The 56,805-nt window shown below is 69.1% G+C and carries 53 protein-coding genes and 1 tRNA gene (1 of these 54 only partly in view); 27 read left to right on the top strand and 27 right to left on the bottom strand.

The genetic code is table 11. The annotated features are described in order from the left end of the window. The 7 genes in view from VHR41_02480 to VHR41_02450 are tightly spaced (at most 58 nt apart) and all read left to right on the top strand, a layout consistent with a single transcriptional unit that may run on beyond the window. Positions 1–906 carry the 3' portion of a hypothetical protein gene (locus VHR41_02480; protein ID HEX3233035.1) on the top strand. 45 nt of this gene lie to the left of the window's left edge, so only the last 906 of its 951 coding nucleotides appear in the window; its start codon lies beyond the left edge, outside the window; it ends in the stop codon at positions 904–906. After that, positions 899–1,723: an ATP-binding cassette domain-containing protein gene (locus VHR41_02475; protein ID HEX3233034.1), complete on the top strand. Its 825-nt coding sequence runs from the start codon at positions 899–901 to the stop codon at positions 1,721–1,723. Before VHR41_02480 ends, VHR41_02475 begins: the two co-directional genes overlap by 8 nt. Before the next feature lie 27 nt (positions 1,724–1,750). Then, on the top strand, positions 1,751–2,596 hold the full coding sequence (locus VHR41_02470; protein ID HEX3233033.1) for a serine/threonine-protein kinase: 846 nt from the start codon (positions 1,751–1,753) through the stop codon (positions 2,594–2,596). After that, positions 2,593–3,432: an SDR family NAD(P)-dependent oxidoreductase gene (locus tag VHR41_02465; protein HEX3233032.1), complete on the top strand. Its 840-nt coding sequence runs from the start codon at positions 2,593–2,595 to the stop codon at positions 3,430–3,432. The genes VHR41_02470 and VHR41_02465 overlap by 4 nt, the downstream gene beginning before the upstream one ends. Beyond that, positions 3,429–4,370 carry an alpha/beta hydrolase gene (locus VHR41_02460; protein ID HEX3233031.1) on the top strand — a complete coding sequence of 314 codons (942 nt, stop codon included), beginning with the start codon at positions 3,429–3,431 and terminating at the stop codon, positions 4,368–4,370. The genes VHR41_02465 and VHR41_02460 overlap by 4 nt, the downstream gene beginning before the upstream one ends. Before the next feature lie 58 nt (positions 4,371–4,428). Further along, the gene (locus VHR41_02455) at positions 4,429–4,941 is read left to right on the top strand and encodes a DinB family protein (GenBank protein ID HEX3233030.1); all 513 of its coding nucleotides are present in this window, start codon (positions 4,429–4,431) and stop codon (positions 4,939–4,941) included. Position 4,942: 1 nt separating this feature from the next. After that, positions 4,943–6,589, top strand: a complete 1,647-nt coding sequence (locus tag VHR41_02450; GenBank protein ID HEX3233029.1) for a VOC family protein — start codon at positions 4,943–4,945, stop codon at positions 6,587–6,589. Positions 6,590–6,602: 13 nt separating this feature from the next. Here the strand turns inward: VHR41_02450 and VHR41_02445 are convergent, their stop codons facing one another. Continuing rightward, positions 6,603–7,010: a response regulator gene (locus VHR41_02445; GenBank protein HEX3233028.1), complete on the bottom strand. Its 408-nt coding sequence runs from the start codon at positions 7,008–7,010 to the stop codon at positions 6,603–6,605. 249 nt (positions 7,011–7,259) lie between these two features. Here VHR41_02445 and VHR41_02440 point away from each other — a divergent pair, with 249 nt between their 5' ends. Together VHR41_02440 and VHR41_02435 are read left to right on the top strand one after the other, a co-directional pair. Next, positions 7,260–12,356 carry a translocation/assembly module TamB domain-containing protein gene (locus VHR41_02440; GenBank protein HEX3233027.1) on the top strand — a complete coding sequence of 1,699 codons (5,097 nt, stop codon included), beginning with the start codon at positions 7,260–7,262 and terminating at the stop codon, positions 12,354–12,356. Continuing rightward, positions 12,346–14,493 (top strand): BamA/TamA family outer membrane protein, encoded by a 2,148-nt coding sequence (locus tag VHR41_02435; GenBank protein HEX3233026.1) that lies wholly within the window; start codon positions 12,346–12,348, stop codon positions 14,491–14,493. Before VHR41_02440 ends, VHR41_02435 begins: the two co-directional genes overlap by 11 nt. A 29-nt stretch (positions 14,494–14,522) precedes the next feature. Here the strand turns inward: VHR41_02435 and VHR41_02430 are convergent, their stop codons facing one another. From VHR41_02430 to VHR41_02410, 5 genes are all read right to left on the bottom strand, one after another. After that, on the bottom strand, positions 14,523–15,473 hold the full coding sequence (locus VHR41_02430) for a helix-turn-helix domain-containing GNAT family N-acetyltransferase (GenBank protein HEX3233025.1): 951 nt from the start codon (positions 15,471–15,473) through the stop codon (positions 14,523–14,525). A 95-nt stretch (positions 15,474–15,568) separates the two neighbouring features. Next, complete coding sequence (locus tag VHR41_02425) at positions 15,569–16,252, bottom strand: DNA polymerase ligase N-terminal domain-containing protein (protein HEX3233024.1); 684 nt, start codon at positions 16,250–16,252, stop codon at positions 15,569–15,571. Beyond that, positions 16,252–17,253, bottom strand: coding sequence for an ATP-dependent DNA ligase (locus tag VHR41_02420; protein HEX3233023.1), 1,002 nt, complete (start codon positions 17,251–17,253; stop codon positions 16,252–16,254). Before VHR41_02420 ends, VHR41_02425 begins: the two co-directional genes overlap by 1 nt. Next, positions 17,250–18,209: a non-homologous end-joining DNA ligase gene (ligD, locus tag VHR41_02415; protein HEX3233022.1), complete on the bottom strand. Its 960-nt coding sequence runs from the start codon at positions 18,207–18,209 to the stop codon at positions 17,250–17,252. The genes VHR41_02420 and ligD overlap by 4 nt, the downstream gene beginning before the upstream one ends. A 239-nt stretch (positions 18,210–18,448) precedes the next feature. Next, positions 18,449–19,078: a hypothetical protein gene (locus VHR41_02410; protein ID HEX3233021.1), complete on the bottom strand. Its 630-nt coding sequence runs from the start codon at positions 19,076–19,078 to the stop codon at positions 18,449–18,451. Positions 19,079–19,221: 143 nt separating this feature from the next. On the opposite strand from VHR41_02410, the gene VHR41_02405 reads away from it, so the two are divergent. From VHR41_02405 to VHR41_02365, 9 genes are all read left to right on the top strand, one after another. Beyond that, positions 19,222–21,621, top strand: coding sequence for a PAS domain S-box protein (locus VHR41_02405; protein ID HEX3233020.1), 2,400 nt, complete (start codon positions 19,222–19,224; stop codon positions 21,619–21,621). 33 nt (positions 21,622–21,654) lie between these two features. Continuing rightward, positions 21,655–21,993: an arsenosugar biosynthesis-associated peroxidase-like protein gene (locus tag VHR41_02400; protein ID HEX3233019.1), complete on the top strand. Its 339-nt coding sequence runs from the start codon at positions 21,655–21,657 to the stop codon at positions 21,991–21,993. Next, positions 21,994–23,037, top strand: a complete 1,044-nt coding sequence (gene arsS, locus VHR41_02395; protein ID HEX3233018.1) for an arsenosugar biosynthesis radical SAM (seleno)protein ArsS — start codon at positions 21,994–21,996, stop codon at positions 23,035–23,037. It abuts the gene before it with no gap. 31 nt (positions 23,038–23,068) lie between these two features. Continuing rightward, positions 23,069–23,989 carry a branched-chain-amino-acid transaminase gene (ilvE, locus tag VHR41_02390; protein HEX3233017.1) on the top strand — a complete coding sequence of 307 codons (921 nt, stop codon included), beginning with the start codon at positions 23,069–23,071 and terminating at the stop codon, positions 23,987–23,989. After that, a complete protein-coding gene (locus VHR41_02385; GenBank protein HEX3233016.1) occupies positions 23,986–24,696 on the top strand; it encodes a TIGR04283 family arsenosugar biosynthesis glycosyltransferase in 711 nt (236 codons plus the stop codon). The genes ilvE and VHR41_02385 overlap by 4 nt, the downstream gene beginning before the upstream one ends. After that, on the top strand, positions 24,693–25,286 hold the full coding sequence (locus VHR41_02380; GenBank protein ID HEX3233015.1) for a TIGR04282 family arsenosugar biosynthesis glycosyltransferase: 594 nt from the start codon (positions 24,693–24,695) through the stop codon (positions 25,284–25,286). The genes VHR41_02385 and VHR41_02380 overlap by 4 nt, the downstream gene beginning before the upstream one ends. A gap of 53 nt (positions 25,287–25,339) precedes the next feature. Further along, entirely contained in the window at positions 25,340–25,579 is a 240-nt protein-coding gene (locus VHR41_02375) for a hypothetical protein (GenBank protein ID HEX3233014.1), read from the top strand. A 76-nt stretch (positions 25,580–25,655) separates the two neighbouring features. Continuing rightward, a complete protein-coding gene (locus tag VHR41_02370; protein ID HEX3233013.1) occupies positions 25,656–26,075 on the top strand; it encodes a hypothetical protein in 420 nt (139 codons plus the stop codon). Positions 26,076–26,203: 128 nt separating this feature from the next. Beyond that, positions 26,204–27,766 carry a transglycosylase SLT domain-containing protein gene (locus VHR41_02365; protein ID HEX3233012.1) on the top strand — a complete coding sequence of 521 codons (1,563 nt, stop codon included), beginning with the start codon at positions 26,204–26,206 and terminating at the stop codon, positions 27,764–27,766. Between the two features lie 7 nt (positions 27,767–27,773). Here VHR41_02365 and VHR41_02360 read toward each other — a convergent pair whose 3' ends face one another. From VHR41_02360 to VHR41_02350, 3 genes are read right to left on the bottom strand one after another with little or no spacing between them, the layout of a single operon-like run. Then, positions 27,774–28,466 carry a transglycosylase SLT domain-containing protein gene (locus VHR41_02360; protein HEX3233011.1) on the bottom strand — a complete coding sequence of 231 codons (693 nt, stop codon included), beginning with the start codon at positions 28,464–28,466 and terminating at the stop codon, positions 27,774–27,776. A 39-nt stretch (positions 28,467–28,505) separates the two neighbouring features. Next, positions 28,506–28,985 carry a cyclic pyranopterin monophosphate synthase MoaC gene (moaC, locus tag VHR41_02355; GenBank protein HEX3233010.1) on the bottom strand — a complete coding sequence of 160 codons (480 nt, stop codon included), beginning with the start codon at positions 28,983–28,985 and terminating at the stop codon, positions 28,506–28,508. Then, the gene (locus VHR41_02350) at positions 28,982–30,073 is read right to left on the bottom strand and encodes a hypothetical protein (GenBank protein HEX3233009.1); all 1,092 of its coding nucleotides are present in this window, start codon (positions 30,071–30,073) and stop codon (positions 28,982–28,984) included. Before VHR41_02350 ends, moaC begins: the two co-directional genes overlap by 4 nt. 497 nt (positions 30,074–30,570) lie before the next feature. On the opposite strand from VHR41_02350, the gene VHR41_02345 reads away from it, so the two are divergent. Beyond that, positions 30,571–30,643, top strand: a tRNA-Asn gene (locus tag VHR41_02345). Between the two features lie 89 nt (positions 30,644–30,732). Here the strand turns inward: VHR41_02345 and VHR41_02340 are convergent. Next, positions 30,733–31,734, bottom strand: a complete 1,002-nt coding sequence (locus VHR41_02340) for a hypothetical protein (GenBank protein HEX3233008.1) — start codon at positions 31,732–31,734, stop codon at positions 30,733–30,735. Between the two features lie 269 nt (positions 31,735–32,003). On the opposite strand from VHR41_02340, the gene VHR41_02335 reads away from it, so the two are divergent. Next, on the top strand, positions 32,004–32,180 hold the full coding sequence (locus VHR41_02335; GenBank protein ID HEX3233007.1) for a hypothetical protein: 177 nt from the start codon (positions 32,004–32,006) through the stop codon (positions 32,178–32,180). A 4-nt stretch (positions 32,181–32,184) separates the two neighbouring features. Here VHR41_02335 and VHR41_02330 read toward each other — a convergent pair whose 3' ends face one another. Genes VHR41_02330 through VHR41_02320 form a run of 3 tightly spaced genes read right to left on the bottom strand, consistent with a single transcriptional unit; the run spans position 32,185 to position 34,181 of the window. After that, entirely contained in the window at positions 32,185–32,631 is a 447-nt protein-coding gene (locus VHR41_02330) for a hypothetical protein (protein HEX3233006.1), read from the bottom strand. Between the two features lie 22 nt (positions 32,632–32,653). Then, on the bottom strand, positions 32,654–33,295 hold the full coding sequence (locus VHR41_02325; protein HEX3233005.1) for a DNA-3-methyladenine glycosylase: 642 nt from the start codon (positions 33,293–33,295) through the stop codon (positions 32,654–32,656). Positions 33,296–33,314: 19 nt separating this feature from the next. After that, positions 33,315–34,181, bottom strand: a complete 867-nt coding sequence (locus tag VHR41_02320) for a DMT family transporter (GenBank protein ID HEX3233004.1) — start codon at positions 34,179–34,181, stop codon at positions 33,315–33,317. 213 nt (positions 34,182–34,394) lie between these two features. Here VHR41_02320 and VHR41_02315 point away from each other — a divergent pair, with 213 nt between their 5' ends. Beyond that, positions 34,395–35,810, top strand: coding sequence for a pyridoxal-dependent decarboxylase (locus VHR41_02315; GenBank protein HEX3233003.1), 1,416 nt, complete (start codon positions 34,395–34,397; stop codon positions 35,808–35,810). A 10-nt stretch (positions 35,811–35,820) separates the two neighbouring features. Here the strand turns inward: VHR41_02315 and uvrA are convergent, their stop codons facing one another. Next, on the bottom strand, positions 35,821–38,613 hold the full coding sequence (gene uvrA, locus VHR41_02310; protein HEX3233002.1) for an excinuclease ABC subunit UvrA: 2,793 nt from the start codon (positions 38,611–38,613) through the stop codon (positions 35,821–35,823). 97 nt (positions 38,614–38,710) lie between these two features. Here uvrA and VHR41_02305 point away from each other — a divergent pair, with 97 nt between their 5' ends. The 4 genes from VHR41_02305 (at position 38,711) to VHR41_02290 (ending at position 43,832) form a co-directional block, all read left to right on the top strand. Further along, on the top strand, positions 38,711–39,787 hold the full coding sequence (locus VHR41_02305; protein ID HEX3233001.1) for a lysylphosphatidylglycerol synthase transmembrane domain-containing protein: 1,077 nt from the start codon (positions 38,711–38,713) through the stop codon (positions 39,785–39,787). A gap of 4 nt (positions 39,788–39,791) precedes the next feature. Next, on the top strand, positions 39,792–41,585 hold the full coding sequence (locus VHR41_02300) for an ABC transporter ATP-binding protein (protein ID HEX3233000.1): 1,794 nt from the start codon (positions 39,792–39,794) through the stop codon (positions 41,583–41,585). Positions 41,586–41,659: 74 nt separating this feature from the next. Beyond that, entirely contained in the window at positions 41,660–43,033 is a 1,374-nt protein-coding gene (locus VHR41_02295; protein HEX3232999.1) for an FHA domain-containing protein, read from the top strand. Between the two features lie 13 nt (positions 43,034–43,046). Then, entirely contained in the window at positions 43,047–43,832 is a 786-nt protein-coding gene (locus VHR41_02290) for a Stp1/IreP family PP2C-type Ser/Thr phosphatase (GenBank protein ID HEX3232998.1), read from the top strand. Here VHR41_02290 and VHR41_02285 read toward each other — a convergent pair. Next, the gene (locus VHR41_02285; protein ID HEX3232997.1) at positions 43,829–44,296 is read right to left on the bottom strand and encodes a GNAT family N-acetyltransferase; all 468 of its coding nucleotides are present in this window, start codon (positions 44,294–44,296) and stop codon (positions 43,829–43,831) included. The two genes, VHR41_02290 and VHR41_02285, sit on opposite strands and share 4 nt — an antisense overlap. A 63-nt stretch (positions 44,297–44,359) precedes the next feature. Here VHR41_02285 and VHR41_02280 point away from each other — a divergent pair, with 63 nt between their 5' ends. Beyond that, positions 44,360–44,716 (top strand): hypothetical protein, encoded by a 357-nt coding sequence (locus VHR41_02280; GenBank protein ID HEX3232996.1) that lies wholly within the window; start codon positions 44,360–44,362, stop codon positions 44,714–44,716. A 111-nt stretch (positions 44,717–44,827) separates the two neighbouring features. Here VHR41_02280 and VHR41_02275 read toward each other — a convergent pair whose 3' ends face one another. From VHR41_02275 to VHR41_02250, 6 genes are all read right to left on the bottom strand, one after another. Further along, positions 44,828–45,298, bottom strand: a complete 471-nt coding sequence (locus VHR41_02275; GenBank protein HEX3232995.1) for a DUF411 domain-containing protein — start codon at positions 45,296–45,298, stop codon at positions 44,828–44,830. A gap of 54 nt (positions 45,299–45,352) precedes the next feature. Then, a complete protein-coding gene (locus tag VHR41_02270) occupies positions 45,353–46,660 on the bottom strand; it encodes an HD domain-containing protein (protein HEX3232994.1) in 1,308 nt (435 codons plus the stop codon). After that, positions 46,657–48,258, bottom strand: a complete 1,602-nt coding sequence (locus VHR41_02265; GenBank protein ID HEX3232993.1) for a phosphoenolpyruvate carboxykinase — start codon at positions 48,256–48,258, stop codon at positions 46,657–46,659. The genes VHR41_02270 and VHR41_02265 overlap by 4 nt, the downstream gene beginning before the upstream one ends. Positions 48,259–48,403: 145 nt before the next feature. Then, on the bottom strand, positions 48,404–49,066 hold the full coding sequence (locus VHR41_02260; GenBank protein HEX3232992.1) for a hypothetical protein: 663 nt from the start codon (positions 49,064–49,066) through the stop codon (positions 48,404–48,406). Continuing rightward, a complete protein-coding gene (locus tag VHR41_02255; GenBank protein ID HEX3232991.1) occupies positions 49,063–49,668 on the bottom strand; it encodes a hypothetical protein in 606 nt (201 codons plus the stop codon). The genes VHR41_02260 and VHR41_02255 overlap by 4 nt, the downstream gene beginning before the upstream one ends. Positions 49,669–49,700: 32 nt before the next feature. Continuing rightward, the gene (locus tag VHR41_02250) at positions 49,701–50,573 is read right to left on the bottom strand and encodes a deoxyribonuclease IV (GenBank protein ID HEX3232990.1); all 873 of its coding nucleotides are present in this window, start codon (positions 50,571–50,573) and stop codon (positions 49,701–49,703) included. A 17-nt stretch (positions 50,574–50,590) separates the two neighbouring features. Here VHR41_02250 and VHR41_02245 point away from each other — a divergent pair, with 17 nt between their 5' ends. Next, positions 50,591–51,913, top strand: a complete 1,323-nt coding sequence (locus tag VHR41_02245) for a diguanylate cyclase (GenBank protein ID HEX3232989.1) — start codon at positions 50,591–50,593, stop codon at positions 51,911–51,913. On the opposite strand, the gene VHR41_02240 is transcribed toward VHR41_02245, so the two are convergent. The 6 genes from VHR41_02240 to VHR41_02215 form a co-directional block, all read right to left on the bottom strand. Continuing rightward, positions 51,914–53,092: a peptidoglycan DD-metalloendopeptidase family protein gene (locus tag VHR41_02240; protein HEX3232988.1), complete on the bottom strand. Its 1,179-nt coding sequence runs from the start codon at positions 53,090–53,092 to the stop codon at positions 51,914–51,916. Positions 53,093–53,141: 49 nt separating this feature from the next. Next, positions 53,142–54,011, bottom strand: a complete 870-nt coding sequence (locus tag VHR41_02235) for a permease-like cell division protein FtsX (GenBank protein HEX3232987.1) — start codon at positions 54,009–54,011, stop codon at positions 53,142–53,144. After that, positions 54,008–54,703 carry a cell division ATP-binding protein FtsE gene (gene ftsE / locus VHR41_02230; protein ID HEX3232986.1) on the bottom strand — a complete coding sequence of 232 codons (696 nt, stop codon included), beginning with the start codon at positions 54,701–54,703 and terminating at the stop codon, positions 54,008–54,010. Before ftsE ends, VHR41_02235 begins: the two co-directional genes overlap by 4 nt. A 13-nt stretch (positions 54,704–54,716) precedes the next feature. After that, positions 54,717–55,868 (bottom strand): PLP-dependent aspartate aminotransferase family protein, encoded by a 1,152-nt coding sequence (locus VHR41_02225; protein ID HEX3232985.1) that lies wholly within the window; start codon positions 55,866–55,868, stop codon positions 54,717–54,719. Next, a complete protein-coding gene (locus tag VHR41_02220) occupies positions 55,865–56,410 on the bottom strand; it encodes a hypothetical protein (protein ID HEX3232984.1) in 546 nt (181 codons plus the stop codon). Before VHR41_02220 ends, VHR41_02225 begins: the two co-directional genes overlap by 4 nt. Continuing rightward, the coding region (locus tag VHR41_02215) for a hypothetical protein (protein HEX3232983.1) at positions 56,407–56,805 on the bottom strand (399 nt) is incomplete at its 5' end. The genes VHR41_02215 and VHR41_02220, both read right to left, overlap by 4 nt.

Below are 56,805 nucleotides of genomic sequence, written 5' to 3'. Positions count from 1 at the left end.
CTGCTCGGTCTCGGCGTCTTCCTCAGCTACCGCGTCTACCACACGCTCGACCTCACGGCCGACGGGTCGTTCCTGCTGGGCGCGGCGGTCACCGCCGCGCTGCTGGTCCGGCACGCGCATCCGCTCCTGGCCACCAGCAGCGGCGTCGTGGCCGGAGCCCTCGCCGGTGGAATCACCGGGATCCTGCACACCCGCTTCCGGGTGAGCGCGCTGCTGGCCGGCGTGCTCACCAGTACGGCCCTCTACTCGGTCAGCCTCTTCGTCATGGGCAGCGGCAACGTGTCGCTCGCCTCCACCGACAGTCTGCAGACCGTGGCCGAGCGGCTGGGACAGCGGCTCCTCGGGCTTCCGCCCAGTCTCACGCTGCTGGGCGCCACCGTGAGCGGCGGGAGCGTGGCCGCGCTGGTGCTGATGCTGCTGCTGGTCGCCGGATTGGCCGTGTCCCTGGCGCTCTTCCTGGGCACCGATCTCGGGTTGGCGATGCGCGCCGCGGGCAACAACCCCCAGATGGCCAGGGCCGTGGCGATCGACATCGGTCTGATGATCGTGATCGGTCTGGGACTCTCCAACGGTCTCATCGCGTTGTCGGGGTCGCTCTTCGCCCAATTCGACCTCGGCTCCGCCAACATTCAGATGGGCATCGGGGCACTGGTGACGGGACTGGCGAACCTGATGCTGGGCGAGGCGCTGCTGGGCAGGCGGTCGATCGGGCGCTGCATCGCCGGCGCGGTGGTTGGCGCCGTGGTCTTTCGGCTGCTGGTGGCCGCCGCGGTGCGGGCGGGGCTCAATCCCAACGCGCTCAAGCTGGTGACCGCGCTCTTCGTGCTCGTCGTGCTGGTGCTGCCCCGCCTGATACCGCGGTCCCGCGGGCTTCCCGCGGGCGAGAGCGCTCCCAGCCATGCCTGAGATCGCGCTCCGGCTCGAGGCCGTCTCCCATGTCTTCTACCCGGGCACCGCCAGCGAGGTCCGTGCGCTGGACCAGGTCGACCTGGAGCTGGAGCGGGGCACCTTCACCGTGGTCCTCGGCACCAACGGGTCGGGAAAATCGAGCCTGTTGAACGCGATCGCCGGCAGCCTGGGGTTGGCCGGCGGACGGGTCCAGGTGGGCCGGCACGAGGTGACCCACTGGGCGGAGCACCACCGCGCTCGCCTGGTCAGCCGGGTGTTCCAGAACCCGTTCACCGGGACCGCGTCAGACCTGAGCGTGGCGGAGAATCTGGCGCTCGCCGCCCGGCGCGGTGAGCCGCGGTGGCTCCGGCGGGGTCTGAGCCGGGACCGGCGCGCGGCGATGCGCGACTCGGTGGCGCAGTTGGGCATGGGACTGGAGGATCGTCTCGACACCCCCATCGGGATGTTGTCGGGCGGCCAGCGGCAGGCGCTGACGGTGCTCATGGCCACCATGGTACGGCCGACCCTGCTGCTATTGGACGAGCACACCGCGGCGCTCGACCCGCGGAGCGCTGAGCAGGTGATCAGGCTGACCCAGGGCGCCATCACCGCGGGCGGGCTGACCACGCTGATGGTCACCCACTCCATGCCCCAGGCGGTGCAACTGGGTGACCGGGTGCTCGTCATGCACCGGGGGCGGGTGGTGTACGACCTCGCGGACATCCGCCGCCTGCGGCTGACCGAGGACGATCTGCTCCAGCTCTTCGATCAGCTTCGGTGGGCCGATCGGCTGGACGAGTCGACGGCCGCGATGCTGCGACGGGCGTACGTGTAGCGCTCCCCTCTGGAGGCGGCGGAATCGGTGACCCTAGTCCTGGAGATGTTGACGGAGGCCCTGGGCGATCGCTACACGGTCGAGCGCGAGCTCGGGCGCGGAGGAATGGCCACCGTGTATCTCGCGCGCGACCAGCGCGAGGGACGCCAGGTCGCCATCAAGGCCATGCACCGCGGCCTGGTCAGCGCGCTCGGCACCGAGCGGTTTCACCGCGAGATGGGCATCGCGGCCTCCCTGTCTCATCCGCTCATCCTGCCGCTGTACGATTCGGGCAACGCCGGTGGCGTGCTCTACTACGTCATGCCCTACATCGAGGGCGAGTCCCTCTATCAGCGGTTGGAGCGTGACCGCCGGCTGGCGCTGGATGAGGCGCTCCGGATCACCCGCGACCTGGCCGACGCCCTGGGCTACGCCCACGGTCGTGGCGTCATGCATCGCGACGTGAAGCCGGAGAACGTCCTGCTCGCGGGCGAGCGAGCGGTGATCGCGGACTTCGGGCTGGCCCGGGCCATCGGCGCGGCGGACTATCGCAAGCTGACCGAGACCGGGGTGGTGCTGGGGACGGTCTATTATATGAGCCCGGAGCAGCTCGGCGGCCGGCGTGACCTCGACCAGCGCGCCGATATCTACAGCCTGGGATGCATCCTCTATGAGATGCTGACCGGAGAGCCGCCCTACACCGGATCGCTGGAGCAGGTGGTCAGCCGGATCGTCCGGGCTCCGATTCCGTCGGCTCAGCGCCTGGTCCCGACCGTGCCACCGTCGGTCGATCGGGCCATCGCGCAGGCGATCGCCAAGTCGGCGGCCGACCGGTTCGGAAGCATGGAGGAGTTCGCGGCGGCGCTGGCCGGGGCGCAGGTGGGGTCCCCGTGACTCGCGGCCGCACCTTCCTGGTGACCGGGGCCAATTCCGGCATCGGCCGCGCGCTGGTGGAGGCGCTCGCCCAGGCGGGTGGAGACGTCGTGCTGGCCTCCCGCTCTGAGGAGCGCACCAGGCCGGTGCTCGATGGCATTCGCGCGCGGCACCCGGACGTCGAGGCGCGGTTTCTCTCCATCGATGTCTCGGACCTGAGCTCGGTCCGGCGGGCGGCCGAGACCTACCTGGGGGCGGGCCACCCGCTCGATGTGCTGGTCAACAACGCCGGCGTCGCGGGCACCCGCGCGCTGAGCCGCGACGGGTTCGACCTCACCTATGCCACCAATCACATCGGGCCATTTCTGCTCACCAATCTGCTGCTGCCGCGGCTCCGCGCCTCGACCCAGGGCCGGATCGTGAACGTCTCCAGTCTGGCCCAGATGACCGTGAAGCGGATCGACTGGAGCGTGCTGGAGCGCCGCACCGAGCCCAAGCGCAGCGGCTTTGCCGACTACGCCGTCACCAAGCTGATGAACGTGCTGCATGCCAAGGAGCTGGCGCGCCGGCTGACCGGAACTCCGGTGACGACCTATTCGCTCCATCCGGGTGGTGTGGCCTCGAACATCTGGCGCTCGGTTCCGCAGCCGTTCCAGTGGCTGATCAAGCGCTTCACCCTCTCCAACGAGGAAGGCGCCCGGACCCCATTCTGGTGTGCGACGGCTCCCGAGCTCACCAGCGCCACCGGCCGGTTCTACAACAAGCTTCGCGAGGTCAAGTCCAATCCGCTCGCCGAGGATCCGGCGCTGGCGACGGAGCTGTGGGAGAGGACCGAGGCCGCGGTGGGCGAGAGATGATCATTCTCCAGGCCGCAGCGGCGGCGATTCTGGCCGCATCCTCGGTGCCCCAGGCCGAGTATGTGACCACCGACGATGGAGTCCGGCTCTACTATCACGTGGTCGGATCCGGATCCCCCATCGTGATCGTGCCGGGCGGGCTCTTCCTGGAGCGCGATTTCGCCCGGCTGGGACAGGGCCGCACGTTGGTGTTCTACGACATGCGCGATCGCGGTCGGTCGGACCGGGTCAAGGACTCGACCCGGGTCTCCATTCAGTTCGATGTTCGCGACCTCGAAGCCGTGCGGCAGAAGCTCAAGGCCGAGCGGGTGGCGCTGATCGGCTGGTCGTATCTGGGAATGATGGTCATGCGCTACGCGGCCGAGCATCCGGAGCGGGTGGAGCGGATCATCCAGATCGGCCCGATTCCGAGCGGGCACGGTATGCCGATTCCCGACTCGCTCAAGGCGCATGACTCGGTACCGGTGCCCGATTCCGCCAGCCTGGCGCGCCTGGCCCGGCTGCGCGCCGCCGGACTCGCGGTGCGGAACCCGCGGGACTACTGCGAGCAGGATTACCTGGTGAACCGGGTGCGCCTGGTCGGCGATCCTCGTGTCGCGGAGCGGGTGCCGGACCTCTGCGGGATGCCCAACGAGTGGCCCGCCGCGCTCGACCGCCACTTTCCGCTGCTGTTCCGCTCGATCGCCCGGGATCCGGGCCCCAGTTGGGGCAGCTTCGCCCAACTATCGGTCCCGGTGCTCACCATTCACGGCACTCGGGACCGCAATGCGCCCTATGGTGGCGGCCGGGAGTGGGCGGCTCGTCTACCCAACGGGCGCTTGCTCACAATTCGCGGCGCAGGACATATGGTGTGGCTCGACGCGCCTCGGATTGTGCTCCCGGCCTTGGATAAATTTCTGCGTGGAGCATGGCCGCGGGATGCGGCGCGTCCTCCCTGATCTCGAGGCGTCCTTCGTCCCGGCTCGACCTTACCTCTGAATCGTCAGGAGCATGATCATGGCTACGATCGGTGAACTGTTACAGGAGCTGAACCAGGAAGCGCCCGCGACCCGGCGGGTGCTCGAGCGGGTGCCGGAAGACCAGCTCGACTGGAGGCCCCACGAAAAGTCGATGACGCTCGGCCAACTCGCGCTGCATGTGGCCGGCATTCCGGGAAGGATCGCCGAGATCTCGAGCCGTCCCACGTTCGACGTCCGGACCCAGATCCCCCGGCCCAGCCCGGCAAGCGTAAGGGAGCTCCTCGCCGAGCTCGACCAGAGCGTCGAGAAGGCGAGGACCATTCTCGGCGGGATGAACGACGCGGCGTTGATGACGCCGTGGGCCATGGTGGACGGGACGCGAGAGGTCATGGCGATGCCTCGGGGTGCGGTGCTCCGGACGGTCCTCTTCAATCACTGGTACCACCACCGCGGCCAGCTCACGGTCTATCTGCGGCAGGTGGGGGCGCTCCTCCCCGCGGTCTATGGCGCAAGCGCCGACGAGAACCCAATGGCCATGCAGACGGCCTGAGGTGACCGGCGTCCTCGGACTCCACCACGTCACTGCCATTGCCAGTGACCCGCAGCGCAACCTGGACTTCTACGCCGGGCTGCTCGGGCTTCGCCTGGTCAAGCGGACGGTCAACTTCGACGATCCCGAGACCTACCACTTCTACTTCGGCGACGAGGTCGGCACTCCCGGCAGTATCCTGACCTTCTTCCCCTGGCCCGGTGCCAGGGGTGGGCGGCAGGGACCCGGTCAGGTCGCGGTCACCGCGTTCGCCATTCTGCCGAGCGCGCTCGGCTTCTGGGTCGAGCGGCTGGTACGCCACGGCATCAGCTATCAGGGGCCGCTCAAGCGCGGGGCATCCCGTGAGGATGTGGAGCAGGTCGTCGCCTTCAAGGACCACGACGGCTTGATGCTCGAGATCGTTGCCCATCCCGCGGCCGAGGCGCGGCCGGCGTGGGCAGACGCCCCCGGCATCTCACGCGACCAGGCGATCCACGGCTTCCACAGTGTCACGCTCTGGGTCGAGCAGGGGGAGCCGACGGAGAAGGTCCTGGCCGAGACGCTGGGCTTCCGGCCGGTGCGGGAAGAGGGCTCGATCCGGCGATACGCCGCCGGCGACGGGGGACCCGGCAGGCTGGTGGATGTCCGAGCTACCGGCGGTTTTGTGCGGGGTGTTCTCGGTGCCGGCACGGTGCACCACGTGGCGTGGAGCGTGGCGGACGATGCGGCGCAGCTCGGGGTGCGGGACCGGATCCTCCAGGCTGGACTGGACCCGACACCGGTCATCGACCGGCAGTACTTCCACTCGGTCTACTTCCACGAGCCGGGTGGGGTTCTCTTCGAGCTGGCGACGAACCCTCCTGGCTTCACCATCGACGAGCCGGTGGAGCAGTTGGGCCAGCGGCTGATGCTGCCGGCACGCTACGAGCCCCGGCGGGCGGAGATCGAGGCGGTCCTGCCGCCGATCCATCTGGCAGTGCCGGCGGCGGACGTCGCGTTCTTCGCTGAGATCACCGGACCGGAGGACGTGAGCGGGGACGCGCTGGGATTCATCCACCGCTACATCCCACCGACGGCGGGCGCGGAGCTGGTGGGGAGCACCACGCTCCTCCTGCTCCACGGCACCGGCGGTGACGAGGAGGACCTGCTCCCGCTCGGCCGGGCCATCCTCCCGGGGGCCGGGATGCTGAGTCCGCGCGGCAAGGTGCTCGAGGGCGGGGCTCCCCGGTTCTTTCGCCGGCTGCGGGAGGGGGTTTTCGACCAGGAAGATCTGGCCCGGCGGACCGAGGAGCTGGCGGCGTTCGTCCAGGCGGCCGCGAAGACCTATGATCTCGATCCGGCCGGCATGGTGGCGGTGGGGTTCTCCAACGGGGCCAACATCGCTGCGAGCATCCTGCTGCGGCGCCCGGGGCTGCTCCGGCGCGCCGTGCTCCTGAGTCCCATGGTCCCGTTCGAGCCCGCCACCCTGCCAGGTCTGACCGGAACCGCGGTGTTCATCGGAGCCGGGCGCGGCGACCGGATCGCCCCGGCGGCCCAGGCGGAGCGCCTGGCGGAGCTGTTCCGCCAAGGAGGAGCGAGAGTGACGCTCCACTGGGAGCCCGGCGGGCACGGGGTGACCGAGCCCGAGTTGCGAGCGGCACGGGAGTGGATCGCGGGCGCGGCCGGCTGACGCCGCCTCGGTCTCAGCCCGAGCGCTCGCGCAGCTCCTGCACTCTCGCCGCAAGCTGTTCCGGCACCAGCGGCTTCCGCAGATAGGGAAGCTCCGGCAGGACGCCCACCAGTCTGTCGAGCTCCATCCGCGAGCACTCCGACATCAGCAGCACATGGGGGCGGGAAGGCGCCGCGAGAAGGCGCTGCGCCAGCTCGGTGCCGCTCATGCCCGGCGTCGTCAGCTCCGCCAGTACCAGCCAGATCTCATGGGGGTGCTGCTGGAGGATCCGGAGCGCGGACGCGCCGTCCCCCGCCTCCCGGACATCGAAACCTGCCAGCCGCACGGTTCGGCAGGCAGTGGCGCGGGCTCCCGAGTCGTCGTCTACGATCAGCACGGTCCTGCTGTGGGGCCGGCGCGCCACAGTGAGGCGGGATCTCATGATCACCGGGAATACTCCTCCAGCGCGCAGGGGAGGCGGCGGGGGCCAAGCCAGCCCGCCTAATTGGCGAACAGACGATCAGTTAGGTCCAACCCGCCGAATCGGCGGTCATGCGAGCGTGATGGCGAACGGGGTCATCGGGCCGGCTTCGAGCGCCCGATCGTGGCAATTGCCAAGCCGCGCCGGGCCGACCAGCGGCGGTGTGATGCCGGACATAGTCCCAAGCGGCCGCGGCCCGCAGACTTGCTGATGCTCCTCTCCGAGCAGGACGTCCCTCAGACCTCTCCTCCTCGATCCCGGATCTGGCTCCGCCGCGCCGGCATGACTGTCGTGGTGCTGGTCGGCATTGTCGCCGGCGCCGTCGCGCTGCTCCAACTGCCGCCGGTGGCCACCCTTGTCATCCGCAAGCTCCTCAGCCTTGCCCCGCTCAATCCAGGTAATCGGCTGGAGGTCGGCCGGGTGTCCGGCAACTTCCTCGCGGGACTGACGCTGGACGACGTGCGGCTGCACCAGTCGGGCCTGGAGCTGGCCCACATCCGCCGGCTCCGGGTGACCTATCATCTGGCGCGCCTCCGCCCGCCGGCGACCCGTCTCGACTCGCTGGAGGCGGACGGTGCGGAGATCGCGGCACACCGGCGGGGCCAGAGTTGGGACCTGGTCTCGGTGCTGCGCAAGTCGTCCGATACCACCGGGGGCGGAAGCATCGCGGTGGGCCACGTCCGGTTCGGCGGCGCCAGGTTGACCGCCGAGCTGTCGCCCGACTCGGTCGTGCGGGCGCGAAACCTCGACCTCGTCGCCCACGATCTGGTGCTGGGCCGGACAACGCTTGTGGCGATCGACTCGCTCGGCCTCCAGCTCCAGCCGCCCACCAGCGATCGCTGGTACGCGATGGCCACCCGGGGCGCGGTCACGGCGGAGGAGTTCCGGTTCGATCCGCTTCGGATTCACACCGAGCTGAGCAACCTGTCGGGGCACGCCGTCGTGCCTCGAAGCTTCGATGACGCCAGGCTGGTAGACCGGCTCGATGTCCGCCTGATCGGGCGCCCGCTCGACCTGGCGGACCTGACGCCGCTCGCGCCGTCGGTCCCGCCGAATGGCCAGCTCCAGCTCGATGCGGCCGCGCGCGGCAAAGGCGACCTGGTGACCGCGCACCTTGCGGCAACGCTGGACGCGGCGACGCTCGCGTTCGACGGCGAGGCCCGGATCGTTCGGGGCAGCGCCGCGTCGTATCGGGCCCATGGCCGGATCGAGAAGCTCGATCCGGCGCGGCTCAACCGGTCGGCGCCGGGAGGGAGCGTCAACGCGGAGCTGGATGCGGATCTCGACGGACCTCCCGCTCGAGCCAACGGCAGCGCCCGCGTCCGGGTCGGGCGCTCGCGCATCGGCGCCACTCTCGTGCGCCGGCTCGATCTCCACGCACTGATCACCCGGGGCGCCGCGGATCTCACGTTCCTGGCCGCACTGGACACCGGTATCGTGAGCGCCACCGGCCGGACCCGGCCCTTCGACTCCATCCCGACCTACCGCCTCTCCGGGACGGCCATGCGGATGCCGGGAACCACGCCCGTGGCCCGCGGCCTCGCGGGGCAGGACGGCAACCCGGTGCTTCTGGTGGGGTTTCGCATCGCCGGGCAGGGAAAGCGACCCGACTCGGCTCGGGTCGAGGGACGGGTGGAGCTGACTGCCGTCCGGGACAGCGGCGAACGGATTCAACTGGGGCACGCGACCCTTCGCCTGGCCGGAGGCCAACTCCAGCTCCGGCCCGAGCTGCTCGCCGGCGGAGGCAGCATCACGGCCGTGGGCCAGGTGAGCCTCGGCGACACCATGAGCTACGCGCTCCGACAGGGCAGGATCGAGCGGGTCGACCTCGGCAAGCTCTCCGGGGATACCGTGAGCGCTCCGCTTTCGGGCCGGTTCAGCCTCGCGGGCCGCGGCACCGCGCCGGCCGCCGCGAAGGTGGACGCACGCCTCCAGTTCGACGAAGTGCGCTACGGCGAGCGGCGGCTCGACAGTTTGGAGGCCGTCGCCCGGCTTGACCGCGGCCGCCTGCGGGTTCAGGGCAATGCGCTGCTCCAGGGTGGCCGCCTCACGCTGGACGCGCGGGGCCGGCCCTTCGACTCAACCGCTTCCTACGTGCTTCGACGCGCCAGCCTCGAGCGGGCCGACCTTGGCACCTTTCTCGGCCGGCCCGATCTCGCGGGGCCGGTGACGCTCCACCTCACCGGGCAAGGCAGTTGGCGGCAGGACCATCGCTCGGTCCAGGCGAAGCTGACGGTGGACCCGTCCCGGCTCGGCCAGGTGGAGGTGTCCGGCGGCAAGGCCGACGTCCAGCTTGCCGGCCAGCGCCTGAGCTACGATGCCGCGCTCAGCACCAGCGGTGGAGCGCTCTCCCTGGCGGGCGATGGATCCCCCAGCGCCACCGTGCCTGCCTATCGGGTCCGCCAAGGCCGGCTCACCGGGGTCGATCTGGGCAAGCTGCTCGGGCGCGAGGGTCTTCGCACCGATCTCAACGCCAGCTTCACCGTCGAGCTGACCGGCCGGTCGGCGGACAGTCTGCAGGCCGCGCTCGACGCGGTGCTGCTGCCGTCGAGGGTGAACCAGGCGGAGCTCAGCAGGGGGTCGCTGACGGCGCGGCTGCAGGGGCGGAGCGTGGATGCGAAGGTCCAGGCACAGGGCGAGGACGCCGCCCTCGACGCCGCCCTGTCCAGCACGGCGGCCGCGGGCCGGACATCCATGCGGGCGGACGGCACGCTACGACTGGAGCATCTGGCGCATTGGACGGGACGAAGCGGCGCCGACGGCCGCATCGAGTCGCGTTTCGCGCTCCGGGCCGAAGCCGATAGCGGCGGGCTCAGCACGGTGGGCGGCACCGTGGACGCGGGAGGCGGAGTCGGGGGAGTTCGGGTCCCCACCTTCCACCTGGCCATGAGCCCGGCCGAAGGTCAGCTCCGGCTCGACACCCTGCTGCTTCGCTCCAACGCGGGCGTGCTCGACGCCGGCGGTCGCCTGGCCCTCCGGCCCGGCGCCGACGAAGGCACGCTCACGCTGCTCGGCAGGCTCGGCGATCTGGCACCGGTGGCCGCTCTGGCGGGCGTCGACACCGTCGACTTCGACTCCGCGTTGGTGCGTCTGACCGTGACCGGTCCCGCGCGGCGCTGGAGGCTCGCGGGAGGGGCCGACGCGCACGGCCTGTCCTACGCGGGAAATCTGGCCGACCACCTGACGCTGACGGCGGCAGCCACGCTCGACAGCAGCCGCATGAGTGGGATCAGCGGCGGGCTCAAGGTGACGGACGCCGTCTACGGCCCGGTCGAGGTGCGCACGCTGACCGCCTCCGGCCGGTACGACTCGACCTTGGCGCTCGACGCGGCGGTGAACGTGGGCGACAGCCTGCGGGTGGCCACCAGGCTCCGGGGACGGGTCTCCGGCGACACGGTGCGTGCGGCGCTCCAGCAGCTCACGTTGGAGGAGGGCGGCCGGACCTGGGCGCTCGAGCGGCCGGCGAGCCTGGTGCTGGGGCCGCACGTCGAGCTCAGAGGCTTGGCTCTCCGCGCGGGCCAGCGGAGCATCACGATCGACGGGCTCTTCGACCGGCACGACTCCAGCGACGTGACCCTGCGCATCGCGGGACTCGACCTGGAGAGCCTGCACGCGGCTGGCCTGGTGCCCACCGACGGACAGGTCGACGGACATCTCCATCTGGCCGGACGCGCGGCGACGCCGCGCCTCGACGGCAGCGTCGGACTGGCGATCGTCACCAAAGCCGGCCGCAGGGTCGGCGTGCTCGGCACCGATCTCGATTGGCAGGGCGATCGGCTCAAGCTTCGCGCGGCAGCCACGCCCGCCCGGGGCGGCGCGCTCACGGTCACCGGCACGCTGCCGTACCGGTTGACCCTGGCACCACGCGATACGGCCAGCAGCGTAGGGTTCGTGCGCAGCGAGGCCGACACGGTGGCACTGGCGGTGCGGGCCGACAGCTTCGATCTCGGCCTGTTTCAGCCGCTGCTTCCGCCCGACGCGGCGACCGGTCTCGAAGGGCTGTTGCGAGTCGATGCACGCATAGGCGGCTCGATTCACGCCCCCGCTGCCACCGGCACCGTGCGGCTCCGCGGCGCGGCCCTGGAGCTCCCCACCATCAAAGTCGCCTATGAGAAAGGCGAGATGACCGGTCGGCTCCAGGGCGATACCCTCGCGATCGACCGGCTTCAGCTCCTCACCGGTAAGAAGCAGACGCTGACCGCTACCGGCGCGGTTCGGCTTCGGCCACTCAGCGAGCCGGGGCTCGCGCTCGGCGCGAGGCTGAGCCATTTCCGCCTGGTCAACTCGGATCAGCTGCAGACCGCGGCGTCGGGAGATATCCGGCTCGAGGGGACGCTGCTCCATCCGCTGGTCAGCGGCAGCCTGAAGCTGGACCGCACCGACTTCTTCGTGGGCACCGAAGGCGCCAAGGTCAAAGTGGAGCAAGTGGACCTGACCCGCGACGAGCTGCGCCAGCTCGCCCGCGATTTCGGCCCGTCGGTGCTGCGCGAGGCGAAGAAGGCGCCCGGCCTGATGGACCGGGTCAAGCTCGACCTGGCCATCCGGATGCCGAGGCGGGTGTGGATTCGGCGGCCCACCAGCCCCAAGACCGACATCGAGCTGCAGGGACAGCTTCGGGTGACCCAGCAGCCGGGTCAGGACATGCAGTTCTTCGGGCACGTGGAGCCGGTGCCGGGGCGGGGCACGCTGGAGCTCAACGGGCGCCAGTTCCGGCTGACCGACGGGGACATCAACCTGGCCGGTCCGGTGGACTCGACCAAGCTGGACGTGAACGCCTCGTACCAGGTCCCCACCCAGAGCGGCGGCGACAACGAGGGCGTGCTCATCAACGTGAACGCCAAGGGGCGCCTGGACAGCCTGGGGCTCACCTTTACATCCGACCCGTCGCTGAACCAGGACGACATCCTCTCCTACATCGTCACCGGCCGGCCCGCCTCCGACAATCCGCTGTTCGAAGGCCAGGCCGGTGGCGGGGGAGCCGGCGGCGCGGGCCAGCAGGTCGCGATGAGCACGCTCACCGGCGCGATCGCCAACACCGCCGGCCAGGGGCTTGGATTCGATGTGTTCCAGATCCGGCAGGAGGCCACCCGCGGCCTCACCCTGACGGCCGGGCGCTACCTCGGATCACGCCTCTTCCTCGACCTGGAGCTGCCGCTCCAGTTCGGCAGCCGCACCCAGCAGGGGGCGGGCTCGAACCTGGGACCCGGCTTCGAGGTGGAATACACGCTGCACCGCTGGCTTCGCGCCAACCTCCAGGGCGGCAGCCTCTCGCCCGGACTGCTCTTCAAGGCGCGGCATGCCTACTGACCGCCTGGCCGCGGGCCTCCTCCTGCCGCTCCTGCTCGCCGGCGCAGCCCCGCTCCGCGCGCAGGACGCCCTCAACCGGGTCGGGCCCAATACCCAGATCCACTCGGTCCAGTTCCAGGTGGTGGGCAAGGAGGCGCTGGACGAGGGAGCGTTGCGGCAGAAGATCGCGCTCAGCGGGCGGGGCGGCCTCGCCGGTCTCCGGCGCGCCCTCGGGTTCATTCCGTTCGTGCCCAAGGTGGGGTCGCATCCGTTCGACCCCGTCGAGCTGGAGCGCGACGTCGTTCGGCTGCGGAATTTTTATCGTCGCTCTGGCTTCCCCAAGGCGGGCGTGGAGTACCGGGTCCGCTACCGGGCCAAGCCCGACGAGGTGGACGTCACCTATCGCGTCGTCGAGGGCCCGCCGCTCCTGATCGACACCGTGGCGTTCGCCGGCGAGGGGGGATCGCTCGATCTGCCGGGGGACCTCGTCCCCAGTTGGAACCGGTTCGTTCACCGCCGGCAGACGCGGGCCGACCGCTACGGCGAGAACGAGCAGAAGGCCCTCGCCGACAGCACGGTGCGCTGGTTTCGGGCACACGGCTATCCGTTTGCCGGCGCCAGGGTCACGGCCCTGGTCGACAGCGCGGCCAACCGCGCGGCAGTAACGGTCCAGGTGCGGCCCGAGCAGCGGGCCAGGATCCGGCGGATCGCGGTGACCGGCAACGAGACCATCCCGACGCGCGAGATCGTGCGTCAGCTCCCCATCGGCACCAACCGCTGGTACGATGCCCGGGCTCTCGAACAGGGGCGCCAGAAGCTCACCCAGATGGACATCATGCGCCTGGCGTCGGTGGACGTCCCCCGCGATTCCGCCAACGACTCGAGCGTGGTGGTCATGCTCCACATCGCCCAAAACCCGGAGCACGCCATCAAGGGGCAGGCCGGGTTCATCTCGTCGGGCGGGCTCACGGGGCAGACCGAGTGGACTGATCGGAGCTGGCTTGGGGGACTCCGTACCTTCACCGTGGCCGCCACGGCGCAGAGCGGCGTCGCGGCGCTGGAGAACCCCGCCCAGCTGCTGTACCGCCTCAACCTCACCGCCTTCGAGCCCTATGTCGGCGATCGGCGCCTTTCGCTCGCCGGCGGACCCTTCGTCGAGTACCGGGACGACCTCCGGGATCGAAGCTGGGCCACCGGAGTCGAGGCCTCTCTGGTGTGGGCGCCGGCGCCACTCCAGTCGGTGACGCTGGGGTACTCGATCTCGCACCGGCATGTCTACGACTACGGATTCGGCAACGATCTCGCCCCGGAGCAGTTCCTTCCGCTGCTCGGTCTGGCCGACTCCAGCGCGGGCATCCTCGAGGCTACCCGGAACCGGAGCACCATCAGCCTGGAAGGGAGCTACGGGCGGCTCGACCGGATCGCCAACCCGCGGAAGGGCTACGTCATCCGGCCGCGGCTCGAAGTCACCACGCCGGGGTTCAACACCAGCGAGTACTTTCTCATGGACCTGGGCGCCACGGCGTTCGTGGGGCTCACCAGGCGGGTGGGGCTCACCCTGCGCGCGGGCGCCGGACGGGTCTTCCCGTACGGGAAGAGCACGGCGTCCCTGGGGAACGAGTCCCCATTCGTGTCGCTGCTGCGCCTGCGCGACGTGAGCTTCACCGCCGGCGGCACCCGAGACGTTCGCGGCTGGGGCACCCTGCTGGTGGGCCCCAAGTTGCCCCAGGTCGAGCTGCAGAGCAGTGGCGATTCCACCGTGACCATCGCCGACCGCTACACTCCCGTCGGCGGCCTCGCCCGGCTGCTCGGGAGCGTGGAGCTGCACTTTCCCATGCCGCTCCTGGGCGACCCCTTCCAGCCGTACATCTTCTATGATGCTGGCCGGGTCTGGATCCCGGACCATCGGTTCGCCTTGAATGCCGGGGTGCTCGATGAGGACAAGGTCTATCAGTCGGTGGGCATCGGCATCGGCTACACGACGGTGGTCGGCGCGATCCAGGTGGCACTGGGGTACAAGCTGAACCCGTCTCCGCTCGACCTCCGCTCGCCGCAGGACGTGCTGGACGCGCTCCGGAACGGGACGTCGATCGACGCGGCCCCCACCTCATCCTCCCGCCGCTTCCACCTGCACTTCTCGATCGGGTCCAGCTTCTGATCCTGGATCCGCGGCATCTCGCCACGGGTTCAGCGGGTGAGATCGACCTCCCAGGTCTGCCCCACCAGCTCGACCCCATAAGTCCGATGCGTCTGCTCATGGACCAGGTGGAAGCCGGCCCGCTCATAAATCCGGCGGGCCGCGTGCAGCACGCTGTTGGTCCAGAGCGTGATCTTCTGGTAGCCGACCTGCCGGGCGAAACGGATGCATTCGTCCACCAGCCGGGTTCCCAGCCCCAGCCCGCGCGCGGCGGGCTCCACCAGCAGCAGGCGGAGCTTCGCCACTCGCTCCGGGTCGTCGGGGTGCTTGACCAGGAACACGCAGCCGAGGAACTCGCCGTCGCGTTCGGCGATCCAGCAATGCTCGCGCTCAGGGTCGAAATGTTCGATGAAGTCGCCCACGACCTTCGCGGCCAGCCCCTCCAGGTGTTCGTCCCATCCGTGCTCCTCGGCGTAGAGCACGCCGTGTCGGTACACGATCCATCCCATGTCGCCGGGCTGGTGCGAGCGCAGGAGATACGGCTGGGCGGGGGTAGTCGGCTGGTCGGAGGGTCCGGCCAGCGCGAGCTGGATGCGCTCCATGGCGCTCACCAGATCGCGCTGGGTGCCGGTGGGCAGACGATCGAGCATGCTGGCCACCTCCTCTTCCGCCCGCGCGTTGAGCGCGGCGAAGATTTCGCGCCCCTTCTTCGTCAGCTTCAGGACGCGCTCTCGACGGTCACCGTCGGCGGCCTTGGTCGAGATCAGGCCTCGTTTGATGAATCCCCGGAGCAGCCGGCTCAAGTATCCCGGATCCAGTCCCAGGCTCTTGGCGATGGAGGCGGCTCTGGGCTCCTTCCGGTGGGCCAGCTCGTAGAGCACCCGCCCCTCGGTGAGCGAGAGCTGGCTATGCAGCAGGTTCAGGACCCCGATCTGCTTGGTATAGAACCGGTTGAATCGGCGGACGGCGGCGACGCGTCGCTGGGAGAGAAGGTGCGCCATCGGCTCCTCGCGGCGATGGGGGCGTCGTTCAGCACGGACTGATAGTTGCCAAAGTCAACTATTGGACCGGCCCTGTCAAGCCGCGGGCCCTGCCCCTAGCGCGAGGAGTGCCAGACCCGGCTCCGACCCGACGCGATCTCCTCCATCGTCCGTCCCGTGGCCACCGACGTGTCGTACTCGCTGGTGACCTCGGAGTCTGGAGCGGCCTCTTCGTCGCGGTGTTTGATCAGCAGCCATTGCGCCCGCTCGGGCGAGCCCCGGCGGGTCCGCGCCAGAACCCAGGAGCCTCTGAGTCGCTTTCCCTGGAGCACGAACTTGAAGTCGCCCTTCTGGTACCCCTGGCGGAGCGCCGCCAGCGGATCGGAGGCGTCGCCGGCGTAGCGGTAGGTGCCGCGGTCCCACAGCATCACGGTCCCGCCGCCGTATTCGCCCTGGGGAATCGTGCCTTCGAATTTGTTGTATTCGACGGGGTGATCCTCCACCTGCATCGCCAGGCGCTTGACCGCGGGGTCGAGGCTCGGACCCTTGGGTACCGCCCAGCTCTTCATCACCCCGTCGAGCTCCAGCCGAAGATCGTAATGCAGCCGGCTGGCCGCGTGCTTCTGGATGACGAACGCCAGCTTGGGGCCGCTGGCGCGGGGGCCGCCGCGCGGCTCCCTGGTGAGGGTGAAGTCCCGCTTGCGCCGGTACTCGGCCAGCGTGGCCGCGGTGGCGGCAGGCTTCGCAGGAGCCTTGGCCCGTCGCTTGGCGGCCGTCTTCTTTTTCGCCTTCTTCGGCATCAGCGCAACTGCTCCATGGTGCATTGCTCCGGCGCCTTGTCCGGCCGCCAGCGCAGGAACCTGGTTCCATGGCGGAATCGTCCGCCGGAGACATGGTCGTACGCGACCTCCACCACCAGCTTTGTCGCCAGCGGCACCCACTCGGCCGAGCGCTCCGTGCTCCATCGGCTGGGGCCGCCCGGTGCCCTGCCGGTGAAGCCCGGCGACCGCTTCAGCGGCTCCAGCTTTTCGCGGAGCTTCGCCCGCTCGTCGGCCTTGAAGCTCGAGGTGAAGCCCACGTGGTTGAGCAGTCCCTCGTCGTCGTACAGTCCCAGCAGCAGCGAGCCGATGCCTCCGCCCTTGGACGCATAGCGAAACCCGCCGACGACGCAGTCCGCCGTCCGCTGGCGCTTCACCTTCCGCATGCCGTCCCGCTCGCCGGAGCGGTACGGCAGGTCGAGCCGCTTGGCCACCACTCCGTCCAGGTCGCCGTGGCCACCTGCCCGTAGCCAGCGTTGTGCCGTCGGGCGCTGCCGCGTTGCCTGAGAGAGAACGACCGAGCCTTCGGGTGGAAAGTACTTATGGGCAAACGCCTCCAGGCGCGGCCGCCGCTCGGCCAATGGCAGATCCACCAGCGAGCGCCCTCGCTCGTCCGCCAGGAGGTCGAAGACCACGAGCCGCGCCGGATGGGCCTCGACCAGCGTGCGCACCCGGCTTTCGGCCGGGTGGACCCGCAGCAGCAGCTCGTCGAACGAGAGCCGGCCATCCACCGGGATCACGATCTCGCCATCCAGCACGAAGCGCTGGGCGCCGAGGGCCAGGAGCGCATCGACCACATCGGGGAAATAGCGCCCCAGCGGCTTGCCGGCCTTCGATTGAATGCGGACGGTGGCTCCGTCCCGAAAGGCCAGGCAGCGGAAGCCGTCCCACTTGGGCTCGTACAGCCAGTCGGCACCGTCGGGTAGCGCTTCGGCCGACTCGGCCTCCATCGGCGGAAAGGGATACGGCAGCGGGAGGCTCATAGCAGCTTCTCCAGCGAGATCCGTCCCTGCCCCCGCCCGCGGCTCGCCCGAAGCGGGGCCCACAGATCTCCCAGCTTGCGGACCCGCGCCGGCACGTTGTCCATCCGGAAGTCCGCGGTGGCTACGCCGGCCTCCACTTCATCCCAGGTGAGTGGCGTGGAGACGGTGGCCTGCTCGACCGGGCGGACCGAGTACACCGACGCGAGCGTGCGGCCCCAGGCGTTCTGATTGTAGTCCACCAGCACCCGCCCTCGCGGGCGGTCGGCGATGCGGTATTCGGCGGTGATGAGATCGGGATGGCGCGCGTCCAGCTCCTTGGCGAGCCGTTTGGCGAAGGTCCAGACCTGTTTCTGCAGCGGCCCGCGCACGATCGGCACGTAGAGATGCAGGCCCTTCGATCCGCTGGTCTTGACCAGTGGCTCCATCTTCAGCGAGCGGAGGGCGTCGCGCACCACCAGCGCGGTCTCCCGCACCTGGTCGAAGCTGGCTCCCTCGCCCGGATCGAGATCGAAGTGGAGGTAGTCGGGCCGATCGACGTCATCGCAGCGGGCATACCACTGGTTGAGGTCGATGCACCCGAGATTCACCAGCCATAGCAGGGAGGCGAGATCCTGGACCATGGGGAAGGCGATGACGTTCCCCGACCCATGGACGATCTCGCAGGTCTCGATCCACTCCGGCCGGGGCGACGGCGTTCGCTTCATGAAGAAGCACTTCCCGTGGATCCCGTTGGGATAGCGCTTCATGACCATCGCGCGGTCTCGCAGGTGGGGCAGCAGGACCGGGGCCATATCCGCGTAGTACTGCAGGAGGGCCCGTTTGGTCAGGCGCAGCTCGGGCCAGAAGACCTTTTCCAGGTTGGTGAGCTGAACGTTTCGCCGGCCGAGCCGGAGCACGGTGCTCTCGGGTCCGAGGGGGATCCGGACGCGAGCGGCGGCCGGCCGGGTCGCGGTCATCGGTCCGGCGTTCCTGTCTGCGTCGGCTGGCGGTCCGGTTGTTCAGGCTCCGCCGGTGCCTTGGTGTCGGATTCCTCCGGGTCCGGAGCCTCCGGCGCAGCACTGGGTTGAGGCGGCCGCTGGTCCGGGCGGAACAGTGGTTTTCCGGTCGGCCGTTCGGTGTACTGCCGCTTCCAGTAGCCCATGGGGGAGGCCTCGACAGCGAGGTGGCTGTCCGAAACCCTCCCCACGAAGAGGGTTCAGGGAACAGGACCCAGGCTAACGCCGCGTTCCTGGGCCGGCTGTGACCGCGCTAACACTCCCCAGGTCAGGCCGGCTCGCGGCCTTCGCCGCCTCCCCAGCTCCCTCCGCTCCTGTTCCGCCCGCTTCCGCTCATCCGAGCGCCACTTGTCGTAGTGCTTCCACTGGTCCTTCCCCAGAAAGCTCTTGAGCGTCTCGTCGAAGGTCTTCTGCCGGCTGGCCAGCTCCTGGCCCAGCGGCATCATCACGTCCCGTTGGCGCCCTGCTCCTTCCCGGTCGCCGTCCTGGAAGTCCCCGATCATCTCCCGCCGGGCAAGGTTCAGGCTGTCGCGCTGCGGCTTGGTGGAGGCCATGAATCGCTGGTAGAGCTCGGCGTATCGTCGCCGCTGATCTTCCGGTGGCGAGGCGATCTTGGCGAACTCGTCGGGAGCAGGCGGACCATCGGCGACCACGGGATCGAGCGCCTCCATCCGCCGGCCGTGCATCATGCCGAAACCACCGTGTCTGCCGCGGGGCATGTCGCCTCCGCCGCCGGGCCGATCGGGTTCATCGGTGCTCTGCGCCAGGACCGGTCCCGCCAGTGCCACGGCCGCGAGCAAAAAGAGGAAAGTCGAAGTCAGGGGTCGCATGGGTACCGGATCTCCTGCGGGCTGATGGTCGGTGGTGAGCGGTGACCAGCCGTATACATCCGGCGCCTCCGCACCGTTGGGCATGCCTGCCGAGTATCTTTCTGCTCTTGGTGTCGGGCTCACCACCAGCGGAGAGGCATGCCGTGGGTTCATCGTCACTCGAGTCCAGCTCCCGCGAGACTCTTCCCCGGCTCCCGCCCTGGTCGGACGGGTGGGGCCGCTACGGGCTGATGCTTGGCGTGGTCGCGGTGTCCACTCTGGTGCGATTCTTTCTCGACCCGATGGTCGGCACCCGACTCACCTTCATGACGTTCTTCCTGGCGGTGTTCACCACCGCCTGGTTCGCCGGTCTTCGCCCCACCATCGGTGCCACGCTGCTGAGCCTGCTGATCGGCGTGGTGTTCTTCGATCCGCCGGCCGCGCATTTCGGGCTGGCCGATCCGGTCAACCAAGTCCGCTACCTGTTCTTCTCTCTCACCGGTGTCGCGACCGGCTGGATGGGAGAAACCCGGCTCCGGGCGTTGCGAACCGCCCAGGCCGCCGCTCAGCAGGCGCAAGCGGAAGCGGCGCGGGCCGAGGCGCAGCGCCTCCGGGCCGAGGAGCAGGCCAGCAAGGCCGAGGAGTCTGCGGCGGAGCTCCGTGGCAGCGAGGATCGCTTCCGCGCCATGGCGGAGACGATTCCCGCGATGCTCTTCACCATCGACGCGCACGACGACTTCGCGTACTTGAATCGGCGCTTCTTCGACTACACCGGTCTCGCGGCCGGCGCGCCTCCCCAGGAGGCCTGGCGAGCCACGCTGCATCCCGATGACGTGGAGGCAATCCGGACGGGTTGGGAACGGGCCCGCCGCACCGGCGAGTCATCCCAGCATGAGTGCCGCCTGAGAGGCGCGGATGGGAGCTACCGCTGGTTCGTGGTGCGGTCACGACCGATCCGGGCCGAGGATGGGAGCGTCGCCCGCTGGTTCGGCTACTGCATCGACGTGGACGACCTCAAGCAGGCCGAGGCGGCCGCGCGTCTGAGCGAGCAGGAGCTGAGCGACTTCTTCGAGAACGCCTCGGTCGGGCTCCACTCCGAGGACGGACGGGGCGTGATCCTGCGGGCCAATCGCGCCGAGCTGGAGCTGCTGGGCTACCGGGCCGACGAATATCTGGGACACTCCATCGCGGAGTTCCACGTCGATCCCGCCGTGGTCGAGGAGCTGCTCCGCCGACTCGCCGCGGGCGAGATCGTGCAGGACGCGCCCGCGCGGCTCCGCTGCAAGGACGGGAGCATCAAGGACGTCCTGATCAGCTCCAGCGTGCATTGGAAGGACGGCGCCTTCGGGTACACCCGCAGCTTTACCCGGGATGTCACCGCGCAGAAGCGTGCCGAGGAAGCTGTCCGGATGCTGCAGCGACTCGAATCGGTGGGACAGCTCGCCGGCGGAGTGGCGCACGAGGTGAACAACCAGATGACGGTAGTGCTGGGGGCCACCGACTTCATTCTCCGCCGGGAGGACCTGCCGGCGCCGGTGCGGAGCGACGTCCAGGTGGTGCGCGACGCCGCCCAGCGCTCCGCCGGCATCACCGCGCAGCTCCTCGCCTTCAGCCGGCAGCAGATCCTCCGCCCCGAGGCGCTCGATCTCAACGCGGTGGTGGCCGCATTCCATCCCGTGATCCTGCGCGCCATGGGGGAGCGCTACGAGGTCTCGCTCGAGCTGGGGAGCGGGGCCACCTGCGGCCGCGCCGACCGGAGCCAGCTCGAGCAGGTGCTGCTCAACCTCGCCCTCAACGCCGCCGATGCCATGCCCGACGGCGGCCGGCTGACCCTCCACACCGAGCGAGTCACCCTCAACGCCGCCGATCGCCGGCTGGAGCACGAGCCGACCGTCGAGCCCGGCGAGTATCTCGAGCTCACGGTCACGGACACCGGCATCGGGATGGATGCGGCGACGCTCGCGCGGGTGTTCGAGCCCTTCTTCACCACCAAGGAGGTCGGCCGGGGCACCGGGCTCGGCCTCTCCACCGTGTACGGCATCGTGCGCCAGAGCGGCGGCTATATCGCGGTGCGGAGCGCGCCGGGGAAGGGCTCCACCTTCAGCGTCTTTCTGCCGGCCACACCCGAGCCGGCGCGCGTGGCCCCGGAGGCGGCGCCGGATCAGACTGTGCACGGCGAAGAGACGATCCTGGTGGTCGAGGACCAGACTGAGGTGCTGCGGATGGTCACCCGGACGCTGGATGCTGCGGGCTACCACGTGATCGAGGCGCCGGACGGCGCCGAGGCGTTGGCCCGGGCTCGGGAACACGCCGGCGGCCTGGCGCTCGTGCTCACCGATCTCGCGCTGCCGAAGCTCGGTGGGCTGGCGCTCGCGCGGGAGCTGGTCGATCTGGTGCCCGGCGTCCCCGTGCTGTTCATGACCGGCTACGCCAATGCCGAGCAGGTGGAAGGGACCGCCCTGCTCGGGAGCTATCCGATGATCGAGAAGCCCTTCACCTCCGACCTGCTGGTTCGCCGGATCCGCGAGACGCTGGAAGGCGCCCGACAGCGCGTCACCGCATGAGCCGCACGGTTCACCCTTTACCGGACCTCCGGCATGGAATCCGATCACTACTACCGCGACGCTGACCTCGCGCGGTTCGGCGACATCGGCAAAGGCGCGCCCGAGCTCTGGGAGAAGTTCCGCGCCTGGTACGACGCCGTGTTCGCGGAGGGAGCGCTCTCCGCCCGGGAGAAGGCGCTCATCGCTCTGGCGGTCTCCCACTCCGTCCAGTGCCCGTACTGCATCGACGCCTACACCACCGCGTGCCTGGAGCAGGGCTCCAACGAGGAGCAGATGACCGAGGCCGTTCACGTGGCCGCGGCCATCCGGGGCGGCGCGTCGCTGGTCCACGGGGTGCAGATGCGCAATCACCTCGAGCGGTTGGGGATGTAGGTGACCGCTCTGCCGACGCTCCGACGGCAGCGTCACCCGCTCGCAGCCGGTGCGGCCCAGCGCCGGCTGCTCGCCGAGCTCCCGCTCTCCCGGAGCTTCGAGGCGGCGCTCACGGCGAGTGGTCTGGAGCCACTGCGGCCGATGGGCACCGACGTCCTGCAGCTGAATGTGGGCAAGCGCTGCAACCAGACCTGCGGCCACTGCCACGTCGACGCGGGGCCGGACCGCACGGAGATGATGTCCACCGAGGTGGTGGACATCTGCCTTCGGGTGCTGGCCAGCTCCGGCATCGGTACGTTGGACATCACCGGGGGCGCGCCGGAGCTTCACCCCGAGTTCCGTCGGATCGTCGAGGCCGCCACCCGGCTCGGCCGGCGGGTGATCGATCGTTGTAATCTCACCGTCACCCGCCTGCCCAACTATCGATACGTTCCCGGCTTCCTCGCCGAGCACCGGGTCAGGGTGGTCGCATCGCTGCCGTACTACCAGAGCCGCCAGACCGATGCCCAACGCGGCGAGGGCGTGTTCGATGCGTCGATCGCCGCATTGCGTGAGCTCAACGCGCTCGGCTACGGGCAGCCGGAGAGCGGCCTGGTCCTGGATCTGATGGCCAATCCGGTCGGAGCCTTCCTGCCGCCGGAGCAGTCCGCCGCGGAGCGGGACTGGCGCCGCGAGCTCGCCCGGCGCCACGGTGTGGTGTTCAACTCCCTGCTCACCATCACCAACATGCCGATCAGCCGGTTCCTCGATCATCTCGAGCGAAAGGGCCAGACCCACGCCTATCTCGAGAAGCTGGTGCAGGCGTTCAATCCTGCCGCCGCCGCCGGCGTGATGTGCCGGTTCACGCTCTCGGTGGGCTGGGACGGCACCCTCTACGACTGCGACTTCAACCAGATGCTGGATCTGCCGGTGTCTTCGCCCTCCGCGCGTCACATCCGCGATTTCGATCCCGCCGCCTTGGGTGCGCGCGCGATCGCGACGGGACCGCACTGTTTCGGCTGCACCGCGGGCGCGGGCTCGAGCTGCGGCGGCGCGGTGGCCTGAACCCGGGGCCATGGCCGGGAGCCGCCGGCGCATGTACATTTTCCCTATGACGACCAGCCTTTCTTCTTCCAAGCAGTCGGCCGCCCAGGGCGCGGGTGTGCCCACCATCTGGCTCGACGGCGAGTGGCACGAACGCGACACCGCCACGGTGTCGGTCTACGATCACGGCCTGCTCTACGGAGACGGCGTGTTCGAGGGCATCCGGATCTACGGTGGCAAGATCTTCCGGCTCAAGGAGCACCTCGACCGGCTCTACGACTCGGCCCACGCCATCTGGCTCACCGTCCCGATCCCCAAGGATGAGTTCGCCGCCTTGACCGAGGAGGCGGTGCGCCGCTCGGGCATCCGCGAGGGCTATATCCGGCCCATCGTCACCCGCGGCGCGGGCGATCTCGGCCTCGACCCGAGGAAGTGCCCCCGGCCGTCGGTCATCATCATCGTCGACACCATCAAGCTCTGGCCCGAGGAGGTCTACGAGACCGGGCTCAAGGTGGTCACCGCCGGCACGCCCATTCCCCAGCGCGAGTCGCTCTCGCCCCGGGTCAAGTCGCTCAACTATCTGGCCCACATTCTCGCCAAGATCGAGGGCACCCAGGCCGGGGCGGACGAAGTGCTCATGCTCGACAGCAGCGGCAGCGTGGCCGAAGGCTCGGGCCAGAACCTCTTCGTGGTGAAGCAGGGGAAGATCCGGACGCCGGCCGCGTTCGCCGGCATTCTCAAAGGCGTCACCCGCGACGTGGTCATCGAGCTCGCCGTCCAGGCCGGCTACGACGTGCAGGAGACGATCCTCAACCGCTACGACGTCTACACCGCCGACGAGGCGTTCTTCACCGGCACCGCCGCCGAGGTGGTGGCGATTCGCCAGGTCGACGGCCGGCTCATCGGCGCCGGCAAGTCGGGTCCGGTCACGCGCGATCTTCGCGCCCGTTTCCAGGCGCTCGTCCGGAGCTGACCACGCTCCTGTCGATCGTCATCCCTGCGCTCGACGAAGCGCCGCGGCTGCCGCGGCTCCTGCAGGATCTCACCTCGCTCACCGTTCCGCATGAGATCATCGTGGCGGACGGCGGCTCCTCGGATGGCACCGCGGAGCTGGCCGCCGCCCGCGGGTGCACCGTGGTGTGCTCCCCACCGGGCCGCGGCCGCCAGCTCCGGGCCGGCGTGGCGGCCTCGCGGGGTGAATGGCTGCTGGTGCTTCATGCCGATGTCCGCCTCTCCGCCGCCGCGCTCTCCGAGGCGGAGGCGGCCCTGAGCCAGCCAGCACTCGGGCTGCCGCCGTTCCGTGCCGCGTCCTGGCCGCTCGCAATCGACGGGGACGGGAGCTGGTTTCGCTGGGTGGAGCGGGGCGCCGCGCTACGCTGGCGGCTGTTCGGCCTGGCGTATGGAGATCAGGGACTTCTGGTCACCCGCAGCCTGTACGATGCCGCCGGTGGCTACCCCGACACCCGCATCATGGAGGACGCCGCACTGATCCGGCGGATCGGCCGGCTTGCGGTGGTCCGGCACTTTCAGCGGCCTATCCTGGCCGACCCGCGGCGGTGGCGCCGGGAGGGGCGGGTGCGCGCCACGCTGCGCAACTGGGCGCTGCTCGCCCTGTTCCTCGCCGGCGTCGAGCCCGAGCGCCTGGCGCGCTGGTATCTGCCGGAACCGCGGCCGCAATGAGCGCGGCACTGGCGGTGTTGCTCAAGGCGCCGCGGATGGGCACGGTCAAGACCCGGCTCGCATCCGAGATCGGCGCTCGACAGGCACTCCGCCTCTATCGCGTGATGGTGGCCCGGACGCTGGCCAGTGTCGGCGAGGCGAGCCTGGAGGTGACAGTATGGTTCACGCCGTCCGAGGCGGCCGCAGAGGTGCGCTTCTGGCTCGGGGCAGCCTGGGATCTCCGCCCGCAAGCCTCGGGCGATCTCGGCGCCCGGCTCTTCGCGGCGGAGCAGGCGGTAGCGCGAGGCCGGCCATGGATCGCAATCGGGGTCGACTGTCCCCGCCTCACCGGCGAGCTTCTCCAGGAGGCGGTCGGCATCATCCGGCGGGGCTCGGTCGTCCTGGGCCCCGCCACCGACGGCGGATATTACCTTATCGGCGGAACGACGCCGCTGCCCGGACTCTTCAGCGACATGCCGTGGGGCACCGACCGGGTCCTCAGCGAAACCCGCGCGCGGCTGAAGCGCGCCGGTGCGCGGTGGCAGGAGCTTCCCGAGCTGCGCGACGTGGACACCGCCGAGGCGGCCCGCGCCGAAGGACTCTTGACCTGATTCGCCGAGGCCTTCCATATTGGCCGACTTCGCTATTGCACGGTGGAGCACACATGGTTTGGAGAGTCGTCGAGCACGACGACCGGCGCTGGAACGTCTCGATCCTCGCGGAGCGTCGGGGCAACTCGCCCCAGTGGACCCTGGTGTTCTCGTTCCGCCCGGTGGATCAGGCACAGGGGCCGCTGTGGGCCGCGTCTCCGCTGACCTCGACCTCCAAGGCCACGCTGTTCGCCCAGGCTGAGAAGCTCTCGGAGGACATGCTCGCCGCCATCCTCGCCGAGCACCTCCAGTAGTGACCCTGGATGGCATGGGCTTTGCCCCCTCGGGCCCCTGCCGTTCCCCGTGCCCCCGTCCTTCATAAGGACCGCCATGGCCCCCCCGAACCCGCTCAGCGAACGGCTGCGGTTCGCCGAGTTCATTCTCGACCGGCTTCCCAACGGCCGATGCCGGGCGCGGGTCGGCCTCACCTGGAAAGACTCGGAGCAGTTCACCGGTGAGAGCGAAGGTCTGGGCTCACAGGCAGGCGAGCTGCGTTGCGCCGCCCAGGCCTGCGTGACCGCGCTGGAGCAGGCGGTGCAGGGCGGGCTCGGGTTCGAGCTGCTGGGCGTGAAGGCCGTCCGCGCCTTCGATGCCACCGTGGTGATCGTCTCGCTGGCCGCGCACGGTGAAGGGAGCGGGACCCGGGTCGTGGGATCGTACCTGACCGAGAGTGACGCGGCGCGCGGCGCCGCGTTGGCCGTTCTCAACGCAACCAATCGAATTCTGGGCAACCGGCTGTTCATGCGCTGACGGCCCCTGCAGGCCGAATCTTGCCTCAGTTCGCCTCGGGGTCCCGCGCTTTGCGGACGGCCTGGTGACGCATGTCGTTGCACCACCGAACCCCACCCGAAAGCGCCGCCGGGACAGGAGTGCGCCGCATGCCGCGAGCCCCGATCGCCGTCGCTCTCCTGCTGCTGCTCGGTGCCGCCTGCGCCGGTCCCCGCCGCGCGCCGGCGATCCAGCCCGAGCCTAAGCCGGCCCCCTCCGCCACCTCGCCGGAATCGGCCGTCATCCCGCCGCCACCAGCGTCCGCCCTCGAGCTCGACGCGCTTCCGCCCGCCCCCGCGCTCGACACCCTGGTGCCTGCCGCCGAGCTCGCAGCCGAAGTGCGGCTGGCGGCCGACTCGGCGGCAGACGAAGCGGTGCTGGAAGCGCTGGACGACGCGAGCCCGGCCGGCGAGGCGGCGGACTCCTCGGCCGAACTCGAGCCGGCGGTCTCCTGGGACATCGACGTCGCCACCTACAACAATCACGACCGGGTGCAGTACTACCTGGATCTGTTTCGCCGCAAGGCGCGCGAGCGATTCGGCATCTGGCTCAGCCGGATGCCGCGGTACGAGCCAATGATTCGCGAGCGGTTCCAGCGGGTGGGGCTGCCCGGCGACCTGGTCTATCTCGCCCTGATCGAGAGCGGTTTCTCCAACACCGCCACCAGTCGGTCGCACGCGGTGGGGATGTGGCAGTTCATGAAGGGCACCGCCAAGCTCTACGGGCTGCGGGTCGACTCCTGGGTCGACGAGCGGCGAGACCCCTACCGCTCCACCGATGCCGCGGTTCGGCACCTCAACGATCTCAACCGCCGCTTCGGCTCGCTGTATCTCGCCGCCGCCGCGTACAACGCAGGCTCGGGCAAGGTATCCCGCAGCCTGGTTCGGCTGCCGGAGGACGACGCGGACTCGGTCAACTCCGATGCGACCTTCTTCCGGCTGTACGACACCAAGCTGCTTCGTCGGGAGACCAAGGACTACGTGCCCAAGCTCATCGCCGCGGCGTTGATCGCCAAGGAGCCGGCGCGCTATGGCTTCGAGGTCGCGCCGGCCGAGCTCGCCGCGTACGACTCCATCGTGGTGCCGGGGATGACCGGGCTCGACGTCATCGCGCGATTGGCCGATACCACCGTCGCGGCCATTCGAGAGCTCAACCCGCAGTATCTCCGGCTGGCGACGCCGCCCGGCGTGGCTGCCGTGGTGCGGATTCCTTCAGGCCGGGGTCCGGCCACCGAGGTGGCGTACGCCGCGTTGCCGGTCGAGCGCCGGGTGACCTTCGTGGAACACACGGTCAGTCGGGGAGAGACGCTGGGTGGGATCGCGCAGCGATACCGCGTCAGCCTGCGGCTGCTCACCGAGGCGAACCCGCGGCTTCGAAAGCGGCTCCGAGTGGGTCAGCGGGTGATCGTCCCGACCGGCGGCGCCGTCTCCGGGCGAGTGGCGCGGCGCATCGCGGATCCGGTGGTGCCCGCGGGGGCCAGCCCCAGTGGCTTCCATCGGGTGCGCCGGGGCGAGACACTCATTGGTCTGGCGGAGGAGTACGGAGTGACCCAGCGGAAGCTCCGCGAGTGGAACCAGCTCGACGCCGCGGGCCGGATCCGCGCCGGCCAGCGGCTGAGGGTGGCTCCGCCGGCGCTCAAGTCGGCAGCCGCCTCACTCAAGGTCCCGGGTTAGTGGCGGCTCAGCGCTGCTCAGCTGGTGGGCGATATCCCTCGAGCACGGCGTCCGCGTAGCCGTTGGCGGGATCGCCGCCCTGGGCCAGGATCTCGGACACTTTGGCCGGACCGCGGTTATACGCCAGCAGCGCGGTCTGGGTATCGCGGTTGAACTTGCCCAGCAGATCGTTGAGGAAGCGGAAGCCGATCCGCAGGTTCACGTCGCGCTCGAACAGCTCCTTGGCCGTAACGCCCCGATCGTAGAAGCGCGCCGTGGCGAGCTGCACCTGGGTGTACCCGATGGCGCCGGCCGAGCTCTGGGCGTTCTGCCTGAAGCTGCTCTCGATCTTGACCAGCTGAAACCCGAGCGCCGGGTCGATCCCCTCGCTCAGGGCGATGTCGTAGATGGCGGCCGCGAGATCGGCCGGGATCTGATAGTGGGCCGAGCTCTCCATGATGGCATTGGCGCGATCCAGCTGGAGTCTGATGAGCGCCATCTCACCCCGGGTGGCGTCGAGCTGGTCACCCAGACTCCCCATCTCCCGAGCCACCAGACGCGCGTTGGGGACGGCAACCTCGTCGGTCGCGCGGACTCGCTTGGTCCAGCCCGCCAGCGTCCCGATGACCACCGCCGTCGTCAGCAGTAGCCCGCCCCGAACCAGCAGCCGTTGGGCCGTTCCTCCGCGCAGCTCGCCGTACTTGTCGGTCGGTCGCTTCATGGCCAACCTCCTCGCTATTGGAAAGCCGCGTCCTCGACGTCAACCGTCGGACCGGCGCCAATCTCCCCGGGTTCCCCCGGTTTTGCTGAGCAGCTTCACCTGATCGATAGTGATCTCCCGATCGACTGCCTTCATCATGTCATAAACTGTGAGACATGCCACGCTCACCGCGGTGAGCGCCTCCATCTCCACTCCTGTGCGCCCCGTCACCTTGGTCCGGGCCGTGATCCGCACGCCCGGCAGCTCCGGTTCCAGCCTTGCCTCCACCGTCACCAGCTCCAGCCCCAGGGGGTGGCAGAGCGGGATCAGCTCCCCGGTGCGCTTGGCCCCCATCACACCTGCCACTTCGGCTACCGCCAGCACGTCACCTTTGGCAACCCCGTGGCTGGCGAGCAGCTCGAAGGCCTCGCGCGACATGCGGACCAGCCCTTCGGCCAGCGCGGTGCGAGCGCTCTCAGGCTTGCCGCCCACATCCACCATGCGGGCTCGGCCGCTTTCATCCAGGTGGCTCAGCTTCACAGATCCTCCGACAGGCCCTGACCCAGAACCGCCAGGAGGATCTGCGGGTTCACGTTTCCCCACGCCGCCTCCCGCGCTTCGGCCACGCGCTCCAGCGCCCTGAGGAACGGCGCCGGATTTCCCTGGCGCCGGAGCGCAGGAGGCACCGGCCTCCGGGTAGTCTGGCCAAGCGAGGCCCGCGCCGCCTCGCTCAGGGTGTCGGCCAGAGCATCGAGCATGGCGGTGAACTCGCCTCGCGCAGACCAGGGGGCCTGCTTGAGCGCGCGCTCGAGCACCGGGCCGGGCCCATCCGCGATGGCCTGCAGCAGCTGATTCGCGGCGGCGTAGGCCTTGGCCGCGTCCTCGCCGGCGCTCAGGGCCTGGCCTATCGATCCAGTCCCCAGGGCTACTCGTTCTTCCAACTCCTTGACCGAAAGGGCGGGCTCGATCTCCCGCCGGAGAAACTCCGCTACATCCGCATCCGACAGCCGCTTGAGCCTCACCGGCACAGCCCGCGACCGCATGGTCGGCAAGAGGCGCCGGGCATCGACCGTCGTCAGCACGAACAGGCTTCGGGGCGGCGGCTCCTCCAGCAGCTTGAGCAGCGCGTTGGCCGCCTCCTGACTCGACTCTTGAGGCACCAGCCGGTCCGCCTCACCGATGATGAACACCCGGCGGCCTCCCTCGACGGAGGTGAGCCCGGCGCGTTGCTGGAGCAGCCGGACGACGGCGATGGGGTGTCCGGCCATGCCGTCTGGCAGGGCATAGAGTGGCTTTGCGCGCCGCTCCTCCATTACCGCCGCGAGTGCCTCGGCGGCTTCTTCGACCTGTTTCGCTGGATCCGCCGCCTTGGGGCGGGGAATCGGCACGAACCAGTGCAGATCGGCATGGGCCAGACCCATCACCAGCCTGCAGGGTCTGCATTGGCCGCACGGTTCGTTGTCCGGCCGGTCGCAGAGCACCAATTGAGCCAGCCAGAGTGCAATTCTTTGCTTGCCGACCCCTGCCGGGCCCGTCACCAGCAGCACCTGGGGCAGCCGGTCTGTCCGGACTGCGTGGGCGAGGCGGCGACGGGTCTCCAAGTGCCCGGTGAGGGGGGGCAGCGGCATGGACGGAAGCTAAGGATCGAATGGGAAAAGGCTAGTATGTTGCAAGTAACACATTTTTCCACAAAGGGTTAGCTATACTTTGGTCAAACTCGTGGTATGCCTAGGGCTAGCGGCATTTTGGCTAGGCAGTGAAAGCGAGTGCTCGCACCGAAATCAGCGCTGGCTGCTTGCCGGACCTTGGCTCAACCAGCCGGGGCGCCCCACTGCCGCTGTACTGTCGGATCGCTGAGTATGGGGTTTCTAGTCTGCACCCGCCCGCCCAGGCCGCCGATACTCCTGAACCGAGCGGGAGGTCGCGATCGGAATCACCACGCCCGCCCGCGCATCTGGCAGGAATATCACTGGCTGACCCGGTTGGCGACGGAGGTGGTCCAACTAGCGGCTGACCGGCGGAGGCCGTCAGGCAGTCTCAACTGAGCCGCTGAGCCAGGCCCCGTGGCCGCTTGACCGAGATGGGTGGGCCGACCAGATTGCACCCGCGCGAGGCAGCCGCGCCTTCCCGAGTAGCTCAGTTGGTAGAGCAGGTGACTGTTAATCACCGGGTCGGGGGTTCGAGTCCCTCCTCGGGAGTTTCCCAAGACCAGAGCCTACCGCCTTTGAATCGAGGGCCCATAACCGCAGTTATGGGCCCTCGTGGGCTCCGCCTCCAGCACCACCACTCACCGTCGACAGGACTTCTGCGGGAGGCCTCGGGCCTGTTGAGCCAGTTCGGACAGAGCGCCCTGGATATCAGGCCGCGAAAAGTAGGTCTCGTCGTACTGATACATCAGGAATCCACACAAATACGGCTCTGAGAGGAACCGGCCGCCCCAGGACCTGATCTCATCCGCACTCATGGCGTTCTTCCCCACCCGGCGGCCCGGAATCCCACTGTCCTTGGATCCGCCATTGAGCACGTTCAGGCCGCCGACCAGTCCGAGGCCGAGCGCCTTGGCACCCTCTACTTGGGCCTCGATGAAGCTGTCGAGGGGAGCGAAGCGGTCGAGGTACTGGATCCGGATGGCATCCAGGTGGGGGTACTGGGAGCCCGCCAGATAGTCGGGAAAGGCGCGAACGACGGTGGGCATCGTGGGCCAGATCTGCTTGCTGTACGCCGCGATCTCTTCGATCTGCGCGGGTGAGACGCGATGGCCGTTCCAGTTGGTCGGATCCTGGGGCTCGTCCAGGATGAAATGACCTATGATGGTCCCTTCGGCGATGTAGGCTGTGAGATCGAGTCCGCGGAACCGGTCGACCCGCTGCTCCCATTTGGCAATGCTGAATCCGTTCTCGTCGCGATTGAACTCCTCGCTGCCGGCAAAGCTGATGAACAGCCGGGCACCGGTCCGCCTGGCCCCGTCCAGATCGCGAATCAACTTGGCCGGGTCGGTTGCCGTGTAGACCGTGCCGCTGAAGTCGGCAAAACGCTCCGCCGGAAGCTGGGCCGGCCCGAACGGAAGGCCCTCGTGGGAGACCGGAGGATTCGGCGTGGAATCCGTCGGCGGCACGAGTGAGTCAGGCCCTGGCACGGAGTCGGTGGTGTCGCCGGCCGCGGTATCGGGTGTGGTCGGCGGCGGGGTGGAATCCTGCGCTCCGGGTACGCCAACGAGCGGATCGGGAGATCCGCCACCGCCGCACGCACCCGAGGCGATGACGAGGAGAACGAAGAAGGCGAGCCGCACCCGTATGGCCTTCCACGCGACTACGAGAAGGGAAGAACCAGGCGGGTTCAACTGCTGTGGAACGTAGACCATCAATCCAACACCAATCTTGGGACAACCCAATTCTGTGAGCACGTTTCTGCGAGACACGTATACTGCCAACCAATCATCCTGGTGTCCAGTCCCGTTGAATCCGGAAACGGGTCCTGACGGGGTAGAGGAACACACCCCCTGGCCACTATGTTTCAGGCGCAGGGAGCCCCGCCCGCCCACATGTCAGTGGAGGTGTGATGTCCAAGCGTGAGGATCAGCGCATTGCCGCGCTCGCCAAGAAGAACGCGGAGAAGGTGGTGCAGCCCAAGGCCGATCGAGCGGTCCAGTTCGATCCCACCCTGCGCCAGCGGGCCGCCGAGGAAGACAGCGAGACGCGCCGGCTGTTCAAGGAAATGAAGAAGCGCGAGTTCTGAAGATTCAGCGTCCCCGCGGCCGCCGGAACACCGGGCGCCGCTCGCCGTCGCTCGGGTCCTCTGGTGGCTCGGGGGGCGGCTTTCGTTTGGCGCCGGATCGGCGCCCGCTGTTGGAGAGGGACGGGGCAGGTGGCACCTGGGCGGCACGGGGCTTCTCCGGGAGCGCCTGGCGCTCCGGCGGCCTGGCCGCCGGCCGCTCGACCGGCGTGGTGGCCGCGAGCACGCCGATGGCGGCCTGGGCCGCCACCTTGATGGTTTGCAGCGAGGTGTCGATCGCGTCCCGCATCCGGGCGTCCACCCGCAGCGCCTCCTGCTGAACCACCGCGCGCACCAGCGCCCGCGCGGTGTCCGGGCCGATCTGATGCCCGAGCTCACCCAGGCGCTCGCACACCAGCTCCACCGTGGCCAGGTCCGGCTCGTAGTCGGCCAGCAAGGTCGCCATATCGGTCATCGGTCCCTCCGATGGTTGCCTGCTACAACTCCAGCGCCCGCCACATGTACCAGCTCGCCACGCTGCGATAGGGGCGCCAGCGCTCGGCCCGTCTGACCATGACGGCCGGATCCTTCAGCGCGCGGCGGCCGAAGGTCCGGACGAAGCCCTTGCGGACCCCGAGGTCGCCGACCGGCAGCACATCGGGCCGACCCAAGCGGAACAGCAGCAGCATCTCCACGGTCCACCGGCCCACCCCGCGCACGGTGGTGAGCCGCTCGATGATCTCGTCGTCCGACATCCGCCGCACCCGCACCATGCTGGGCACGGTGCCGTCCACCGTCTTCGCCGCGAGGTCCTTGACGGCGAGGGTCTTGGCGTTGGAGAGCCCGGCGGCCCGCAGCCGCTCCGGAGCCGTGGCCAGAATGTCAGCGGGACGGGGAAACCGGCGCGGATGGTGGAGTGCGCAGACCCGTCCCAGAATCGTGGCGGCCGCCTTGCCGGAGAGCTGCTGGTAGACGATCGACTCCAGCAGCGCGGCGAACAGACTCTGGGTGGGCTCCGGCTCCAGCCGGAACGGTCCGGCGCGCAGGATCAACTCGCCGAGCCGGGGGTCCGCGTCGGAAAGATGCCGGCAGGCGACCTCCGGATGGTAATCGAGGCCCGGCACCCTTGGCGCGACCATGGTCATCCACCGAAGATAATCAGAAGCTCGACCACCGGTCGGCGGTGAGAAGGCCGGTGGCGGCGATGACCAGGAGAGCACCGGCGATCTCCCACGGCCCCGGCCGCGCGCCAAAGACGACGATGGCCAACAGATGGGTGAAGACGATGCCGAGGTTGGAGAGTGCGGTGACCGGCGCGGCGCGCTCGAGCGAGTAGGCCCGGGTCATCGCGAGCTGAGCCCCACCACCCCCGACCCCGGCGCCCACCATGAAGAGCCCGCTCCGCGCATCCGGCCAGCGCCACACCGGAATCGAGAGCACCAGCATGGCGGCGAGGCCCACCAGCGAGAAATGCAGGACGACCGCCTCATGGCTCTCGCCGGGTCCGATCTTGCGGAGCCAGATCATCGCGAGCGCGTAGAAGAACGCGCCCACCGTGGCCACGCCGGCCACCGGGGCCGCGATCTCGAACGAGGGCCGTACCACCGCGATGATCCCGGCGAACGCGAGCGCCACCGCGAGGGCCACGTGTCGGCCCACTCGTTCACCGAGGAGCGAGCCGGAGAGGAGGGCGACGAAGATCGGCGCGGTCGCACCCAGCGTCGCCGCGTCCCCTACGCCGATGCGGTTGGATCCGAGCGCGAAGAATGCTCCGATCGCGGCCAGGGTGCCGAAGATGCTGCGTCTCCAGGTGCCCGCACGATCGGTCACCCGCAACGAGTGTCTTTGCGCCCGGGCCAGCGCGAGCGCGATGAGCGCGCCGATCACGAAGCGGGCGGCGGCGATCTCCGACCAGGGGAGATGGGCCGAGCCGAGGCGGGTGCAGACGTTCATCAGCGCGAAGAAGAGCTGCGCCAGAACCATCCAGGCCAGGCCCAGGCCGGAGCGACGCTCGGAGAGCTGCACGCGCTTCCTTTCGACCGGCCGCCCGGATGGAAGTGAACGGAGAACGCTGCCGCCTCTGGGTGCCGGAGCGGGCCCTGGAGACCAGGTGCAAAGCTAACCCCAGATCTCCTGAGGCCAGTGCAAAGCACGGGTGCTCGCTGGCCTGTTGCCACTGGTCCAGAGGGCGCTGATCCCCTGCTTGACGCGCGTGCCGGCGGACGTTCGCTTTGGGGCATGCACCCCGACGAATTTCGCCGCCAGGCCCATGTCCTGGTCGATTGGATGGCCGATTATCTGCGCGATGTCGGCACCCTGCCGGTCACCCCGGCGGTCCTGCCCGGTGATATCAAGAGCCAGCTTCCCACGAGCCCTCCAGAGTCAGGCGAGCCGTTCGAGGCCTTGATCGAGGACTTCCGGCGGGTCGTGGTTCCCGGGATGACGCATTGGAACCATCCCGGCTGGTTCGCCTACTTCCCTGGCAACAACAGTCCGCCATCGATTCTGGGCGAGATGCTCACAGCCGCGATGGGCGCACAGTGCATGTCCTGGGCGACGTCGCCCGCGGCCACCGAGCTGGAGCAGGTGGTCATGGACTGGCTGCGGCAGATGCTGGCACTGCCGGCAGACTTCACCGGCGTCATCCAGGATACGGCGTCTACGGCGACGCTGGTGGCGCTGCTGACCGCGCGAGAGCGCGCGACGGATGGACGTGCCGGCGGTCTGGGCCTGGCCCGGTCAGGGTCTTCGCTCACGGTCTACGCGTCGGCGGAGGCACACTCCTCCATCGACAAGGCGGTGAAGCTCGCGGGCTACGGGCTCGACCAGCTGCGCCACATTCCGACCGACGAGGCGTTCGCGCTTCGCCCGGAGGCGCTGGAGCAGGCGATCCTCGAGGACCGCTCCGCCGGCCGCGTGCCGGCGTGTGTCGTCGCGTCGATCGGTACCACCTCGTCGACCGCGATCGACCCGGTGCCGGCCATCGCCGAGATCTGCCGGCGCCACGGGCTCTGGCTGCACGTCGATGCCGCCTATGCGGGCGCCGCGGCCATTGTGCCCGAGCTGCGCTGGATGTTCCAGGGCGTCGGCCAGGCCGACAGCTTCGTCTTCAACCCGCACAAGTGGCTCCTCACCAACTTCGACTGCACGGCCTACTTCGTTCGAGATCCGGACGCGCTGCTCGGGACCTTCCAGGCGACCCCCGAATACCTGCGCACCACGCACGACTCCAGCGTGGTGAACTACCGTGACTGGGGGATTCAGCTGGGCCGCCGGTTCAGGGCGTTGAAGCTCTGGTTCGTGATCCGGAGCTACGGAGTGGCAGGGCTGCAGGCGATGATCCGGCGACACGTGGCGCTGGCCCAGGAGTTCGCCGGCTGGGTCGCGTCGGCGCCGGACTTCGAAGTGGTGGCCCCCGTGCCGCTCGGCCTAGTGTGTTTTCGCTACCGGCCGGCCGGGCGCACGATGTCGGAGATCGATGCGCTCAATCAGGAGCTGCTGGCCCGGATCAACGCCGGGCGCACGATCCATCTGACTCATACGCGTCTGCGCGGTCGTTACGTGATCCGGCTGGTCGTTGGACAACGGGGGACCACTCGGGAGCATGTGGTCGCCGCGTGGGAGCTCATTCGGGCGAGCGCCGCCACGCTCTGATCCGGGAGGCTCAGCCAACCAGGGCCGCCGCCGGCGGCGGCACGAGCAGGGGCCGGAGGTAGTTGCCGGTGTGCGACCCACCCACCGTGGCCACGTCCTCGGGCGTGCCCTGGGCCACGACCCACCCGCCCGCGTCGCCGGCCTCCGGACCCAGGTCGATCACCCAGTCGGCGCGCTTGATGACGTCCAGGTGGTGCTCGATGACCACGACGGTGTGCCCGGCGTCCACCAGCCGGTCGAGCACCTGGATCAGCACCCGCACGTCATCGAGATGCAATCCGGTGGTGGGCTCATCCAGGATGTAGACCTTCCGACCGTCCCGTCTGGTGGCGTGGGCCAGCTCTCGCGCGATCTTGAGCCGCTGCGCCTCGCCTCCGGAGAGCGTCGTGGCGGGCTGCCCCAGCCGGAGGTATCCCAGTCCCACTTGCTGAAGCTGCCAGAGCGCCGCCCCGAGCTTGGTCTGGTGCCGGAAGCGGGCGATGGCTTCCTCCACCGTCCACTGTAACACGTCGTGAATCGAGTGGCCATGGATGCGCACGTCGAGGACATCTCGCCGGTAGCGCGTGCCGCCGCAGACTTCGCAGGGCACGAATACGTCGGCCAGGAAGACCATCTCGACCTGCACGTGGCCCGCGCCTTCGCAGGCATCGCAGCGGCCGCCGGGCAGGTTGAAGGAGAACGTCGCGGCGGTGTACTTGCGCTGTCGAGCAAGTGGTTGGGCCGCGAACAGCTCGCGGATCTCGTCGAACGCCTTGATGTAGGTGATCGGGTTGGACCTGGGCGACCGCCCGATGGGCGACTGATCGATCAGCAGCACGTCGTCCAGCAGCTCGGCCCCGGTCAGGGACTCGACCTCTCCCACTGCCTCGCCCAGGTGGCTCTTGGCCGAGTGGCCGCCGTGGAGCCGGGCCTCCAGGTGTCGGTAGATGATATCGTGGACCAGCGTGCTCTTCCCCGAGCCGGATACGCCGGTGATCGCGGTGAGCGTCCCCAGGGGAATGTCGACATCCACCCCCTTCAGGTTGTGCAATCTCGCCCCCCGTACCCGAAGCCACTGGGGACCGGCCGGCCGCCTGAGACTCGGCACTGCGATCCGTTTCTCGCCCGTGAGATACTGGCCGGTCAACGTGTTCCGGGCACCGGCGACCGAACCGGCATGGACCACACGTCCGCCCCGCTCGCCCGCGCCGGGCCCGAGCTCGAGCATGAAGTCGGCCTGGCGGATGGCGGCCAGATCGTGCTCCACCACCAGCACGGTATTCCCCGCGTCGCGCAGCCGGCGCAGCAGGCCGAGCAGCCGGTCGGTGTCGCGCGGGTGGAGGCCGATGGATGGCTCGTCGAGCACGTAGAGCGTATCGACCAGGTGAGATCCGAGCGCGTTGCCCAGCGAGATGCGCTGGGCCTCGCCGCCGGAGAGGGTACGGGTCTGACGATCGAGCGTCAGATAGCTGAGTCCCACGTCGCAGAGGAAGCCGAGGCGGGCGGCCAGCTGGTCCAGCACGAGCTGGGCCACCTCGCGCTCGAACGGTGTGAGCGTGAGCGCCTCCAGCCAGGCCTGAATGCCCTCGATGGACCGCGCGGCCACCGAGGCCACCGTCTCATCGCCGATCCGCACGGCCAGGGCATCGGGATTGAGCCGGGTGCCACCACAGGCCTCGCAAGTCTTGGCGAGCTGATACTGTCGCAGAAAGACCCGGATGTACTGCTTGTAGCGCTTCTCTTCGAGGTCCTTGAGAAAGGGAAAGATTCCAACGTAGCGCCCCTGACGGCCGTAGAGCAGGTCCCGCCGATGCGCGGCCTTGAGCTTGTGCCAGGGCCTGGCCGGATCGGCACCGAGGCTCCGGGCAAAATCGAGCAGCATCCGGCGCCGGGTCTCGTACCGAGGCTTGGTCCAGGGGTCGATCGCACCGTCGGCCAGGCTTCGAGCGGGATCAGGAACGATGAGCGATTCGTCGTACTCCAGGACCGCCCCGAACCCGTTGCAGTGAGAGCACGCGCCACGCGGATTGTTGAAAGAGAAGAGCGCGGGAGTGACGGCGGCCGCCGGTGTATCGCAGGTGCTGCAGGCGGGGAAGCGGGTGAACCTGAGACGGCGGCCATCGGCCAACGCCAGCGCGATGCCATCACCCTCCTGAAAGGCGGTCGCCACCGCCTCCGCCAGCCGGCCGGCCGCGGCCGGACCGGCGGTGAGCCGGTCGACCACCACCAGGAGCTCTCGCACCCGGGTGAGGTCGAGTCCGGCCGGCAGCTCGTCGAGGCGATACGGGTTGCCATCTGCCAGCACCCGGACGAAGCCGAGCGCGCGCAGGTTCTCGACCACCGCCTCGTGGGCCAGCCGCGCCACGGGCGGCAGCGGAAAGCTGATCTGCACCGGGCCGGTCACTGCGGCCAGCACGTCGTCCGCGGCCGACTGCGGAGTGTCGCGGCGCACCGGGGCACCGCACGCTCGGCAGTAGCTGCGGCCAATCCGGGCCCAGAGCAGGCGCAGATAGTCGTACACCTCGGTGGCCGTGCCCACGGTGGAGCGGCTGGAGACGGTGGGGTTCCGCTGCTCGATGGCCACTGCCGGCGCCAGCCCCTCCAGCCGATCCACCAGCGGCTTGGGCATCCGCTCCAGAAACTGCTTGGCGTAGGTGGAGAGCGATTCGATGTAGCGCCGCTGCCCCTCGGCGTAGATGGTGTCGAACGCGAGGGTGCTCTTCCCCGACCCGGACGGGCCGGTGATCACGGTGAGCGCGCGGTGCGGGAGCTCGGCGCTGATTCCCCGGAGATTGTGCTGCCGGGCGTTGACGATGCGGATCACGGACTGGGACATCGCAGTCAGAAGGATAGCGGGGGTCCCGCGTTCGGGATAGTTTCGGGAAGGCAGCCTCGCAGCGGGCGACTATCTTTTCCCGTTCATGCCTCGATTGCTCACCCCCAAGTTCCTGGTTCGCGGCTTCGAGTTCTCGGTCCTGGCCTCGCTCGTGGGGTTTGGGATCACGCTGCTGTACGGCAACGACTTCTCCGCCTTTCTGGCGGGGGTGGGCCGGCTCCACTGGATCTGGCTCCTCGCCGGTGTCGGGCTGGCGTCGATGGATTGGATCGGCGGCGGACTCAGGAACTGGGTGGTGGCCCGGCATGTTTACCCGAATCCATCGCTCAAGGGGATGATTCTGGCGGGTGGGATGGGCGCCTGGGCGGGGTACATCACCCCCCTCAACTCTGGCGCCGGGCCGATGACGATGTACACCATGCGGCGCTACGGGCTGCCGCTGCCGGTGGCGGTGACCTCGACCTTCATGAGCTTCGTCGCCACCATCCTGTTCTTTGCCATCGCGGGGCCGCTGGCGCTGCTGTTCGGCGCGGGACAGTCGCTGGGCCAGCGGGGCAACGTTCTCGGACTCTCGCTCTACGATCTGTTCCGCGGCAGCCTGACGATCGTCGGCGGAATCGGCGTGCTGATGGCTTTGGTGATGTTCTTTCCCAAGCTGGTGCGCGACCTGATTCACCGTCTGGCCGAGTCGGTGGGGCGGCGGAATGCCAGGTTCGCGGGCCGGCTCGAGCGGCTCAGGGAGGGCATCGATCAGGCGCACGAGAGCGTGGTGGCCTTCAACAGCCCGGCTGGCTGGCTGGCGCTCTTCTGGGCCACGATCCTGAGCGGTCCCTCGCACGCCAACAAGCTGCTCGCCGGGTACGTGGCGCTCCGCGCCCTCGGGCTGCACGCCAACTTCGTCGACATTCTGCTGCTGCAGACGCTGGTCATGTTTCTGCTCTACTTCGCGCCCACCCCGGGCGCCTCCGGTATCGGCGAGGTGCTCTCGGCGGCGGTGATGTCGTCCTACGTGCCCCGGGGGCTCACCCCGATCTACATCCTGCTCTGGCGGCTCATTCTCACTTACATCACCCTGGGCTTCGGGTTCCTGGTCTTCTCCAGCTGGGTCCGCAAAGGGCTCAAGGGCATCGACCGGGCGGTGCTGGCCGAACCGGTGGGCTAGCCGTATGAGCCAGATGCTGGACGAGACGGAAGAGGGGGCCAAGAGTTACGACGCGGCGTTGCTGCGCCGGCTGCTGGGCTACCTGCGTCCCTACCGGCGACTGGGTGCCGGGGCGCTGCTGCTGCTGCTCTCGCAGTCGGGACTGGCGCTGATCGGACCCCGGCTCACCGAGCGGGCGCTGGACGTCGCGATCCCCCGGCAGGATGCCGGCCTCCTGAGCCTGCTGGCGGCCCTGTACCTCGGGACGCTGCTGCTCGAATTCCTGGTGGAGTACGGCGGGACGCTGCTGACCACGTACGTCGGGCAGCGGATCATGTACGACCTCCGGATGCAGATCTTCGGGCATCTTCAGCGCCTCAGCATCACCTACTTCGACCGAAACCCGGTGGGCCGGTTGATGACCCGGGTCACCTCGGACGTGGAGACGCTCAACGAGCTCTTTTCCTCCGGCGTGGTCACCATCTTCGGGGACGTGTTCACCCTGATCGCGATCATGGGGATGATGTTGGCGATCGACCTCCGGCTCGCGCTGGTGACGTTCGCGGTCATTCCGCTGGTCTGGCTCACCGCCCGGATCTTCCGCCGCCGGATCCGGCAGGCGTTCCGCGACATCCGCACCCGACTGGCCCGGCTCAACGCCTACCTGCAGGAGCAGCTCTCGGGGATGCGGATCGTGCAGCTCTTCGGCAGGGAGGAGGCGTCGGCCCGGCGGTTCGGCCGGCTGAACCGCGAGCACCTCGACGCCCACCTCCGCTCAATCACGGTGTACGCCATCTTCTTTCCCGTGGTCGAGGTGCTCACCGCCGTGGCGATGGCGCTGCTGCTCTGGTACGGCGGCCTCCGGACGCTGCACGGGACCCTCACGGTCGGTGTGCTCGCCGCGTTCATCCAGTACACCCGGCGGTTCTTCCAGCCGCTCCAGGATCTGTCGGAGAAGTTCAACCTGCTGCAAAGTGCCATGGCGTCCTCGGAGCGGGTCTTCTCTCTGCTGGACGAGCCGGTGACGGTGCAGGAGCCGGTGGCGCCCGCGGTCCTGTCCAGGCCGGTGCGCGGGCTGGTCCGCTTCGAGGAGGTCTGGTTCCGCTACAGCCCGACGGGGCCATGGGTCCTGCGGGATATCTCGTTCACGGCCGCGCCGGGACGGACCATCGCCCTGGTCGGCGCCACCGGGGCCGGCAAGACCACGATCGTGAACCTGCTGCTCCGCTTCTACGACCCGGAGCGGGGGCGGATCACGGTGGACGGGGTGGACATCCGGGAGCTCTCGACCGCCGAGCTGCGGTCGGTCATCGGCTTCGTGCAGCAGGATCTCTTTCTCTTTACCGGCGACATCCTGCATAACCTGACGCTGGATGCGCCGATCACCCCCGAGGCGGCGAGGCAGGCCGCGCGCCGGGTCGGCGCGGACCGGTTCATCGAGCGACTCCCGGCGGGCTACGCGCACGAGCTGGGTGAGCGGGGCAGGAGCCTGAGCGTCGGCGAGCGGCAGCTCCTGAGCTTCGCCCGGGCGCTGGCGCTCGACCCCCGCATCCTGGTGCTCGACGAGGCCACCAGCTCGGTCGATGCCGAGGCCGAAGCTCAGATCCAGCGGGCCATCGCCGAGCTCATGGCCGGCCGCACCAGCATCGTGGTGGCGCACCGGCTGAGCACGATCCTCCACGCGGACGAGATCCTGGTGCTCCACCATGGGGAGATCCGGGAGCGCGGCAGCCATCGGGAGCTGCTGGCGCTGGGTGGCCTCTATGATCGCCTGTATCAGCTTCAACTGCGTGGGCAGGAGGCCCGGAAGATTGCGTAAGAGTATTTTGCTTGCGTGGTTACGGAGCGCGGGATAGCTTTGTCGGCGCCTGATCAACTCCCAGGATTCGATCGATGATGCACCTCGAGATCGGCGGCCGCCGCATCCCAGTTGCCGCCGGTGAGACCTTCATAGGATCCGCCACAGACTGCGGCATCGTGCTTCCTGGTGAGGGAGTGCGGCCGCGCCATGCCATCCTCCAGGGCACTGCTCAGGGCGCCGCGGCGATCCGGGCAGCATCGCCCGACGCCGAGCTGATCATCAACGGGGTCCGCCTGGGTGTCGATCCCACCCCCGTGCTCCACGGCGACAAGATCGAGATCGGCGGCCACGAGATCCTGGCGGTCGATTCTCGGCGTACCGGCCATACCCAATTGTTCGACTCCGGTGCCTTTACCGATCTTGTTCCCCCGCCGCGACCCGCCAAGCCGGCCGCCGTCGGGGGCCGGGCCGGTGGCAGGCTGGTCTGCCTCACCGACGGGCGGGAGTACACGCTGACCGGCGAGACGCTGGTGTTCGGGCGCGACGCGGGTGCGGACGTCGTGGTGACGGGCACCGATGTCTCCCGCCGTCACGCGGAGATCCAGACGACGGCCGAGGGCTACGTGCTGATGGATCTCAGCGTGAACGGCACCTATGTGAACGGCGAGCGGGTGGGTCGGCGATACCTCCTCGCCCGGGCCGACGTCATTCGCATCGGGCACGACGAATTCCGCTTCTACGCCGATGCCGCTCCTCCTCCGCAGCCCCGTCCTCCGCGCAGTACCCCGATGACCACCAATCCGGTCGGGCCGCCGACCGGCGCCGGCGCCCGGCTCTCGGACACGCTGCATGGTCTGCCGGTGTCCGGCGTGGCGAGCGTGGCCACGCCCACCGCCCCGAGGGTGGCCCCGCTGGCGTCGCTGCTGGTCCGGAGCGGCGAGCTCAAGGGTCAGCGGCTGCCCATCAAGGTGCCGCTGATCAACATCGGCCGCGCGGAGTTCAACGACGTCGTGCTGCCCGATCCCAGCGTCAGCACCAGCCACGCCAAGCTGCAGCGGCGGGAGAACATCTGGATCCTCACGGACAGCGCGTCCACCAACGGCACCTACGTGGAAGGTGAGCCGGTGGAGGGCGAGGTGGCGCTCAGTCCCGGTGCCACCCTGCGCTTCGGCGACGTGTCGGCGCTCTTCGAGCCGCTGGACGACCAGGTCCCCGCCCGCCGCACCGCCGGTACCAGGCTGGTCGAGGCGATGGACCTCACCGGAGCCACGCCGCCCGGGGCCTCGCGTGCCGACCAGGCCGAGCCGGGGTCGGAGTCCGAGCCGGGTGCGGCCCCAGCCCCAAGCACCGCCCGCCAGCGGCGGCCGATTCGCGCCTCGGTGCCCCGTCCCGAGGGTCCGCCTATCTGGTTGCTGGTAGTGCTGGTGCTCCTGGGTGCGGCCCTGGCCTACTTCCTTCTGCGCTAGACCATAGGTCCCCGTGCACTTCACTTGTGCCGCTCGCACCGATGTTGGCATCGTCCGTTCGGGCAACGAAGACAATTATCTCATGCTCGCGGAGCGCGGGATCTTCATTGTGGCCGACGGCATGGGGGGCCATGCGGCGGGCGAGGTGGCAAGCGAGATGGCCGTGCGCATCACGTCGCACCAGATCGGCTCGATCCGGGGACTCTCCGACGAGGACGCGAGTGAGCGGGTCCGCGCCGCGATCCGCTCGGCCAACGACGCGATCTTCGAGCGCACCCTGTCGGAGCAGGACAAGCGGGGCATGGGCACGACGGCCACCGTCCTGGTGCTCATGCCCCAGCGCTACCTGATCGGCCAGGTGGGGGACAGCCGGGCCTATCTCCTCCGGCGCTCCGAGCTGAGCCAGCTCACCAAGGATCACTCTTACGTCCAGGAGCAGGTGGATGCCGGACTGCTGACGCCGGATCAGGCGCGGGTGCACCCGTACAGCAACGTCATCACCCGCTGCGTCGGGGCCAGCATGGACGTGGTGCCCGACATCTATTTCGGGAATCTGGAGGCCGGCGACATCATCCTGCTCGCCTCCGACGGGCTGACCGGCATGCTGGAGGATGAGCAGCTCAACCGGATCCTCACCGGTGACGGCGGGCCGCAGCACTGGGTGGACCGGATGATCACCGAGGCCAACCGGCGGGGCGGATTGGACAATATCACGGCCATCGTGATCCGCATCGATTCGGTGGAGAGCACCACCGGCGAGCAGCCGGCCGTCGCTGCCGCCGCGGGCGGGACCAGCTAGCTCGCGGGGAGCTCCCGCTCGAGCCGGATGTTGGCCCGGGCGAATCGCTCGTGCTGCTCCAGCGGCACCTGGACGAATCCGTGCCTCTGATACAGCCGGATGGCCGGGCCGAGCACCGTGTTCGAGACGATCACCACGCGTCGGGCGCCCGCCCGGCGGGCGAACTCCACCGATGCCTCCATCAGCAGGTCTCCGTAGCCCCGGCCTCGCGCCCCGGGCGAGACGGCCATCTTGGCGATCTCGAAGATCCCCGGCTCGTGGGGCAGCACCGCGCAGGTCCCCTGGACCCCGTCCGCATCGATCACGAAAAAGATCTGCCCGCCGGGCGCGATGACTGCGGCCTCCGGATCGCGGAAGATCTCCCGGTCGGCATCTTCCAGCACGAAGAAGGTCTCGATCCAGTCGCGGTTGAGGCGCTCGAAGTCGACGCGGTATTTCTCTCGATAGGTCTCGATGCGGGCCATGGTGGTCTGAGGTCGGTCACGCCGGTATTGTTCAGGGTGTCACTTCTTCCGGATGGTGGTACGATGCGCGCGCTGGTCCGGCCCCTGCTGCTCGCTCTCCTCTTCGGCGCCTGCAGCCATGGCGGCGGCTCCCCGCAACCGGCTCCCGACCGCAATGCCGGGGCAACCGTCGAAGTAGAGAATCAAGACTTCGCCGATATGACGATCTACGTGCTGCCCAAGGGTACGCGGGTGCGCTTGGGTCTCGCGGGCGGGCACTCCACCACCCGGCTGCCCATTCCCGCCTACGTGCTGCAACCCGGCCTGCAGCTCCGGTTCCTGGCGGACCCCATCGGTGGCTCGCGGGAGCCGGTGAGTGAGGAGATCTCGGTCGAGCCGGGGGAAACCGTCGAGCTGACCATCCCAGCCCAGTCATTGTGAGGGTGGGGGAAAGACGGTAAGGACGGGAAGGGCGGGAAGGTTCGCGCATGTAGGGCTCTGTGTTGCTTTCCGTCTTTACCGCCCTTCCCGCCCTTACCGTCGTTCCCGTCCTCAGTGCCTCGCGTAGCTCTGGGTCTTCCCATCGAGCTGGAAGGCAAGCACTTCGTACGGCTCGGCCGGCGCGCCGGGGGAGGCCATCCCTGGTGTGCCGCCCGGCATTCCCGGCACCGCGAGTCCCGCGATCGCGGGGTGTCTCGCGAGCAAGGATCGGAGGTCGGCGGCGGGCACGTGGCCTTCTATCAGGTACCGGCCCAGCACGGCCGTGTGACAGGAGCGGACGTCTTTGGGCACCCCAAGCCGGTCCTTGACCGAATCCATGTCTGCTTCGTCGTGGACGGTCGGGGTGAACCCGGTGGCCCGGAGGTGGTCCACCCACTTGGCGCAACAGCCGCAACTGGCGCTCTTGTAGACCACGATCGGCGTTGCCAGATCGTTCCGGGCCTCCGCCAGCAGCGCGCGACCGCCCAGCGATGCGAGCACCACTCCGGCCGCCTGCCCCACGAATGTGCGACGTGTGATCATCCTAACTCCTGTCCCTGGGGTTTTCGTCTATACCAACATCGCTTAGATAAGGACCTAGATAAGGATCGCTTCGCCGGCCAACGCGCGCTCCACTTCGGCCGCCGGCCAGGTGATCAGCTCCAGCAGCCCGGTGAGCGGGCGAGCCGGCGTCCGCGCGACGAACACCCGGAGACGCCGCGCGGTGCGGTAGAGCTCGTCGGCCACCCGGGGCAGGCCCAGCTGGCCGGCGCGCCCCTCATCGGTCAGCCGCTCCACCGCGCCACTCCGGGTCCGGAGCGGTAGATCCACTCCCAGCATCGACGACCGCACCGGAAAATCCAGCAGCAACTCCCCCTCCTCGAGCCCGACCTGCCGGGCGAGCGCGTCCTCCACCCGTTCCAGCAGCGCCGGATCGTCCGCGACCCACGGCTGTGCCTCGGGAGAGACATCGCTGGCAGGCAGGTCGAGCGCGCGCTTGTGGAGGCGCCTGGCCCGGATGGCGAGCGCCAGCGGGTTGCCGTCCCGGCTGATCAGCAGCTCCATCAGCCCGTCGTCGGTGGCCTCCGCGATCGACTCCGCCGAGAGGCTTCCCCGCGCCACGGCGGCTCGCACCGCCCGCTTGAACATGCAGGTGGCCGCCCGCACCGCGTGGTGCCAGTACACGTTGCGATACATCTGGTACTTGGCGAACAGGAGCGACTCGAGCGCGCTCAGGCCCTTCTCCTGGACACCCACCTGGTGCCGCCCGGGTCCGGTCTCGACCAGCGTCAGCGTCGCCAGCAGGCGATCGACGTCGACCGTCCCATAGGGGACGCCGCACATCCTGGCGTCGCGGCTCAGGTAGTCGATCTTATCGAGATCCAGCGAGCCGGAGATCAATCCCTGTAGCGGGCTCGCGCTCCTGCCGGCGATGAGATCCCCCACCCGGTCGGCAAATCCGCGGCCGCCGATCTCGGTCAGGACCTGGCCCAGCTCCCCCTGCCTGAGCTTGGCCACGCCGAGCGTCTCGTGGGAGGGAAAGCCCGCCTCCTCCAGCGCGTGGCTGAACGGGTAATGGCCGATGTCGTGTAGCAGCGCCGCCAGGCGCACGGCGAGGCAATCCTCCTGGGCCACCAGGTCGAGCTCGCCGTGCTCTTCCAGGCTGGCCAGCGCCCGGCGAGTCAGATGATACGCGCCGAGCGCGTGCTCGAATCGGGTGTGGGTGGCGCCGGGATACACCAGGAAGGCATGTCCCACCTGTCGCACGTAGCGGAGGCGCTGAACCGTCGGCGTATCCAGCGCGAGGAGGGCGGGGCGATCCAGCCGGATGTTGTCCCACAGAGGGTCGCGGATGACCTCCAGCTCCGCGCCCTCCCGGGGCCGCGGCCCCGTCCGGCGGCTCACACCGCGGGTCCCGCGTCCGCCACCGATGCGGGCACGCCGGCGCGATACTGCTCGAAGTTCTCGCGGAACATCTGGGCCAGCTTGCGCGCCTGGGCATCGTAGGCGGCGGGATCGGACCAGGTGCTTCGGGGCGACAGCACCTCCGCCGGCACGCCAGGAACCGCCACTGGCACTTCCAGGCCGAAGACCGGGTCACGCGCGAACCCCGCGCTGTCGAGCTCCCCCGCGAGGGCGGCCCGCACCATCGTTCGGGTATACGAGAGCTTCATCCGGGTCCCCCGTCCGTACGGTCCACCGGTCCAGCCGGTGTTCACCAGCCACACCTTCACGCCGTGTCGCTCGATCCGCTCGCCCAGCATGCTGGCGTATTCCCCGGGATGACGCGGCAGGAACGGTGCCCCGAAGCAGGCGGAGAACGTCGCCGTCGGCTCGGTCACCCCGCGCTCGGTGCCGGCCACCTTGGCGGTGTACCCCGAGAGGAAGTGATACATCGCCTGCTCCGCCGTGAGCCGCGCGATCGGCGGCAGCACGCCGAAGGCGTCCGCCGTGAGAAAGACGATGTTTCTGGGATGGCCGCCCGACCCGCTGGGCAGATGGTTGGGGATGTAGGAGATGGGATAACACGCCCGGGTATTCTCGGTGAGCCGGTCGAGATCGAAGTCGACCATTCGGGTGGCCGGGTCCAGCACCACGTTCTCCAGCACGGTGCCGAACATCTGGGTAGCGGCGTAGATCTCGGGCTCGCTCTCGGGGCGGAGCCGGATGACCTTGGCATAGCAGCCACCCTCGAAGTTGAAGACTCCGCGGTCGCTCCAGCCGTGCTCATCGTCGCCGATGAGCTGCCGGGTGGCGTCGGCGGAGAGGGTGGTCTTGCCGGTGCCGGAGAGTCCGAAGAACACGGCGGTGTCTCCCGCCGGGCCCACGTTGGCCGAGCAGTGCATCGGCAGGACGCCCTGGGCCGGCAGCAGGTAGTTGAGCACGGTGAAGATGGCCTTCTTCATCTCCCCCGCGTAGCGCGTGCCCCCGATCAGCACCAGCTTCTTGGCGAAGTTGAGGACCACGAAGGTGCCGCTGCGAGTCGCATGGCGCTCGGGATCGGCTTGGAGGTCCGGGGCGTGAAGCACCGTGAAGCCCGGCCGGAAATGGGCCAACTCAGCGGGGAGCGCGCGGATGAACATGTTCCGCACGAAGAGCGCGTGCCAGGCGTTGGGGGTGATGAAGCGCACGGGGAGCCGGTAAGCCGGGTCGGCCCCGCCGAACAGGTCCTGCACATAGAGCTCACGGGCGTCGAGGTATCCGCGCACGTCGTCGTACAGCCGGTCGAACGCCGCCGGGTCCAGCCGGGGGTTCCGCTCCCACCAGATCCGGTCCGCGGCGCCGGTCTCCTCGATCACGAACTTGTCCTTGGGGGAGCGCCCGGTGTGTGGCGTCGTCACCGCGGCGAACGCCCCGTGATCGGAGAGCTGTCCTTCGCTCCGGCGCAAGGCGTGTTCGATCAGGGAGGGCGGCGTCAGGTTGGCGTGGATCCGGATAGGAAAGAGGCCGTGCTCGACGAGGGTCAGACTCTCGCGAGAAACTGCGGTCGTCTCGGTACTCATACGCTCCTGGTGCGCGTGGCGCGGAAGAGGACGTCCCGACGCCGGCAACGGCCGACGTCCGGGCCGGAAATCTCGACCGGTTACCCCTCCGGGGCAACCGCGCGTCCGTGCCCCCGAGCCGGGTCCGTTACAGTCGCCGGACGGCTCAGGGCTCGACGATCTGCACCGTGGACGGCAGGTGGTATAGCGACTGCGCGGTGTTTCGGTCCCGCTGGCTTGGCTGGGAGACCGTCGGGTCGGCGTACATCAGGTCGGTGGCGGTGAGCGAATGCCGAAAGATGCCCAGCGAGTGTCCGAACTCATGCAGGGATGTGAGGGCCACGCACTCGGCCAGACCCGGGGCCCCGGGGTCCGATTTGGGATCGACGTAAATCCGGATGGGTAGCCGGAGGTCCTGATGATCGTCGGTGATGTCGACGTCGGTCTCGCCGGAGCATTGGGGGGCGAGGGCGCTGTGCAGCCGGAGCCGCGCCAGCTTGGGGCCGGCCGGTGGGCCCGCCCGGACGATGACGTCGGCGGCCGAGGAGTCGCTCACCACCGTAGCGTCGAATTCGCGATAGAGAAACTGGTGGCGCCAGGTGGTGATGGCCTGGGTGATGTCGGCCGGCAGGTCGCTGGCATCCTCTACCCATACCCGGACCGGCAGACGGTCCGCCGGCCAGTGAAAGCTGATGGTGTCGGTGCCGGTGCCCCGTGGCTCGAAGAGCCGCCACTCGTAGAGATCGCTCCTGAGCGGGGAGGCGATGTCGCCGCAGGCAAGCGCCGCCAGCGCGAACCCGAGGGTCATCCAGCGGTGGCGCGGGGTCATCGGGTCCTCCGGGCCAGACCGATGGAAACCGCGATCCGGCTCACGCTTTGGTTCTGGGCGAATCCCTCGGTGCGCAGCTCCTCAGTGGTGAACCGGTGGAAGTCGTACCCGACCGAGCCCATCAGATCCCAGGCGGGGAGCACCGGCCGCCGATAGTCCAGGCCGGCACCGACCAGGAACCGGGTCGTGCCGCCCGAGAGGAAGATCCCTTCCTTGTCGGCAGGCCAGTAGTGGATCGCACCGAGCCCCGCGCGCCAGCGGATCTGGCTGGTGATCGGTCCCTGCACGCCGGCCACCAGGGTCCCGGTCCGGAGGGTGCCGAGGTCGGTCTCCGCGCCATTCTCGGAGCTGTGATACTTCCCTGTGGCGAACGTGCCCTCGATCGCGGCGCGGTAGCCGGTCGGGCCGACCGGGATCGAGCCGCCCAGGGCGAGCATCGGCGCGATCGACTGCCGTACGGTGATCTCGGAGATGACAATCACGTCACGCAGCAGATTGCTCGCGCCGACCGCGCCCAGCCGGGCATAGTACTCCGTCTGGGCCGCGAGGCCTGGGGCCCTGGCCGGCAGCAGCAAGGCCAGGAGCAGGATTGTCTTTGGCATGCCGTGGAAGATGCGGGCGAAGGGTGGGACGGTCAACGCGACCGGGGGCGGGCGTAGGCCCTGAGACGGCGCAACATGCGACGGTCCTGGGTGAAGCCGTCGTCTCCTTTCGGAGTCTCCAGGATCTTGACCACCCCGGCGAACCGCGGGTCGCGCATGATCCGGCGAAACGGCTCGGCCCCGAGGGAGCCCTCGGCGATCAGCTCGTGCCGGTCGCGCCGGGAGGCGAAGCCGGTCTTGGAGTCATTGAGATGAAGACAGTGCAGGTGCTCCAGCCCTAGCACGGCCTCCCACCGCTGCCAGACGCCGTCGTACTCCTTCACCAGGTCATACCCCGCGGAGTAGAGGTGGCAGGTGTCAGCACAGAATCCCACGCGGTGGCGGACCTCCTCGCCGATGGCCGCGCGCAACGCGGCCAGCTCCTCGAAGGTGCTCCCCAGTGCGGTGCCGGTACCAGCCGTGGTTTCCAGGAGCACCGCCACCGAGCCCGGCACCGCCCTCAGGCAGCGGGTGTAAGCCGCCGCGTTCCGGAGCAGACCGGCCTCACGGTCATCGATATAATTGCCCGGATGCGACACCACGTGAGGAATTCCCAGCGCCTCGCAGCGCTCCAGCTCGGCCCGGAAGGAGGCCTCCGAGCGCTTGCGCAGGACTGGATCGGGCGACGCGAGGTTGATTAGATAGGAGTCATGCGACACTATACGTGCGATCCCGCTTCGCTCGAACTCGCGTAGGAACGCCGTCCGAGCCTCGAGCGCTACCACCGGTTCACGCCACTGACTGGGGGTCTTGGTGAACACCTGGAGCGCGGTGGCCCCGATCTTCAGCGCGCGGATGGGCGCAGTGGCGATACCGCCCTGTACCGAGACGTGGGCACCCAGCAGCTCGTGACCCGACCGATGCATTTCATCCTCGCGATCATGTGACCAACGGCAATCATCCCGAGCCACTCGCTCGCCTGCGTCTGGTCCTGACGGGCGATGCGTCGGCCAGACCCGAGGGGCTCGAGCGGGCGCTCACCCGCGCCGGCTTCCACCTCACCGAAGTTCTCCCACCGACGGGGGAAGCCCCCCCGGACGCTCTGCTCATCACCCTCGCGCGCCATGACGACGGGCGAATGGCCCAGGCGCTCGAGAGCCTGGGGCAGTCTCCTCCGCGGGTGGTCCTGTTCGCCACCGAGAGCCACGAGGCTCCCACCGCCGCCCTCGGCGCCGGGGCCGACGACGCGCTCGCCGCACCGGTGCATTTTCCCGAGCTCTGCGCCCGGATCGAGGCCCGCATCCGTGACCGGCAGGCGCCCCGCCGCACACCGTACGAGGCCCAGGTACGCCGCGCCCTGGAGGATCTGCTGGCCGAGGCGCGTGGGACGCTGCAGCCGGCGGAGATCGTGCTCGCCCTGGTGCGCCGGCTGGCCCGCGCCTTCGCCCTCGCGCGCTGCTCCTTCGTGCTCACCACCCCAGGTGAGGAGGAGGGTCGAGTCGTCGCCGAGATGGCGAACGGCCACACCGAGCCACGGCTTGACCTCTCCCGCTACCCCGAGATCGCCGAAGCGATACGGAGCCGCCGGCCGGTGACCATGCCGGATGTCCAGGGCGCGGCGCCGGACGTCCCGGCCGGGACTCTGGTGGTCCTGCCCGTGCTCGCCGAGACGGCGGTCCCCGCCGTGCTCCTGCTCCGACCCGGATCCAGTCAGCCCCACCTCAGCGCGGCGCAGTTGGAGCTGGCGGCGACTCTGGCCCAGACGGCCGCGCGCGCGCTGGAGAATGGATCCGGCTCGCACCGCGATGCCAAGCACGAGATCCAGCTGCTCGATCGCCGGCTGCAGGAGGAGTTCGAGCGGGCCCGCCGGTACTCCCTGAGCTTCAGCCTGGTGCTGCTCGACGTCGCGGCCGGCGCGGACGCCACAGCCGCGGGCGAGGAGATGCGGCGGGAAGTGGGCGTCCGGCTCCGCCGCGAGCTGCGCCTGCCCGACTTCGTGTCCCGGTATGATCGCGACGAGTTCGCCATCGTGCTGCCCGAGACCGGGACCCAGGGCGCGCGCCGGAGCGTGACCCGCATGCGGGAGCGGCTCGGCACCCTGGCGGCGGAGCCGGGCGCGGCGGCGGAGCGCCCCAGCTTCAGCGCCGGCATCGTCTCGTTTCCCCATCCGGCTGCGGCCCAGCCCGATGACATGTATGCGCTGGTCGAGGCGGCACTCATGCGGGGGAAGGCCCAGACGGGGGAGCGGATCGGCATCGCGGAGTGACTACTTCCGGCGCAGCCACTCCGCGGGATCCAGCGCCACCTGGTTCTCGCCTCGGATCTCGAAGTGCAGGTGCGGGCCGTAATCCGAGTTCTGCCCGCCGACCGTACCGATGACTTCCCCTTTGGCCACGGCGGCCGCCAGGCGCACGCCGGCGCTCAGCAGGTGGGAGTACACCGAGTAGTAGCCGTTGCCGTGCTCCAAAACGATCGTCAGTCCATACGTGCCGAACTGTCCCACCAGTCGCACCTTCCCCGATTCCACCGCTTTCACCGGCGTGCCCACCGCGGCGGCGATCCCGAGTCCGTTCCACCGGATGATGCCGCCACTCGGCAGCGTGTCCCGCCCGAAACGGTAGACGATCGTCCCTTCGACGGGCCAGTCCAGCTTTCCCAGGTCGGCGGTGGTAATCGAGCCCGGCGTGCTTACACCGCCGCGGAGCGCCCCTCGGGCCGCCTCGTCTCGGCGGGCCCGTTCCAGCGCGGCCAGGAGACCGTTGAGCCGGGCCTCGTCCTTCTGCAGGGTGGTGAGCCGTCGCTCCGTGCTTCGGGCGGACCGCTGCAGCGCATCCAGCCGGCGCGACCTGGCTTCGGCAAGCTGACTGTACTTGGCGTATTCGGCCTCGCGCTCCTCCCGGGACCGGTCGAGTTGCTTGCGCACGTCGAGGATATTGTTCCGCTCGCTCACCACACGGTTGCGCAGGTGCTCGACGTCGGTCACCAGCGCACGATCCTGCCGGCTGGTCAGGTAGAGGTACTTGTAGCGACTGAGCAGCTGGCCGAACGATTCGGCCGCGAGGAGCGCCTGGAAGGTGTAGAGCGGGCCACGCTTGTAGATGTCCACCAGCCGGCGTTCCAGCACGGCGCGGCGTTCGGCAAGATTGTCCTCCGCCAGGATGAGCTCCGCGCTGGACCGGTCGAGCTGGGACGCCAGTCCGCCGATCTGGCGCTCGATCTCGCTCACGATCCGCTGGGTCGACTCCCGCTGCCGCTCCAGGTTGCTGAGCTCGTCGTGTACGTCGTGGACCTGCCCCTGGAGCCGGAGCTGCTGCTCCTGCAGCCGATCCCGTTCCCGCCGGATCTCCTCCAGGCGACGGCGACTCTCCTCGAGCTCGGAGGGCTGCTGGGCATGGGCCGGGGCGGCGAGGGAGGTAAGGGCGGTAAGGACGGTGAGGTTGTGCACGAAACGCTTTACCGCCCTTACCGCCCTCCCCGAGCCCGCCCTTGCCGCCCTACACATGCCTCAAGTGCCGCCCCACGCTCACCAGACTGCCGCCCAGACCGAGCATGAACCCGAACACCAGGATCAGCAGCATCTGCTCGGGTCGGAAGAAGACCAGCCCGGCAAAGGTCCCGCCGCTGCTGTCCCGGAAGAGCAGGTACCCGGCATAGCAGAGCAGCAGCGAGAGCAGGCCGCCAAGAATGCCCTTGAGCGCCCCCTCGAGCAGGAACGGACCCCGGATGAACCAGTTGGTGGCGCCGACCAACCGCATGACGCTGATCTCCCGGGCCCGCTGCATCAGGGTCAGGCGGATGGTGACGCCGATGATCACCACCGCCACCGCCGCGAAGGCGAGGCCGATCACCAGCCCGACCAGTCCGGTGATGTTGCGCAGGTGATCGAGCTTGCGGACCCAGTCCCGGCCGAAGCGGACGTCCTCCACGAAGCCGAAGCCCCGAAGCCGCTGAGCCACCCGTTCCACGGTCGCCGCGTCGCGGTACCCCTCCTTGAGCCGGACCTCGATCGAGGCGGGCAGCGGGTTCACCTGCAGATCGCGGTACGCGTCGCGAAACTCGACCAGCTCCTGCCGGGCCCGCGCCAACGCCTGCTCCTCGGTGACGAACGCCACGTCCTTCACCTCGGGAAACGCTGCGATATCCTGGCTAGCCAGCGTGATCGTCTCTGCCGGGGTGCCGCGGAGGACGAACGCCACGATCTCCACCCGCTCCTCCAATCCCCGCAACGCCTGGCGCAGGTTGATGGCCACCAGCCCGAACAGGCCCAGAGTAAAAAGCGAGAAGGCGATGGTGGTGACGGAGAGCGCCGAGAGGAGTGGTGCGCGGCGAAACGAGAGCAGGGCCTCCCGGGTCAGCAGCCTCACGTGGCCGCCTCCGCCGCGTCGGCCTCGTCCTCGGCGCTATCGTACACCACCGAGCCATCGCGGAGCTCGATGGTGCGGTAGGTGGTCTGCCGCACCAGATCGAGGTCGTGCGTGGCCATCACCACCACGGTGCCCCCGGCGTTGATGTCGCGCAGCAGCTGGAACACGCCGCGGGTGGCCCGCTCGTCGAGGTTGCCGGTGGGCTCGTCGGCGATCAGAATGGCCGGGTCGTTCACCAGTGCGCGGGCGATCGCTACCCGCTGCTGCTCGCCGCCGGAGAGCTCCCGGGGGTAGGCCCGGCTCTTGGCGGAGAGGCCCACCTGGGTGAGCACCCGCATCACCCGCGCGGCGATGGTGTCGCTCCGCGCGCCGGTCACTTCCAGCGCGAAGGCGATGTTCTCGGCCGCGGTGCGGTCTTCCAGCAGGCGGAAGTCCTGGAACACCACGCCCAGCCGGCGGCGCAGCTTGGGGACCTCCGCCGGGCGCAGGTCGCCCAGGCTATAGCCCGAGACCCGCACCTCGCCCGTAGTGGGCCGCTGCTCCGCGAAGAGCAGCTTCATGATGGTCGATTTCCCCGCGCCGGAGTGTCCCGTGAGGAACACGAACTCGCCCTTGCTCACGCGGAAGGAGACGTCCTTGAGGGCCAGGGCGCCGTTGGGATATGACTTGTGAACGTGGGAGAGGCGGATCACGAAAGGAAAATAATCACCCGAGCGCCTGCGCCAGATCAGCGATGATGTCGTCGCTGTCCTCGATCCCGCAGCTCAGCCGGAGAAAGCCGTCCGGAATGCCCAACGCCGCCCGGGCCGACGGCGTCTGATCCTTGTGGGAGGTGAGGCGGGGCTCGGAGACCAGCGACTCCACCCCGGCCAGGCTGGGTGCGTGGAGGATCAGCTTGAGCCGTTTGAGCATCCGCTCCGCCGCTTTGGGTCCGCCCTTGAGCTCCAGCCCCACCATGCCGCCGTAGCCGTCGAGCACCTTCTTGGCGCGCTGGTGATCCGGATGCGACGGCAGGCCGGGATAGTGCACCTTGGCGAACCCCGCCTGCGCCTCGGCCCAGCGCGCGACGGCCAGTCCGTTGATGTTGTGCCGCTCCATCCGGAGCGCCAGCGTCCGCATCCCCCGGTCGACCATCCAGGCGGTGTGCGGATCGATCGCCTGACCCCACCGGCGTACCAGCCGGTTGACCTCCTCCACCAGCGAGGTCGACCCCGCCACGGCTCCGGCGACGACGTCGCTGTGGCCGTTCAGGTACTTGGTGGCGCTAGTGATCGCCACGTCGGCGCCGTGCTCCAGTGGGCGGAAGTTGATCGGGCTGGCGAAGGTGGAGTCGACCAGGAGGGCGAGCCCGAATTCCTTGGCCACCTGCGCCACCGGGATCATGTCCACCAGCCGCATGAGCGGGTTGGTGGGCGTCTCGACGAAGATGGCGCGGGTGCCCTTCCGCACCGAGCGGCGCCAGAGTCGGGGCTGGTCCGGCCGGACGTAGGTAATCTCGATCCCGAACCGGCCCAGCTCCTCGTCGAACAGTGCCTGGGTGCCGCCGTAGATCCAGCTGCTGCTGAGCAGGTGGTCGCCGGGGCGGAGCACCGCCAGGTGGGCCAGGGCCGTGGCCCCCATCCCGCTGGCCAGGAAGATCGCGTCCTCCGCCCCCTCCAGCAGGGCGTACTTCGCGGCCACCGAGACCTGATTGGGCGTGTTGCCGTAGCGACCGTAGAGAATGTCTTCCTGGGAGCCGACCGGATTGGTGAACGTGCTGCTCTGGACGATGGACGGCGCCACCGGCGACCAGTCGGCCCGCCGATGAGGATTACCGTGGATCGCCGTCGTCGAGAGTCCGAGGCGGCGGGGGGTCATGTGATGAGAAGCGGGTGATACAGCTCGCCGTCGCGACGCACCAGACGTTGCAGCTCCAGCGACTGCAGCGCCTCGCGGCTCCGCGCCTCGCTCCAGGCCAGGACCCGCGCGAGCTCGGCCCCGCTCAGCGGCCCCAGCTCACACACGTAGGCGAACGCGGTCCGCGCGTCCGCGCTCACCCAGCCGAGCAGCCGCGGAACGCCGTGATCGTCACCCGGCAGCGCCACCATCACGAGCCGGTGGTGGGTCAGCACGTGATCGATCGCCTCGTGCTGGTCCTCTCGCAGCCCCTGCAGCACCAGGAAGCGGACGCCGCGCTCGGTATCGGCCAGGAGCAGCTTGGCCACCACCTCGTCGGCGCAGCTGAAGTCGAGCAGCTCGATGTCGGAGAAGTCCAGAAAGGCCGTCTGGCAGCTGGAGTGGGCCAGCGCCTCCTCGATGCGGGTGCGCACCGCCACGCCGGTGGGGCGGGTGACCAGATTGCGGTAGGGCGCGGCGACCGTCTCACGCAACAGGTGGCCGATCCGGATGGTTTCGATCATCGGACCTCGGCGCTCTGCGCGGGGATGGTGATCTGCACCTGGGCTCCGGGAAAGAAGGGGAGGTGGTCGCTCAACGGAACATCCTCATCCCAGGCGGGCACGATGGCAAGTCGGGCCGTGCCGCTGCGGATCGAGATCTTGCCCTTCCATTGGTCGAGGAACCGCTTGATGGCGGCGAGGCCCTGGCCCCGGCCCGGATCGCGGAAACGGCTCACGTTCTGAATCAACGCCGCCTCCAGCGCCGCGCCGTCGCCCCAGCGCTCGCCGTAGCGCTTGGCCTGGGTGCTCTCCAGCGATCGGCGAAACCCGATCCCGGCGTCGCTCACCGCGATCACCGCCACCCGGCGCCCCAGCCGGCGGCGGAACGTATAGGCCTGCACCGCGACCCATCCGCT

The organism is Gemmatimonadales bacterium, from assembly GCA_036265815.1.
Classification (GTDB): domain Bacteria; phylum Gemmatimonadota; class Gemmatimonadetes; order Gemmatimonadales; family GWC2-71-9; genus CAVVWJ01.
The sequence above is the reverse complement of the archived record's forward strand: the minus strand, read 5'-3'. Positions and strand labels throughout refer to the sequence as shown.

Bases quoted from the DNA above. Each gene is read 5' to 3' on its own strand.
- VHR41_02460 (HEX3233031.1), top strand. From the start codon at position 3,429: ATGATCATTCTCCAGGCCGCAGCGGCGGCGATTCTGGCCGCATCCTCG.
- VHR41_02425 (HEX3233024.1), bottom strand. From the start codon at position 16,252: ATGCCGAAGAAGGCGAAAAAGAAGACGGCCGCCAAGCGACGGGCCAAG.
- VHR41_02250 (HEX3232990.1), bottom strand. From the start codon at position 50,573: ATGCATCGGTCGGGTCACGAGCTGCTGGGTGCCCACGTCTCGGTACAG.
- VHR41_02370 (HEX3233013.1), top strand. From the start codon at position 25,656: ATGGCCCCCCCGAACCCGCTCAGCGAACGGCTGCGGTTCGCCGAGTTC.
- VHR41_02400 (HEX3233019.1), top strand. From the start codon at position 21,655: ATGGAATCCGATCACTACTACCGCGACGCTGACCTCGCGCGGTTCGGC.
- VHR41_02305 (HEX3233001.1), top strand. From the start codon at position 38,711: ATGCCTCGATTGCTCACCCCCAAGTTCCTGGTTCGCGGCTTCGAGTTC.
- VHR41_02410 (HEX3233021.1), bottom strand. From the start codon at position 19,078: ATGCGACCCCTGACTTCGACTTTCCTCTTTTTGCTCGCGGCCGTGGCA.
- VHR41_02440 (HEX3233027.1), top strand. From the start codon at position 7,260: ATGCTCCTCTCCGAGCAGGACGTCCCTCAGACCTCTCCTCCTCGATCC.
- VHR41_02350 (HEX3233009.1), bottom strand. From the start codon at position 30,073: ATGCCGCTGCCCCCCCTCACCGGGCACTTGGAGACCCGTCGCCGCCTC.
- VHR41_02335 (HEX3233007.1), top strand. From the start codon at position 32,004: ATGTCCAAGCGTGAGGATCAGCGCATTGCCGCGCTCGCCAAGAAGAAC.
- VHR41_02435 (HEX3233026.1), top strand. From the start codon at position 12,346: ATGCCTACTGACCGCCTGGCCGCGGGCCTCCTCCTGCCGCTCCTGCTC.
- VHR41_02285 (HEX3232997.1), bottom strand. From the start codon at position 44,296: ATGGCCCGCATCGAGACCTATCGAGAGAAATACCGCGTCGACTTCGAG.
- VHR41_02420 (HEX3233023.1), bottom strand. From the start codon at position 17,253: ATGAGCCTCCCGCTGCCGTATCCCTTTCCGCCGATGGAGGCCGAGTCG.
- VHR41_02265 (HEX3232993.1), bottom strand. From the start codon at position 48,258: ATGAGTACCGAGACGACCGCAGTTTCTCGCGAGAGTCTGACCCTCGTC.
- VHR41_02275 (HEX3232995.1), bottom strand. From the start codon at position 45,298: ATGATCACACGTCGCACATTCGTGGGGCAGGCGGCCGGAGTGGTGCTC.
- VHR41_02315 (HEX3233003.1), top strand. From the start codon at position 34,395: ATGCACCCCGACGAATTTCGCCGCCAGGCCCATGTCCTGGTCGATTGG.
- VHR41_02375 (HEX3233014.1), top strand. From the start codon at position 25,340: ATGGTTTGGAGAGTCGTCGAGCACGACGACCGGCGCTGGAACGTCTCG.
- VHR41_02360 (HEX3233011.1), bottom strand. From the start codon at position 28,466: ATGAAGCGACCGACCGACAAGTACGGCGAGCTGCGCGGAGGAACGGCC.
- VHR41_02260 (HEX3232992.1), bottom strand. From the start codon at position 49,066: ATGACCCCGCGCCACCGCTGGATGACCCTCGGGTTCGCGCTGGCGGCG.
- ligD (HEX3233022.1), bottom strand. From the start codon at position 18,209: ATGACCGCGACCCGGCCGGCCGCCGCTCGCGTCCGGATCCCCCTCGGA.
- VHR41_02445 (HEX3233028.1), bottom strand. From the start codon at position 7,010: ATGAGATCCCGCCTCACTGTGGCGCGCCGGCCCCACAGCAGGACCGTG.
- VHR41_02330 (HEX3233006.1), bottom strand. From the start codon at position 32,631: ATGACCGATATGGCGACCTTGCTGGCCGACTACGAGCCGGACCTGGCC.
- VHR41_02300 (HEX3233000.1), top strand. From the start codon at position 39,792: ATGAGCCAGATGCTGGACGAGACGGAAGAGGGGGCCAAGAGTTACGAC.
- VHR41_02225 (HEX3232985.1), bottom strand. From the start codon at position 55,868: ATGACCCCCCGCCGCCTCGGACTCTCGACGACGGCGATCCACGGTAAT.
- VHR41_02365 (HEX3233012.1), top strand. From the start codon at position 26,204: ATGCCGCGAGCCCCGATCGCCGTCGCTCTCCTGCTGCTGCTCGGTGCC.
- VHR41_02220 (HEX3232984.1), bottom strand. From the start codon at position 56,410: ATGATCGAAACCATCCGGATCGGCCACCTGTTGCGTGAGACGGTCGCC.
- VHR41_02430 (HEX3233025.1), bottom strand. From the start codon at position 15,473: ATGGCGCACCTTCTCTCCCAGCGACGCGTCGCCGCCGTCCGCCGATTC.
- VHR41_02255 (HEX3232991.1), bottom strand. From the start codon at position 49,668: ATGCCAAAGACAATCCTGCTCCTGGCCTTGCTGCTGCCGGCCAGGGCC.
- VHR41_02455 (HEX3233030.1), top strand. From the start codon at position 4,429: ATGGCTACGATCGGTGAACTGTTACAGGAGCTGAACCAGGAAGCGCCC.
- VHR41_02325 (HEX3233005.1), bottom strand. From the start codon at position 33,295: ATGGTCGCGCCAAGGGTGCCGGGCCTCGATTACCATCCGGAGGTCGCC.
- VHR41_02475 (HEX3233034.1), top strand. From the start codon at position 899: ATGCCTGAGATCGCGCTCCGGCTCGAGGCCGTCTCCCATGTCTTCTAC.
- VHR41_02295 (HEX3232999.1), top strand. From the start codon at position 41,660: ATGATGCACCTCGAGATCGGCGGCCGCCGCATCCCAGTTGCCGCCGGT.
- VHR41_02380 (HEX3233015.1), top strand. From the start codon at position 24,693: ATGAGCGCGGCACTGGCGGTGTTGCTCAAGGCGCCGCGGATGGGCACG.
- VHR41_02280 (HEX3232996.1), top strand. From the start codon at position 44,360: ATGCGCGCGCTGGTCCGGCCCCTGCTGCTCGCTCTCCTCTTCGGCGCC.
- ilvE (HEX3233017.1), top strand. From the start codon at position 23,069: ATGTACATTTTCCCTATGACGACCAGCCTTTCTTCTTCCAAGCAGTCG.